This is a genomic window from Bdellovibrionota bacterium, assembly GCA_040386775.1.
Classification (GTDB): Bacteria; Bdellovibrionota; Bdellovibrionia; order Bdellovibrionales; family JAEYZS01; genus JAEYZS01.
Genome location: JAZKEU010000017.1, coordinates 157,395 through 214,782, shown reverse-complemented (window position 1 = coordinate 214,782; position 57,388 = coordinate 157,395). Strand labels below are relative to the sequence as shown.

55 protein-coding genes and 1 tRNA gene are annotated in these 57,388 nt (G+C 38.0%); 18 read left to right on the top strand and 38 right to left on the bottom strand.

Annotation, left to right across the window (positions count from 1 at the left end):
• Window positions 1–824, bottom strand: an 824-nt coding sequence (locus tag V4596_11175) for a nodulation protein NfeD (protein MES2769694.1), incomplete at its 3' end; no start/stop codon positions are given.
• Window positions 821–1,324 carry a hypothetical protein gene (locus V4596_11170; GenBank protein MES2769693.1) on the bottom strand — a complete coding sequence of 168 codons (504 nt, stop codon included), beginning with the start codon at window positions 1,322–1,324 and terminating at the stop codon, window positions 821–823. The genes V4596_11170 and V4596_11175, both read right to left, overlap by 4 nt.
• A 195-nt stretch (window positions 1,325–1,519) precedes the next feature.
• Between V4596_11170 and V4596_11165 the strand changes: the two genes are divergently transcribed.
• Window positions 1,520–1,717 carry a hypothetical protein gene (locus V4596_11165; protein MES2769692.1) on the top strand — a complete coding sequence of 66 codons (198 nt, stop codon included), beginning with the start codon at window positions 1,520–1,522 and terminating at the stop codon, window positions 1,715–1,717.
• Here V4596_11165 and V4596_11160 read toward each other — a convergent pair whose 3' ends face one another.
• From V4596_11160 to gltX, 6 genes are all read right to left on the bottom strand, one after another.
• Window positions 1,718–2,305, bottom strand: coding sequence for a hypothetical protein (locus V4596_11160; GenBank protein MES2769691.1), 588 nt, complete (start codon window positions 2,303–2,305; stop codon window positions 1,718–1,720). It abuts the gene before it with no gap.
• A gap of 11 nt (window positions 2,306–2,316) precedes the next feature.
• Window positions 2,317–6,282 carry an AAA family ATPase gene (locus V4596_11155; protein ID MES2769690.1) on the bottom strand — a complete coding sequence of 1,322 codons (3,966 nt, stop codon included), beginning with the start codon at window positions 6,280–6,282 and terminating at the stop codon, window positions 2,317–2,319.
• A 197-nt stretch (window positions 6,283–6,479) separates the two neighbouring features.
• Window positions 6,480–8,444: an excinuclease ABC subunit UvrC gene (uvrC, locus tag V4596_11150; GenBank protein ID MES2769689.1), complete on the bottom strand. Its 1,965-nt coding sequence runs from the start codon at window positions 8,442–8,444 to the stop codon at window positions 6,480–6,482.
• Window positions 8,428–10,494 (bottom strand): excinuclease ABC subunit UvrB, encoded by a 2,067-nt coding sequence (gene uvrB, locus V4596_11145; GenBank protein MES2769688.1) that lies wholly within the window; start codon window positions 10,492–10,494, stop codon window positions 8,428–8,430. Before uvrB ends, uvrC begins: the two co-directional genes overlap by 17 nt.
• Window positions 10,476–11,954, bottom strand: coding sequence for a cysteine--tRNA ligase (gene cysS, locus V4596_11140; protein ID MES2769687.1), 1,479 nt, complete (start codon window positions 11,952–11,954; stop codon window positions 10,476–10,478). Before cysS ends, uvrB begins: the two co-directional genes overlap by 19 nt.
• A gap of 40 nt (window positions 11,955–11,994) precedes the next feature.
• Window positions 11,995–13,449 carry a glutamate--tRNA ligase gene (gltX, locus tag V4596_11135; GenBank protein ID MES2769686.1) on the bottom strand — a complete coding sequence of 485 codons (1,455 nt, stop codon included), beginning with the start codon at window positions 13,447–13,449 and terminating at the stop codon, window positions 11,995–11,997.
• 102 nt (window positions 13,450–13,551) lie between these two features.
• Here gltX and V4596_11130 point away from each other — a divergent pair, with 102 nt between their 5' ends.
• Window positions 13,552–14,019 carry a Crp/Fnr family transcriptional regulator gene (locus V4596_11130; GenBank protein MES2769685.1) on the top strand — a complete coding sequence of 156 codons (468 nt, stop codon included), beginning with the start codon at window positions 13,552–13,554 and terminating at the stop codon, window positions 14,017–14,019.
• A gap of 22 nt (window positions 14,020–14,041) precedes the next feature.
• On the opposite strand, the gene V4596_11125 is transcribed toward V4596_11130, so the two are convergent.
• The 3 genes from V4596_11125 to recG form a co-directional block, all read right to left on the bottom strand.
• Entirely contained in the window at window positions 14,042–14,527 is a 486-nt protein-coding gene (locus tag V4596_11125; GenBank protein ID MES2769684.1) for a CarD family transcriptional regulator, read from the bottom strand.
• Window positions 14,528–14,699: 172 nt separating this feature from the next.
• Complete coding sequence (locus tag V4596_11120; GenBank protein ID MES2769683.1) at window positions 14,700–16,844, bottom strand: S8 family serine peptidase; 2,145 nt, start codon at window positions 16,842–16,844, stop codon at window positions 14,700–14,702.
• A gap of 160 nt (window positions 16,845–17,004) precedes the next feature.
• Window positions 17,005–19,089 carry an ATP-dependent DNA helicase RecG gene (gene recG / locus V4596_11115; GenBank protein ID MES2769682.1) on the bottom strand — a complete coding sequence of 695 codons (2,085 nt, stop codon included), beginning with the start codon at window positions 19,087–19,089 and terminating at the stop codon, window positions 17,005–17,007.
• A gap of 61 nt (window positions 19,090–19,150) precedes the next feature.
• On the opposite strand from recG, the gene V4596_11110 reads away from it, so the two are divergent.
• Window positions 19,151–20,083, top strand: a complete 933-nt coding sequence (locus V4596_11110; GenBank protein ID MES2769681.1) for an HD-GYP domain-containing protein — start codon at window positions 19,151–19,153, stop codon at window positions 20,081–20,083.
• On the opposite strand, the gene V4596_11105 is transcribed toward V4596_11110, so the two are convergent.
• From V4596_11105 to V4596_11075, 7 genes are all read right to left on the bottom strand, one after another.
• Window positions 20,084–20,539: a hypothetical protein gene (locus V4596_11105; GenBank protein ID MES2769680.1), complete on the bottom strand. Its 456-nt coding sequence runs from the start codon at window positions 20,537–20,539 to the stop codon at window positions 20,084–20,086.
• A 75-nt stretch (window positions 20,540–20,614) separates the two neighbouring features.
• Window positions 20,615–21,298 (bottom strand): protocatechuate 3,4-dioxygenase, encoded by a 684-nt coding sequence (locus V4596_11100; protein ID MES2769679.1) that lies wholly within the window; start codon window positions 21,296–21,298, stop codon window positions 20,615–20,617.
• A 101-nt stretch (window positions 21,299–21,399) separates the two neighbouring features.
• On the bottom strand, window positions 21,400–21,786 hold the full coding sequence (locus V4596_11095; protein ID MES2769678.1) for a hypothetical protein: 387 nt from the start codon (window positions 21,784–21,786) through the stop codon (window positions 21,400–21,402).
• The gene (locus V4596_11090; protein MES2769677.1) at window positions 21,767–22,198 is read right to left on the bottom strand and encodes an SRPBCC family protein; all 432 of its coding nucleotides are present in this window, start codon (window positions 22,196–22,198) and stop codon (window positions 21,767–21,769) included. The genes V4596_11095 and V4596_11090 overlap by 20 nt, the downstream gene beginning before the upstream one ends.
• Before the next feature lie 84 nt (window positions 22,199–22,282).
• Entirely contained in the window at window positions 22,283–22,570 is a 288-nt protein-coding gene (locus tag V4596_11085; GenBank protein MES2769676.1) for a hypothetical protein, read from the bottom strand.
• A 37-nt stretch (window positions 22,571–22,607) separates the two neighbouring features.
• Window positions 22,608–23,567, bottom strand: a complete 960-nt coding sequence (gene glpX, locus V4596_11080; protein ID MES2769675.1) for a class II fructose-bisphosphatase — start codon at window positions 23,565–23,567, stop codon at window positions 22,608–22,610.
• Window positions 23,568–23,575: 8 nt separating this feature from the next.
• Window positions 23,576–24,223, bottom strand: coding sequence for a hypothetical protein (locus V4596_11075; GenBank protein ID MES2769674.1), 648 nt, complete (start codon window positions 24,221–24,223; stop codon window positions 23,576–23,578).
• An 80-nt stretch (window positions 24,224–24,303) separates the two neighbouring features.
• Here V4596_11075 and pgsA point away from each other — a divergent pair, with 80 nt between their 5' ends.
• Window positions 24,304–24,843, top strand: coding sequence for a CDP-diacylglycerol--glycerol-3-phosphate 3-phosphatidyltransferase (gene pgsA, locus V4596_11070; protein ID MES2769673.1), 540 nt, complete (start codon window positions 24,304–24,306; stop codon window positions 24,841–24,843).
• Between the two features lie 3 nt (window positions 24,844–24,846).
• On the opposite strand, the gene V4596_11065 is transcribed toward pgsA, so the two are convergent.
• The 3 genes from V4596_11065 to V4596_11055 all read right to left on the bottom strand — a co-directional run bounded on the left by V4596_11065 (window position 24,847) and on the right by V4596_11055 (window position 26,947).
• A complete protein-coding gene (locus tag V4596_11065; GenBank protein ID MES2769672.1) occupies window positions 24,847–25,293 on the bottom strand; it encodes a hypothetical protein in 447 nt (148 codons plus the stop codon).
• 90 nt (window positions 25,294–25,383) lie between these two features.
• Complete coding sequence (locus V4596_11060) at window positions 25,384–26,145, bottom strand: alpha/beta hydrolase (protein MES2769671.1); 762 nt, start codon at window positions 26,143–26,145, stop codon at window positions 25,384–25,386.
• A gap of 142 nt (window positions 26,146–26,287) precedes the next feature.
• Window positions 26,288–26,947: a hypothetical protein gene (locus V4596_11055; protein MES2769670.1), complete on the bottom strand. Its 660-nt coding sequence runs from the start codon at window positions 26,945–26,947 to the stop codon at window positions 26,288–26,290.
• Window positions 26,948–27,214: 267 nt separating this feature from the next.
• Here V4596_11055 and V4596_11050 point away from each other — a divergent pair, with 267 nt between their 5' ends.
• A complete protein-coding gene (locus V4596_11050) occupies window positions 27,215–28,600 on the top strand; it encodes a hypothetical protein (protein ID MES2769669.1) in 1,386 nt (461 codons plus the stop codon).
• A 194-nt stretch (window positions 28,601–28,794) separates the two neighbouring features.
• Here V4596_11050 and V4596_11045 read toward each other — a convergent pair whose 3' ends face one another.
• From V4596_11045 to V4596_11005, 9 genes are all read right to left on the bottom strand, one after another.
• The gene (locus tag V4596_11045; protein MES2769668.1) at window positions 28,795–29,292 is read right to left on the bottom strand and encodes a hypothetical protein; all 498 of its coding nucleotides are present in this window, start codon (window positions 29,290–29,292) and stop codon (window positions 28,795–28,797) included.
• Between the two features lie 424 nt (window positions 29,293–29,716).
• The gene (locus V4596_11040; protein ID MES2769667.1) at window positions 29,717–30,019 is read right to left on the bottom strand and encodes a hypothetical protein; all 303 of its coding nucleotides are present in this window, start codon (window positions 30,017–30,019) and stop codon (window positions 29,717–29,719) included.
• Between the two features lie 37 nt (window positions 30,020–30,056).
• Window positions 30,057–31,073 (bottom strand): hypothetical protein, encoded by a 1,017-nt coding sequence (locus tag V4596_11035; GenBank protein ID MES2769666.1) that lies wholly within the window; start codon window positions 31,071–31,073, stop codon window positions 30,057–30,059.
• Window positions 31,073–31,849 carry a TIGR02147 family protein gene (locus tag V4596_11030; GenBank protein MES2769665.1) on the bottom strand — a complete coding sequence of 259 codons (777 nt, stop codon included), beginning with the start codon at window positions 31,847–31,849 and terminating at the stop codon, window positions 31,073–31,075. Before V4596_11030 ends, V4596_11035 begins: the two co-directional genes overlap by 1 nt.
• Window positions 31,850–32,012: 163 nt before the next feature.
• The gene (locus tag V4596_11025; GenBank protein MES2769664.1) at window positions 32,013–33,350 is read right to left on the bottom strand and encodes a S8 family serine peptidase; all 1,338 of its coding nucleotides are present in this window, start codon (window positions 33,348–33,350) and stop codon (window positions 32,013–32,015) included.
• Between the two features lie 122 nt (window positions 33,351–33,472).
• Entirely contained in the window at window positions 33,473–33,997 is a 525-nt protein-coding gene (locus tag V4596_11020; GenBank protein MES2769663.1) for a GNAT family N-acetyltransferase, read from the bottom strand.
• A gap of 46 nt (window positions 33,998–34,043) precedes the next feature.
• Window positions 34,044–35,282, bottom strand: a complete 1,239-nt coding sequence (locus tag V4596_11015) for a hypothetical protein (GenBank protein MES2769662.1) — start codon at window positions 35,280–35,282, stop codon at window positions 34,044–34,046.
• Window positions 35,283–35,292: 10 nt separating this feature from the next.
• On the bottom strand, window positions 35,293–36,051 hold the full coding sequence (locus V4596_11010; protein MES2769661.1) for a TIGR02147 family protein: 759 nt from the start codon (window positions 36,049–36,051) through the stop codon (window positions 35,293–35,295).
• 154 nt (window positions 36,052–36,205) lie between these two features.
• A tRNA-Gly gene (locus V4596_11005) sits at window positions 36,206–36,281 on the bottom strand.
• Window positions 36,282–36,468: 187 nt separating this feature from the next.
• Between V4596_11005 and V4596_11000 the strand changes: the two genes are divergently transcribed.
• Genes V4596_11000 through V4596_10990 form a run of 3 tightly spaced genes read left to right on the top strand, consistent with a single transcriptional unit; the run spans window position 36,469 to window position 40,099 of the window.
• Window positions 36,469–37,740: a hypothetical protein gene (locus V4596_11000; protein MES2769660.1), complete on the top strand. Its 1,272-nt coding sequence runs from the start codon at window positions 36,469–36,471 to the stop codon at window positions 37,738–37,740.
• Between the two features lie 51 nt (window positions 37,741–37,791).
• Window positions 37,792–39,168 (top strand): MATE family efflux transporter, encoded by a 1,377-nt coding sequence (locus V4596_10995; protein MES2769659.1) that lies wholly within the window; start codon window positions 37,792–37,794, stop codon window positions 39,166–39,168.
• Window positions 39,158–40,099, top strand: coding sequence for an RluA family pseudouridine synthase (locus V4596_10990; GenBank protein MES2769658.1), 942 nt, complete (start codon window positions 39,158–39,160; stop codon window positions 40,097–40,099). Before V4596_10995 ends, V4596_10990 begins: the two co-directional genes overlap by 11 nt.
• On the opposite strand, the gene V4596_10985 is transcribed toward V4596_10990, so the two are convergent.
• Entirely contained in the window at window positions 40,096–40,662 is a 567-nt protein-coding gene (locus V4596_10985) for a hypothetical protein (GenBank protein MES2769657.1), read from the bottom strand. The two genes, V4596_10990 and V4596_10985, sit on opposite strands and share 4 nt — an antisense overlap.
• Before the next feature lie 126 nt (window positions 40,663–40,788).
• Window positions 40,789–41,694 (bottom strand): alpha/beta hydrolase, encoded by a 906-nt coding sequence (locus V4596_10980; GenBank protein MES2769656.1) that lies wholly within the window; start codon window positions 41,692–41,694, stop codon window positions 40,789–40,791.
• Window positions 41,695–41,776: 82 nt separating this feature from the next.
• On the opposite strand from V4596_10980, the gene V4596_10975 reads away from it, so the two are divergent.
• Window positions 41,777–42,145 (top strand): hypothetical protein, encoded by a 369-nt coding sequence (locus V4596_10975; protein MES2769655.1) that lies wholly within the window; start codon window positions 41,777–41,779, stop codon window positions 42,143–42,145.
• A 5-nt stretch (window positions 42,146–42,150) separates the two neighbouring features.
• Here V4596_10975 and greB read toward each other — a convergent pair whose 3' ends face one another.
• Window positions 42,151–42,636: a transcription elongation factor GreB gene (gene greB, locus V4596_10970; protein ID MES2769654.1), complete on the bottom strand. Its 486-nt coding sequence runs from the start codon at window positions 42,634–42,636 to the stop codon at window positions 42,151–42,153.
• 97 nt (window positions 42,637–42,733) lie between these two features.
• The gene (locus tag V4596_10965) at window positions 42,734–43,096 is read right to left on the bottom strand and encodes an RNA-binding protein (protein MES2769653.1); all 363 of its coding nucleotides are present in this window, start codon (window positions 43,094–43,096) and stop codon (window positions 42,734–42,736) included.
• Between the two features lie 179 nt (window positions 43,097–43,275).
• Between V4596_10965 and V4596_10960 the strand changes: the two genes are divergently transcribed.
• The 5 genes from V4596_10960 (at window position 43,276) to nhaA (ending at window position 48,426) form a co-directional block, all read left to right on the top strand.
• Window positions 43,276–44,112 (top strand): PilZ domain-containing protein, encoded by an 837-nt coding sequence (locus V4596_10960; protein ID MES2769652.1) that lies wholly within the window; start codon window positions 43,276–43,278, stop codon window positions 44,110–44,112.
• Between the two features lie 276 nt (window positions 44,113–44,388).
• On the top strand, window positions 44,389–45,129 hold the full coding sequence (locus V4596_10955) for a response regulator transcription factor (GenBank protein ID MES2769651.1): 741 nt from the start codon (window positions 44,389–44,391) through the stop codon (window positions 45,127–45,129).
• A 191-nt stretch (window positions 45,130–45,320) separates the two neighbouring features.
• Window positions 45,321–46,700 carry an MFS transporter gene (locus tag V4596_10950; GenBank protein MES2769650.1) on the top strand — a complete coding sequence of 460 codons (1,380 nt, stop codon included), beginning with the start codon at window positions 45,321–45,323 and terminating at the stop codon, window positions 46,698–46,700.
• 64 nt (window positions 46,701–46,764) lie between these two features.
• Window positions 46,765–47,235 (top strand): Dps family protein, encoded by a 471-nt coding sequence (locus tag V4596_10945; GenBank protein ID MES2769649.1) that lies wholly within the window; start codon window positions 46,765–46,767, stop codon window positions 47,233–47,235.
• A 21-nt stretch (window positions 47,236–47,256) separates the two neighbouring features.
• Entirely contained in the window at window positions 47,257–48,426 is a 1,170-nt protein-coding gene (gene nhaA, locus V4596_10940) for a Na+/H+ antiporter NhaA (GenBank protein ID MES2769648.1), read from the top strand.
• Here nhaA and V4596_10935 read toward each other — a convergent pair.
• From V4596_10935 to V4596_10920, 4 genes are all read right to left on the bottom strand, one after another.
• On the bottom strand, window positions 48,405–49,550 hold the full coding sequence (locus V4596_10935) for a cyclic nucleotide-binding domain-containing protein (protein ID MES2769647.1): 1,146 nt from the start codon (window positions 49,548–49,550) through the stop codon (window positions 48,405–48,407). The two genes, nhaA and V4596_10935, sit on opposite strands and share 22 nt — an antisense overlap.
• Window positions 49,551–49,612: 62 nt before the next feature.
• Complete coding sequence (locus V4596_10930) at window positions 49,613–50,656, bottom strand: hypothetical protein (GenBank protein ID MES2769646.1); 1,044 nt, start codon at window positions 50,654–50,656, stop codon at window positions 49,613–49,615.
• 92 nt (window positions 50,657–50,748) lie between these two features.
• Window positions 50,749–51,105 (bottom strand): HPF/RaiA family ribosome-associated protein, encoded by a 357-nt coding sequence (locus V4596_10925; GenBank protein MES2769645.1) that lies wholly within the window; start codon window positions 51,103–51,105, stop codon window positions 50,749–50,751.
• A 193-nt stretch (window positions 51,106–51,298) separates the two neighbouring features.
• Window positions 51,299–52,279, bottom strand: a complete 981-nt coding sequence (locus V4596_10920; protein ID MES2769644.1) for a hypothetical protein — start codon at window positions 52,277–52,279, stop codon at window positions 51,299–51,301.
• A 61-nt stretch (window positions 52,280–52,340) separates the two neighbouring features.
• Between V4596_10920 and V4596_10915 the strand changes: the two genes are divergently transcribed.
• From V4596_10915 to V4596_10900, 4 genes are all read left to right on the top strand, one after another.
• On the top strand, window positions 52,341–54,008 hold the full coding sequence (locus V4596_10915; protein ID MES2769643.1) for an electron-transfer flavoprotein:ubiquinone oxidoreductase: 1,668 nt from the start codon (window positions 52,341–52,343) through the stop codon (window positions 54,006–54,008).
• 95 nt (window positions 54,009–54,103) lie between these two features.
• Window positions 54,104–55,261, top strand: a complete 1,158-nt coding sequence (locus V4596_10910) for a hypothetical protein (protein MES2769642.1) — start codon at window positions 54,104–54,106, stop codon at window positions 55,259–55,261.
• Entirely contained in the window at window positions 55,261–56,070 is an 810-nt protein-coding gene (locus V4596_10905; GenBank protein MES2769641.1) for a TIGR02147 family protein, read from the top strand. Before V4596_10910 ends, V4596_10905 begins: the two co-directional genes overlap by 1 nt.
• 119 nt (window positions 56,071–56,189) lie before the next feature.
• Window positions 56,190–57,388, top strand: a 1,199-nt coding sequence (locus V4596_10900) for a leucine-rich repeat protein (protein ID MES2769640.1), incomplete at its 3' end; no start/stop codon positions are given.

Here is a 57,388-nt window from a genome sequence, read left to right as displayed (position 1 = left end):
AAACTCAAAACCAAACCAATCGCGCCAATCACCCCAGGAGCAATTGTGCCCGGGTGAGTGAATTCAAAATATAAAAGAGCAAGGGATCCCATAAACAACAAATACGCAATTTGTGGATCTGAGAAAATTTGCAAGATATGAAATCTTGAGTCTTGTTTGTAAGATTCAATTTCACCAACCACAACAACGTGATCTTTTTGGTTGATCGAAACTTTTCGACCTTTGGCTTTCTCTAAGAATCCTTTAATGTCGTCGCTTAAAATATCAATGGCTTTTAATTTAAAAGCTTCTTCGCTAGATACAGCTTTGGCCTCATCTACAATTTTCTTAGAAAATTCTAAATTTCTTCCCCGCAATTTTGTCACGCCCTCAAGCCAGCTGACCGTATCGTTGATGAGTTTGTTTCTTAAATCCTTAGGAATTTCCTGTCCACTGCCTGCAACGGGCGTTGCTGCACCTAAGTTTGTGGCCATTAAAGCACCATTCACATGGCATGCCTGAAGAATAATTGCGCCCGCACTTCCCGCATGGCCCCCTTGTGGAGCGACCAAGCATAAGAAAGGAATATCTGAATTTAAAATCTTCTCGACGATAATGCGTGTGGATTCTAAACTTCCACCAGGCGTATTAATCAGAGCCAAGAACGAAGAACATTCTAAATTTTTGGCTTTAGAAATCGCACGATCAATATAATCTGTAGTTCCTGGACCGATAACTCCTTCGATTTTGATTTCGAGCGTGCAAGGATCTTTTGCCTCAGCATTGAAGTTGAAACAGACCATAACAAACAGAATGCTAAAAATACTAATTAGAATTTTCATCATCTCGGAAGATTCTCCATAATAACTTTAAAACCATTCCACGCTTCCTTTTTAAGGTCAGGATTCTGAATCATATCTTGTGGATGAAAAGTTGCGAAAAAATTTACGCCACACTCTTCGAATTGATTTTTGCGTTGAAATAGACTTGAAATTGTTTCCCCAAGCAAAAATACATAAGAATAATTTTTTGATTTAAGATCTAGAGCCAATTGTGATTTAGAGGCGTGCTTCACTTTCGCGATATCTGTTTTTTCAAACTTTAATTTTAAAGCCACGATGATTTTTTCTAAAAGCTGAAGTTCTTCTACCGAGAAATTCTTATCCTTTTCCTCCGCGAAGCTCGAGAGAAAAAGCACTTGGCCATTGTTGAAAGTTTGAAATGCAAACTCCATGGGATTTTGAGAGAAAATTCTTGCTTTGGGTTGATACCCTTCAGGAATAATTATGGATTTAATACCCAATACGTTTTTGATGTATTGAAGTCTCGTTTGCGTGCTCGTCATAAGAGACAAAAACTATCAGTCTGATATGGAACAATCAAACCTTCGCAATGCGTAATTTTTGCTTTAAATACAATAAAACGCAATAGGCGGAAGAAATAGCCTAGAGCCAAGGTCTAGACACTCACAGAAACCGCTAAAGCTCCTTAAAGGTTATGCGGGCGGGACCGAAGAGTTCATTGTAGCCAGGAGGGCACAATGGACATGCAAAAAGGAATTCCGACAACTCAAAGCACAGCAGAAGATGTAGTGAAAGCACTTAGCACTTGTTGCTTATGTGGAACAACACTCGAATTCACTCATCTCGCAAACAAGCATAACCACACGGTGCAGGAAGCAGCGAAGTGTCCCGCTTGCGGAATTCAAACGAAGGTGAATACTTTTATTCTACAGTAATTACCTAAATAGATAAGAACATGTGGCCATATGCTCAAAATAGTATGCATTGGACTCTGCCAAATTCATTTTTGGCAAAAAAGAATTTTTATACTCATTGATAAGCGAATCAAGGCGATCCAAGTGATCTATTCTTCTAACCAACTGAATTTTGTCTTTGGTTAAGTCAATGTTGGCTCTTAAAATTAAACTTTCTATTTGATAAGATAAAAGTTCATTGTATATGGCGAATACTCCCAATTTTATATTCGCCAAATTCTGTATTTCTCCCAAAGAAGCTAAATAGTCTTTCGCACCTTTGTAGTATAAAGTTTGAATCAAATTATAAATTAAGGTTAAGTCATAAGTATTGTGAGTTCCTAAATCAATAGACGGAATCTTTTCTATTTCTTTTTTAAGCCTAAACATGACAATATCTAATTCTTCCTGGGTAATCTGAGCCCTTATAGATTGCAATGCATAGACATCGACCTCTGTAGATAAAGAAGAGAGCTCTGCTAAAACCCTCTCTTTTTTATCACTTGATGGTAAGGCTAAAGCCTCAAACGAAAGTATTAAAATCAAAAGACTTAAAATAATTCTAATCATCATTCCTCATTCTATTGAAACAATCGAGCGCATGTTTGCCCCTGCAAATCTCCGCTCGGCTTAGGTTTAAACGCAACTGATGCTTGAGAACCATTTACTTGAGTATGCGTTCGATTCACAGAAGAGATAACGTTAAAGTTTGTAAAGATAGGTATATTCTTTGGCAATTGAACTTTAGAAAGTTCGGCCTTTTTTTCTTCTGCAATAATTGTATCTATACTCGCATACTCACTCGGCAACACAATACCTTCTACAAATTCTACGTTATGATGCGCTTGGTTTTTCTTAACAAATAGGCCATTGTTCTCTGGAGATTTAATATCCTTTTCAATTCTTACCTTCGAAGATTGAATGACCGCATAAATATCTGAAGGATAATTAATTCTTGAATCTTGCGCTTGGTAGAAATCAGCAATGGCTTTTTCTTTTAAATCCCCTTTTGCAAATATTTCCAAGCCTAACGCTTTAAAGACTTCAAAGTTACCCGGCTCTCTGATAATTGCCTCGCCCAAAGCTCTGGCATCTTTCAATAAAACATCCACTTCACTATTGAATATTTTTTTCTCTTCATCTGATAAACTATTCATTTGATCAGCTTTTACAACGCGCCTTCCCCATTTGTCAGAGAGTCCCCACTCTCCTACAGCCTCACGAGCGAGGTCTGTAGCTCTTAAAATGTCATTACTAATACCAGAATGCCTTCTACCATTTTTAGTCACTACTGTTTCCGCAATATCTCCGCCTAGCATCCTGGCAAGCGTTTCAATTACGCCTTCTCGATTGTATTTCATACTTTCAGTCATAGTGCTTTCCGCGACACCCAAATAAGCTATCGGCCCAGATGGATCCATTAAAACTCCAGGAATTCTGGTCACGCGAGTAGCTTTGAATTTATCCCCCATGAGAACTTTCATCAGAAAATTATGACCAGCTTCGTGGAATGACGTAAGGGCAATATCCTGAACTGCTTTCGTGGGCTCGGGTTCTACTTTACGGCGCTTAACTTTCAAAGAAAGATCTTGTGCACTTCCTTCAACGATAAGATTAAATTTAACTTCTTCATCATTGACCTGAGAAGGAACGATAAGCACCCTTGCATTGTCTGCAACTCCCCCGTTGCGCAGCTCCCATCTTATTTTATTTTTAATTTCCATATTAACAAAGTTAACAATAGACCTACCCTGCTCTCTTAAAACAAACCCCTCATTTTCAACTGTTTCAATCAACTTAACGTAATCTGCTTGATTTCTAAATCCAATACTCCAGCCTCTTTGACCATTTTTAGGTTTTAGATCTTGAATGGCTGCCTGCAAGTTGCCAATAGCAACTTCTCTTATGCTTTGGTGTGAGAATGGTGGAAAGAACATAAAACGATCAATCCCTACCCTATTGATAAAAGCTTCCGAAAAATATTTTTCTAAAAGTAAACGTTGGTAATCTTGGTCGGCAATGGATTTCTGATAAATATCTCGCATAGTTGTCATCTGGATATCAAAAGAAAGATCTCTTGGAATACCTTTGTACCACTCTTCTCCGGCATTACCCGTTGCCAGAATAATCACTTTGCTCATAGAGCGAGGTTTTTTATCAGCAAAAGATGTCACCACGGCTTCGTCCAAAATATCATATAAAGCTCTTAGAACTTCGAGGGGCGCATTAGCAATTTCCTCAAACATGAAAATAACTCGGCCATTCAATCTATCGTATTCTTGCATGAACTTGGAAGGATAAAATCTATCACCACTAGTCGTACCTAGAACTGCATCTCTTAAATCCTGAACGGTCTTAATGTTGTTAAAATCTATAGTGACTCTAGCCGCCTCGCCTTCTTTGAAAAGTTCTCGTGCTATCGCCTTTCCAGTTTCAGTTTTACCAGTAGAAGAAAGGCCCAATAAAAAGAAAACTTCGGCCTTCTTATGCTCCTGAACTCCGTCTCTTTTTCTTGTTTCGGCATCCTTAGAAAGAGCGATAGTGCGCCCAATTTTTTCTAAGATATGATCTATCCCGTAGACATGCTTAGACAGTCTCCGACCAAGTGTTGCCAAATCTGCAAATTCAGCATCAGAGAGCGGGTTTTTGTTTTTCTCTGCCACCGTAGCCGCAATCAAGGTGTGCGCATACACTTGACCTGAATTGTCCGTTCTTCTTAAAACCAAATTCGTAGTACCATCTGAATTTTTCTCTATGTCCATGGCTACTTTTAAAGGAAGATCTCGCGGTTTGATTTTTTCTTCCTCAATCATAGACATTAAAGTGCTTTCCACCATATCCACGCGGGCTTGAAGACGTCTGGCCCCTTCTTCATCATTACGTTGAAAATCAAATAAAAAATCCACAAGTCCATTGGACCACTCTAGTTCTAGACCTGCATACGCACCCAAAGAATTTTTCATCTTTGATTGCAGCGTTTCCATATTTAAACCTAAAATAGTTTTTGCATCTTCATGTGTAAGCACTCTCAAAGGAATGAGCTCTTGATCTCCTAATCTATTTATAAACTCTTCGGAATAACCAGCAGAATCACTAGTTACAATATCACTTTTTGAGCTTGATGCGCTCATGAGTCGATTTCTAAAAATACTGGGATCTTGCTCAATCCTAACTACATTTTCATTCAATTGCTCAATGGAAAGCGGCGGTCCATAGCGCTTTCCACTTTTATCTCTTGCCGCAATATCTGGAATGAGGTCATTGGATGAGAAAATTATATTGATAGGAACATAAATCCGATCAAGACCTGCTCCCGGGTTATTGACGACAAAATAACCCTTCTCCATAGCTCTCAATAGAAATTGGTTGATATTGTTTTTTGACCATTTATCCACTTCGTTAACATAGAGCACTGATTCTTCCGGAGCGAAATAACCTGACAACACCTGTCCAGGTGACCAATTTTTATTTTCTATAATATGAGGTTGAAATTTTTCATTTGGGCCAGGCTCTAAAAGTTGGTATTTTCCTCCTGAGTGTTTTACTAGCCACTTAATGAATGGAGTTATTGTCTCTGAACCCACATGACCAGTAGTAGAACCTTGCAAAGCCCATAAATCAGCATTGCTTTTTGCAATGGGAGCTTCAAAAACATGTTCTTGATAAGCGGTAGGACTTTTATGAATGGCGTTTGCGAATTCTCTAACCAAAGTATCTTTTCCCGAGCCTGGCGTGCCCGAAAAGAAAAGTCTTTTTGGCTTTTCTCTGCCGTATCCATAAGTGTAAGTTTCGTATAAAATATTAATCAAGGCTTGAAGTGCAACGGGTTGACCAATAACTTTTTTAGACATTTCATCTTTAATGCTTTGAATTTCTTCTCTTGTAATAATCTTGATTTCTTCATCTTGGGTGATTCCCATAGACGGAGTTCCATCAGGCAACATTGTAGGTTTTGATTTTCTCGGAATTTCGATAGGATTTTGTAAATGCGGCAGATTAGACCTAGGAGCTTTTTCGACAAGAGTTTTTAAGTTTTCCTCGACAGTATCAAAATAATCCTTAAGTGATAAATACTCTCTCAATTGATCTTCAGTACCTTGAATAGCCAAGGCTTCCAAATAATTCATTTGTTCATGCAAAACTATTAAGCATCTTTCAAGCTGAGCTCGATGCTCTTGCGTCGTTAATCTTCCTGCGATTTTAAAAATCGCTTCAAAGATATCTGAAGTATCCACTTTTGATTCTCGGCGATCATTATTGATATTTCTGAGTTCCAGTTCAAAACGATCCCATAAAATTTCACCAACATCATAAAATTTGTATTTTTCAAGAACAGAAATTTTAATAACATCTTGAGGACTGAGAACAACACTCGAATTGTAGAGCCTTGCCAAAACTTGTCTAGCATCATTAGAAATTTCTTCGTCAGCAAATGCCGATGAAGAAGTCACTTTGAAATGATATTCTTTGAATGATAAGTTTCCTAAACTCAAACTGAAAGCTAAAATGAAATAAGCGATCACCACAGACGACGGACGATTCCCCATGTTTTCCCCATTTGAATGTCCCCCGCCCGAATTGTTACCCCAGGCCCCTGATTTCCTTTTGGTCCCACACCAAAAGTGTTAAATTCTTAACATAGGGATTTCGAAGCATTGAGACGATTCCTTGTTCGTGTAAAATCTTTAGTCTTTTTTTTCAGGAAAATACTTCACCGTTATTTCAGGTATAAGTCATTCTTTGGTTAGCTGTCTTTTTGGTCTTCGATTAGAGCTTCTGGCTCACCATTGATCGCCCTAAGATGTAACAAAACCTCTTCGGCCAATGCTTCACCAAAGCCTTCTAAGTCTGCAATTTCTTTGATAGTGGCCTCTTTGATAGCATCAATGCTTAGGAACTTCTTAAGTAGTGTAAGTTTCTTCTTTGGACCCAACCCTGGAATCGAATCAAGACTGCTTTCGAGCATGGAATTCTCGCGCAACTTTCGGTGATAAGTAATGGCAAATCTGTGCGCTTCATCTCGAATGTTCGTGAGAATTTTGTAGGCCTCAGAACCCTCACGAAAAGTGATATAATTGCTTCTGCCAGGTAAGAAAAATCTCTCTTGAGTACTTTCGACTTCTTGTTTTTCAAAGTCTTTTTCCGTACGAGCTTTAGCCAAACTCGCCACCGGAAGATCACCTCTGCCCAACTCTTTTAGAACCTTATGAACAACATTCAATTGCCCCTTACCACCATCGATCAAGATCAATTGTGGGTCATCCCATTCGTCGTGATTAAGCCTTCTTGTTAGAACTTCCTTCATAGAGTCATAATCATTGATTCCCTGAACAGCTTTGAGTTTGTATCTGCGATATTGATCCGTATTGGCCATTCCATCCTCAAAGACAACTTGCGAAGCGACAGTCTCTGCTCCCTGGAAATGAGAAATATCATAACATTCGATGCGCTTTGGAACCTCTGGCAAATGAAACTTTTTCTGAATGTCATAGAGGGCATTGAGTTTAGATTCACTCCCTTGAACATGCTCTTTGAAATGCTCTTGAGCATTTTTGTGAGCCATCTCTAGGATTTTTTCACCGTACGCATCCATCGGATATCTTATGCTTACTTTTTTATCGGACCTTGCTTCCAGAACTTGGCTTAAAAGTATTGTCATATCTTTTCCCAGTTCCAATGGCAAAAGCACTTCATCGGGAATTAAATTGTCCTCATAATATTGGTTAATGAACGAAACCAACCATTCTCTTTCATCCTCTCCCGGAGCATGGATATTGATTTGCGCCAAGAACTGAGATCTCGATCCCAAAACTCTTCCATGTCTCAGTGATAACACTTCGATAGTTACGCCTCTTTCATCACCATGAAATTGAATGGCGTCTTGGTCGATTTCTGTTTTATCGTTCACTACCATCTGCTTTTCCATGATGTGTTCGATGGAATAGACAGAGTCTCTGAGCCTTGCGGCCTCTTCAAATCTCTCTTGATCTGAGCGTTCCTGCATTAGACTCTTAAGAGTTTTAATGACTTTTTTATTTTTGCCTCGGACAAACATGACAGCGTTCTTTACGTTCTCGCGGTAGCCTTCTTTATCGATGAATTTCACGCAAGGTGCAGTACATCGACCAATTTCATAAGTGATGCAAGGCCTTGAACGTTTGTGAAAAAAATGATCCGAGCAATCTCGGATCTGAAATGTGTGATTGAGAAAACGAATTGTCGCCCAAACAGCTTTCCCGCTTGTGAATGGACCAAAATAAAGCGATCCGTCTTTTTTTACTTTGCGCGAAAGATAAATTCTCGGAAATTCATCGGCCATTGAAAAGCGAATGTAAGGATAAGTTTTGTCGTCTTTAAGTCTTACATTGTACTTGGGGCGATGCTTTTTAATTAAACTTGCCTCTAGCAAGAAGGCCTCGACCTCTGTGTTGGTTACGATGTATTCTACTTTTGCAATGTGCGTGACGAGAAGTTTTGTTTTTGGAGAAAGATCTTTAGAATCTAAAAAATAACTTCTGACTCTGGATTTTAAATTTTTAGCTTTCCCAACGTAAATGATTTTATCTAGCTTACTCTTCATAAGGTAGACGCCAGATCCAATTGGAAAATCAGAAACTAAAGCTCTGATCGCCTCATGCTTCCGAGGTTTAACAGGAACCGCGACAACCTCTTCAGAATTTTTCGATTCCCCTTTAGGTTTCTTCGCCAAGCGGTCCACCTTCTAGCATTTTCAACTCGAGAAGCTCTAAGCGTTTAATTTCGTCTCTCATATTGGCCGCAGCTTCAAATTCTAAATTTTTAGCCTCTTTCTTCATGTCTTTTTTCAGTTTATCAATTTTTGCACGAAGCTCTTTGATATCTTTTGGAACTGCAATTGGTCTTTTCTCTGGATCTTTAATATTCATAAAGAAGTCAGCACCGTAATGCTCAGTTAAGCCTTTTGACATTGCTTTCTTGATCGTAACCGGAGTGATACCGTGTTTTAAATTGTATGCAGCTTGAGTTTCACGACGACGAGTAGTTTCACCGATTGCTTTTTTCATACTGTCAGTTTCACGATCGGCATACATAATCACTCGACCTTGATCATTTCTTGCCGCTCTTCCGATTGTTTGAATGAGTGATCTTTCAGATCTTAAGAAACCTTCTTTATCCGCATCTAGGATAGCGACCAAACTCACCTCTGGAATATCTAAACCCTCTCTAAGTAAATTAATTCCGACGAGAACGTCAAAAATTCCCAATCTTAAATCTCTTAAAATTTCAGTTCTTTCTACGGTTTTAATTTCAGAGTGCAGGTACTTAACTTTGACTCCCACTTGCGCGTAATATTCTGCCAAATCCTCGGAGCTCTTCTTAGTGAGCGTTGTTACAAGAACTCTTTCTTTGCGAGCGACACGTTTTTTAATTTCACCCAAAAGATCATCCACTTGATGAGTAGCTTTTCGGATTTCAATTTGAGGATCCAGCAATCCCGTTGGACGAATGATTTGTTCAACAAATAATCCACCTGTCTTTTGTAACTCATAAGGACCTGGCGTTGCTGAAACATACACTACTTTATCTAAAATCTTTTCAAATTCTTGGAAATTAAGAGGGCGATTATCCAGTGCCGACGGAAGCCTAAATCCATGCTCTACAAGAGTCATCTTTCTTGATCTATCACCACGATACATACCACCAATTTGCGGTACTGTGATGTGGCTCTCATCAATAAAGCATAAAAACTCTGCGGGGAAATACTCCAACAGTGTCGGCGGTGGCTCTCCTGGCCCTCTTCCTGTCAAATGCCTTGAGTAGTTCTCAATCCCTTGGCAGTAGCCTAGTTCCTCCATCATTTCGATATCGTAATAAGTTCTTTGCTCTAGTCTCTGCGCCTCGAGCAATTTCATATTGCCCTTCAACTGATTGAGTCTTTCGCCAAGTTCCGCTTGAATGGTTTTTACAGCACGCTTTCCAATCTCTTCTGTCGAGACATAGTGGCTGTTTGGATAGAAAGTCATATCACTGACTTCTTCCAATGTAATTCCTCTTAAAGGATCCACCCAAGAGATTTTCTCAATGTAATCGCCAAAAAATTCTAATCTCACCGCTCTTTCATCTTCAGATGGCGGGTATACCTCTACAATGTCACCACGAACTCTAATCGTTCCTCTGGTAAATTCTAAATCGTTTCTCTGATACTGAATTCGAATAAGCTCACGCAAGAATTGATCGCGCTTTATCGCTTGATTCACGCTCGCTTTATAAGTCATTGCCTTATAAGTTTCTGGAGAACCAATACCGTAGATGCAAGAAACTGAACTCACGATGATCACATCTTTTTTCTCTAGCAGTGATCTCGTCGCCGAGTGGCGCATTTTATCGATCTGTTCATTGATTGCAGAATCTTTTTCGATATAAGTATCTGTTCCTGGAAGATAAGCTTCGGGTTGATAGTAATCATAGTAACTCACGAAATATTCGACTGAATTTCTTGGAAATAATTCTTTAAATTCTGCAAAAAGTTGTGCAGCCAAAGTTTTATTGGGCGCAAGCACTATTGCAGGCAAATTCAACTGCTGAATCATATTGGCTACGGTAAAAGTCTTGCCTGTTCCTGTCGCGCCTAAAAGGACTTGCTCTGAATGTCCTGGATTTTCCAGTACATGAGTGACCAATTCCTTTATGGCCCTAGGTTGATCGCCAGCAGGTTTATGAGGCGCTTCTAGTTCGAATGTATTTTTAACTTTAGGTTTCTTTATTTTTGCACTTCCCAAAAAGTTCCTTGTGGAGTGTCTGAAACTGAAATTCCCATTTTTGACAATTGGTCTCTCACTTCATCACTGGTTTTAAAGTCTTTATTTTCTCGTGCAGAAATCCTCTTCTGCACGAGCACTTCGACTTCTTCTCGCTTAAGGCCTTTTTTGTTAAGTAATAAATTGTCTAATTCTTTTAAAAAATTGTCAGGCTCTAGCTGAAGAAGGCTCATAAGCTCACCTTGTTCTTTAATCCAAGCAGTAAATTTTTTAGCTACTGAATAAACTTGAGGATTCACTTTTTGTCCGCGCTTAAATTGGGAATTAAAAGCCCTCACAACTTCAAAAATTTGAGCAAACATCTTTGGTGTATTAAAATCATCGTTGAGAGAAGCTGCCACCTCATCATTTGATTTTTTAATCAATTCATCAAAAGTTTTTACTTCAACCACTTGTTGTTCCGCACCTAATGCTGTTTTTGCAAGCGAAAGACTTGAATACATGCGCGCAAGGCCTTGAAGAGCATCTAATATCTGGTCTTCACCAAAATCAATGTGCGATCTGTATTGTGCTCTTAACATCATGTATTTCATGATCTCGGGGTGATACTGTTCCATAAAAGATCTTGCGTTCTTTACGTTCCCTAAAGACTTCGACATTTTATGAGCACCGAAATTAATAAAGTTCCAGTGCATCCAATATTTCACAAAAGGCTTGTTCGAAGCCGCTTCACTCTGCGCAATCTCATTTTCGTGATGTGGGAAGATTAAATCAATTCCACCACCATGAATATCAATAGTTTCACCGAGCTCGGCTTTCGACATTGCAGAACACTCGATATGCCATCCTGGTCTACCTTTCACACTGAATTTTTTTGCCCCAAGGGCTACCGGATCCCATTCAGGCTCTCCTGGTTTTGCAGGTTTCCAAAGAGTAAAGTCCAAGGGATCTTTTTTCTTATCAGAGATTTCAACTCTAATTCCACTCTGTAAATCTTCTAAATTCTTACCGCTCAATTTTCCATACTCTGGAAATGATTTGATAGAATAAATAACTTCACCGTCCGTAGTGACGTAACCTTTTCCATTCTCAATGATTTTATCGATCATGAGAACAATGTCTTCCATATGATCTGTCACTCTAGGATGATGAACATGCTTAGATAAACCTAGAGTTTCGTAATCTGTTTTATATTCGTTGATATACTTTTCTGCGATGGCTTCTGAAGTCGTTTTCTCAGTATTTGCACGGTTGATAATTTTATCATCCACATCCGTGTAGTTTGTCACATGAGTGACTTTATAACCCAATTTTTGAAACCACTTACTTACCAAATTAAAAAATATCGGTCCTCTAAAGTTACCTACATGCAAAAGGTCATACACAGTAGGACCACACACATAGATCTTCACTTCATTTGGTACAATCGGTTCAAACTTTTCTTTTTGTCTAGTTGTTGTGTTGTAAACCTGTAAACTCAAATCAATCTCCTATGACGCAAACCTTTGGAAAAGGTGCGGCTCACCTTTTTGTTTGTTCGGCTCTCTTGATTAATGATGATTTTTTTAGTAGAGGGACTAAAAGTTTTAATTCTGTTCCGTGGGGTTTGCCGATGACGCAAACTCTTAGGGGCATAAATAAAAATTTTCCTTTTTGTCCGGATTTTTCTTTCACTTTGTTTTGAAGATCGCCAAACTCAGCCTCTGTGATTACATCATGAGGATGTGATTTCAATACTTCAATCCACGCTTCAATCACGGGTGCTGCTTCTTTCCACTGAACTGTTTCTAAACCCTCTTGAGTCAAGTCAAAGAACGCATCATCAAGAAGTTTAAAGAGCTCCACGCCATCCATGAAAGTTTCCATAGAAGACTTTAGAGTTTCCACTGCTTGTTTCTGCCAATTTGCATCCTTATTGTACTCAACATTGTTTTGCTCTAAATAAACTTTCAATCTTTCCCAAAGTTCATTTGAAGGCAATGCTCTTAAGTGAGTTGCATTCACCCAGTTGAATTTCTTTTGGTCAAACACGGCAGCTGATGAAACCATGCGGTCTAAATCAAATTGTTTAATCAATTCATCGATAGTTATAATTTCATCTCCCTTTGGAGAACTCCATCCTAGAAGCGCAATAAAATTTAAAAGTGCTTCGGACAAATAGCCTTGGTTTTTAAATTCATTGCAGCTGGTTGCTCCATGTCTTTTGGAAAGCTTTTGTTTGTCCTCACCTAAGATGATCGAGAGATGTCCAAATTCTGGAATCTTTGCGTTCAGCGCTTCGTAAATCATGATTTGTCTCAATGTGTTTGGAAGATGCTCTTCTGCTCTTAACACATGAGTGATCTTCATCATCGAGTCATCCACCGTACAGCAAAAGTTGTACACGGGCATACCGTCGGATCTCAGAATAATAAAATCTCCGACCATGCCTGCTGGAAATGTCACTTCATCTCTAATGATATCCTTAAAGGTAACAGACTTGGTGATATCCACTTTGAATCTTACTGTGGAAGTTACTCCGGATTTAATTTTTGCTCTGGAATCTTCAATTTTTAAAGATCGGCATTTTCCATCATAGTGTGGAGGACGACCTTCTTTTTTGGCGATTTCTTTTTTCTCTTCGAGCTCTTGATCTGTACAAAAACAATAGTATGCTTTTCCAGAATCAATAATCTCTTCTGCTTTTTCTTTGTAGATATGAAGTCTCTCGCTCTGTTTATAGGGTCCATAAGGTCCGCCAATGTCGTAACCTTCATCCCAAGTTAAGCCCAGCCACTTCAAATCTGAAACCTGCATCTGCAAAGCTTCTTCTGTGGATCTTGCTTGGTCCGTGTCCTCGATTCTTAAAATAAATTTACCGCCTTTTTTCTTAGCATAAAGCCAATTGTATAAAGCAGTTCTTGCACCACCGACATGCAAGTATCCTGTTGGTGATGGGGCAAACCTTACTCTTATCTCATCTGGAACTTCTGACATATGGACCTCATTTAGCATAAATAAAACAGTTCACGAGAGTTAAATACTTAATCAGCCAAAATATCACTTGAAAGCCTGCCTGTCACTTGGCAACCTAATGTTATGAGTACAGACGCACTTCAATACTTACAGCTTAAGAGATTCAAAGCCGGAGACATCCTATTTACTGAGGGTGAAGTCACAAGCTCTTTTTACATTATAGAATCTGGGGATATTGAGGTTTTTGTAAAGCCCGACGGTAAGCAAAAGATCATTTTGAATGTAGTGTCCGCAGGCGATTGTTTAGGCGAATTTGCTTTTATCACAAAAAAACCTCGCACTGCTTCTGCGCAAGCCATCACGGCAGCTTCGGCTTATGAAGTGTCTGAAGAGGGCTATAATAAATTACTCGGGGAATTGCCAGATTGGGCAAGAAACATGATGCAAAGCTTGGTTCAACGCCTCGCTGACTCCACAGAACTGATCAAAAAGTACTCGACAGAAGAAAATCCAGACGACATAACAACAACAACTTCCATTATATACGGAAGAAATCTGTACGGTCGCAAAGACTCTTCAGAAGAAGAGTAGTTTAACTGTTATAAACTAATTTTTATAAACCAAATATTTGCTTAATTTCGGTCTCGACAGACTGTTCTTCAGTCGTAGTTGAAAGTGATAATTCTTTAATAAGAAGAGTTCTTGCTTGATCTAAAAGCTTTCTCTCACCGAATGACAATTCCTTGTCTAATTTCAATAAGAACAAATCTCTTAATACCTCAGCAATTTCAAAGATAGAACCTGTTTTGATTTTTTCCATGTATTCGCGGTATCTGCGATTCCATGTTTGAGTGTCGATTTTAGCATCCGTTTTCTTTAGGATATTAAAAACTTCTTTAGCTTCTGTTTCGTTAATGATGGGTCTTAGACCTGAAGCTCTAGCGCTGTTCTTTGGAACCATGATTTTTGCGCCAGTTTCTAAAATGCGAATGGAATAGAAGGTAGTTTGAATGCCGCCGTAGTTCTTAGTTTCGATTGCGCACACCTGCCCAACACCGTGAGAAGGATAAACTGCATTGTCACCAACTTTGAACTCCATCAAGACTCCTCTTCCCGTTAAGCGCGATAAAATATATTCATGCTCTCGAGTTACTACTGTTTTCGTTTTTGATAATTTATGAGCGTGGATATTTATAGCATTTATGACACAAGGAGGCAAGAGTATCCTCTCAACATGACGCTGAGAGGATATTGTTTACAGGTATGTATGACTATTGCTTTTGATTTTTTACAAAACTTACAAGTAGAGCATATGGTTGTTTACCGTTCTTCCCTTGAGGAACGTTAGAACCCACCACAGACACTTGGTATGAGCCTTGGGCAACATCAGTGATTTCAATAGTTTCAGCATTGTTTGTACTGTCGTTAATAGTGAAGACTTTACCATCTGGTGCCGTCACTTTTAAGTCCAAGTTATTCACTAATGTTTTGCTAGCAGAAGCTGCTGCAGGAGCATCCGTGTAAACAAGCGTAGCTTTTAGAACACCACCCGCTTGAGCTCTTTTTTCGGTAATGTTGAAAGTCACATTACTCGATTCGCCAGCGCCTACACCTGTGGAGTTATCAATGATTTTAGCCTGTCCAAGTCGAGTTGCAGAATCCATATCCACACGTCCGTAACCTTGTTGGTTGTTTGGACCTCTTTTAGGAATCTCTTGTCCTGCGCCTTTACCGAATTGGCCTGGGAATAGATCAAACGCTGTATGCATAAGAGTAGCCTTCACCAATGCTGCTGAAGGGTTTGAAAGACCTTGCTTCACAAGATACTCACGAGTGACCGCCGCTGCGCCCGCCGTCAGTGGCGTTGCCATAGAAGTTCCACCAGCCCAAGAATAATTTTGGTTGTAGATACCCCAAAGCTTTGTTGCTTTAGAATGACGAGATTGCAAGCTCACAATGTTTGTCCCTGGAGCTACGATTTCTGGTTTCAATCTTTGATCTTGAGTTGGACCACGGGAAGAGAAACATGCGATACCATTCGGATCGTTGGAAAGCTTATCAGACTTCAGAGGTTCAACTCCCCACTTTGTTCCGCCGTCCTTCATCTCACCGCAAGCTTTTTGTCTTCCACCTTCAAGCATGTAGTTCTCTGAAGCACCAACAGTTAAAGTATTCTTAGCTGTCCCTGGAGAACCTACAGAACCTTGATCGATGACACCGTCACGGTTGTTATCTTTACCACTGTTTCCAGCAGCGAAGATGATCAATAGATCTGGATGATCCCACATAGCTTGATCTACCGTTGCGGCAAAGTTATCGTAGGCACCATTAGAGTCTGCACCCCAAGAGTTAGTATGAACTCTTGCACCTTTATTGTATGCATTGGCAAACATTGCTCCCATATCTTGCGGAACCATAATGTTATTCATCAACATACTCCACATGCCTTGAGCATAGTATTTGGAATTGAAAGCTCCACCCTTGATCAATCCTTGAGATAAAATCCCGCGGCTGATCACAGAACCCGTCACGTGTGTTCCGTGTCCTTGAGGATCGTCCCAACCTACTCCACCAAACATTGCTACCGATTCACCACCGATAACTGTTTGAAGATCCGAGTGCATATTTCCTGTGGAACCCATATCAAGACCTGTATCTGCCATAGCTACTGTTTGACCTTCGCCAGTGTAACCACGTTCCCAAGCCTTTTCGAATTTCATGACTTTAGTTCCAGATTCATAACCAGTTTTAGTTTCACCTAAATTTTCTGGCGGCGGAGGATCTGCTCTATCGTCATCAGAAACATCCATATCTAATGTTTTTAATTCGGGTTGAACTTGGATAAATTCAACACCTTCGATATTTGCGATATCCAGTGATCTTAATTTTGTTGCTTGAACCGCGATGTATCTTTGACCAGTAACTAAAACTTTTAATCCTAATTTTTCAATTTTTGCGGAAAGAGCTTTAACATCTGTGTTGGGTAAAAGCCTTACATTCAAGATTGTATTGGATTCGTTATCAAAAACGCTCATAGAAGTGAGTTCACTGCTGAGTTTCCATTCAGAAAGATAGGGAGCAACTTCATAAATTTTCGAGTTTGTGTTTTTCAATTGTAATGCATTTGAGAAATTTCCGCTCACGATATAAGCATCGTCTGGAAGATACTGAAGGATTTCAAAGCCGTTTGCTTTTAAATCTTTTTGATCTTGCTCTGTAATTGCATTTTCAAATTGCACTACAAAGTATTTAGAGCTTACAGCAGGAGCTGCGCCATCTAGCCTCATCAATATTTGGCTTGAATGGTTCTTAAGATCTACGTTTGCGTTCTTAAGCTTTAATTCTTTTGCCTGGAGTTGTGTAGAGAACGCCACACCAACTAAGCTGCATGTTAATCCAATTAACAGTTTTTTCATAATCCCTCCCATGGGAAAATTTCTTTAAAGTTCGAAGCTCAATAATCAGATCATGAAATGAGCATTTCTCAAGGGATTTGTTAGGATTTGGTTACAAATAACGCGAAAGCTAAAAATGCCCCGCACCTTTCTGTGTCGCAACTGTGTTATGAAAATTGCATTAGCCTACCGTAATTAGTGCGGTGGGGCCGTGGATTTTTACGAGTTGTTCTCTTAGGATTTTGTTTTCTGGTTTTGATAAATTGGGGTCGCTGCCGATGATTTCGAAGGCGACTTCTCGGGCTTTCATTAAGACATCGAGATCTCGCACTAGATTTCCCATTTTGAATCCAGGTAAGCCGGATTGTTTGGAACCCATGAATTCGCCGGGGCCTCGGAATTCTAAATCTTTTTCGGAGATTTTAAAGCCGTCGCTGGTTTCTGCCATAATAGAAGTTCTTTCATACGCTTCTTCACTCACCGCGTGTCCTAATAATAGAACGCAATAACTTTTGTGTGCTCCTCTTCCTACCCGACCTCTCAATTGATGCAATTGAGAGAGTCCGAATCTTTCAGAGTGTTCTATGACCATAATGTTGGCGTTCGGAACATCAACACCAACTTCAATAACAGTCGTTGCAACTAAGATTTGGATCTTATTAAGTCGGAACTCATTCATGATTTCGTCTTTTTCTTGGGTTTTCATTTTTCCATGAAGAAGGCCTACTTTAAATTCGGGAAATCTTTGCTTTATGTTTTCAAAAGCAGTCACGGCATCCTTAAGATCAATTTTTTCTGATTCTTCGACCAAAGGATAAACCACGTAAGCTTGTCTTCCTTTCTTTAGCTGATCTTTTACGAATTCAAAAACTTGGGGGATTTTATTTTGTCTCACCACTCTTGTTGTAATCGGAGCTCTTCCTTTTGGAAGTTCATTGATAATAGAGCACTGGAGATCTCCGTAAACAGTTAAAGCCAATGTTCTTGGAATCGGAGTTGCCGTCATCAATAAAAAATGTGGAGAATAACCTTTTTGTTTTAATTTTTGTCTCTGTAAAACACCGAATCTATGCTGCTCATCCACAATGGCAAGAGCAAGATTTTTAAAATCTACGCCTTCTTGAATCAAAGCATGAGTTCCGATCAATAAATCAATCTCACCGTTTCTTAATCTTTCGATGACCGCAGCTTTTTCTTTTGCTGTTTGTGAGCCTTTTAAAATATCGATTCTTACGCCAAGTTTTCCTAAGATATTTTGGGCAGTCCTTAAATGCTGATCAGCTAGAATTTCCGTAGGCACCATAAGGGCTGCTTGGTAACCATTTTGAATGACAAAAAGTGCAGTTAAAAACGAAACGATAGTTTTCCCACTCCCTACATCTCCTTGAACTAATCTTCTCATCGGATGAGGTTCGCAGATGTCGGCAGCGATTTCTTTGAATGAATTGATCTGGGCGTTTGTTAATTCAAAAGGTAAAAACTTTTTTGCTTTTTCCAAAAAGTCTGGGTCTTTTTTCATTTGTGGGGCGTCTTCTAGAATCTTTCCCTTTTCTTGGATTGCTAAAAAAAGCTGCAACCAGAAAAACTCTTCAAAGATTATTCTTTTATGAAATCTTGATTTTTGTTCAAAAAATTCTGGACCTGCATCTTTTGGGGGCTGATGCACGAATTTGAAAGAATCCTTTTTAGAGGCCAGATCAAATTTTTTTAAAATATAATCAGGCATTGTTTCGGGAATCTTTGAATACACGCCACTCAAAGCAATATCCATAATCTTATGGATTCTTTGTGGAGTTATGCCTTCAGTTTCTGTGTAAATAGGAATCAACTGATCATCGATCTCTTCATCGGTTGCATCCTTTATATCTGGATGATGGAACTGTTTTGTTCCGCGATACTCGATAACCTTACCCACCACGCGAACCATCTTATGTGGTTCTAGGCGGTCAAAATAGCCCTTATATGGAACTCTAAAATACTTGCAGTGAATTTGCCCCGAACCGTCTTTGACTAAAACATCGTAGATTTTTTTTCGCTTAAGGCCCAAGAAAATGGGCTTTACATAAACCACTTCAGCCTTAAGGCTTACCGTTTCATTCACTTGAAGCGAGCTGATGGTTCTAGCAGCCCTTCTGTCCTCATAAGTTCGAGGAAACCATTCCAGTAGCTCTTGAATACTGTAGAGACCACGCTTTTCGAAAGCCTTAGAATAGTGAGGTCCTACTCCTTTAAGATATTGAATTGGCGTGTCAAGATTGAGGTCCATGCTTTATGAATTAGTGTTCTTTTGCTCGACAGTCAATCAAAGGCTCCTTAGAATAATTAACATGGATCAGTATTTTAAAATCCGAGTGAACAGTTTAAATACAGAAAAACCCACTAGCTTTGACCTCTACATTCATATCAATGGACATTATGTTCTTTATCTTCATGCTGGATCTAAGATTCCGGAGGATAAGCTTGCCCATTTTCAAAAGAAAAATACTGATGTGTTCTACGTCATGGAAAAGGATCGCAAAGCCTACAAAGACTATGTCGCTGGAATACTCAACGATACTTCTTTGGACAAAGCAAAACGTGGAACCATTTTAAAAGAAAGTACCTTCTCTTTAATCGAAGAACTTTTTGAAAATCCGAATTTAGAACAAACTTTAAATGGTGCAAAAGCGGCTGTGGATAACATCATCGATTTTATGCAAAATGAAAATGATGCCATGGCAGAACTCATTGGCCTTTCTTCCCATGATTTTTACACTTACAACCACTCGCTGGATGTTTGTATTTACTCTTTGGGTTTAGGTGAACTTGTTGGAATTAAAGATCAAGAGATGCTTCAACAACTCGGAAGAGGCGGCCTACTTCACGATATCGGAAAAAGAAATGTTTCTACCGACATCATCTGCAAAAAAGGCGCACTGACTGAAGAAGAGTGGGAAGAGATGAAAAAGCATCCCGCTTTTGGTTTAAAAATTCTATCTACTTACGGCGATTCGCCGGACTCTATAAAAGCATGTGTTTATGAGCATCACGAAAACTTTTTAGGAAATGGTTATCCACAAAATCTAAAAGGTGAAGACATCCACCCTTACGCAAGAGTCGTGGCTATCGCAGACACTTATGATGCACTCACTACAAAAAGATCTTACAATGAACCCATGATGCCTGTGACAGCGTTACAATTGATGAAAGAAAAACTTATAACACGCTTTGATCCGGATCTCATGAAAGCCTTCTATGAGACCCTTTTCAAAATGAAGTGATTATATATCCTTAGTACAGCTAACTCCGACTAGAACAACCGTACGATTCTCACCCAATGTTTCAAGAATGACTTCTTTTAAAGATTTTCCATTTTTGGTATGAATTGAAAACCAAGTCCCATAACCCCATTTTGCCGCTCTTAAATCCATCAAAATAGTCATCTCATTTTGAATTGAAACCACCGGATCTACACCCATGTTATTTACAACTTTAATTGCACTTAGTAAGTTTGCAATAGATTGATGCCTATTGTAACTATCTGCTCTTATTTCTACGCCACATACACCAGATATGTCAGAACCTGGATATGATACTGCCAAAGACATCTCTGACTTGTTAGTTTGTAAGCTGATCATATCCGTGTTGGAAATATTGATTACAGTATTGGCACTAGCTTGTGCCAAATATCCTGTCATAGAAATATTCATTATTAATAATGCTATTAGTTTTTTCATTTTTCGCTCTCCTTTTTTTTAATTATTTTTAATAATCTTCTTTATTTTCAATACCACAATTAAATTAATTTATTTCTAACGAATTTTTTCTAACGTTATATTAAATATTCCAATTCTTGATTCTGGCTCAAAACCTTCAGGTGGATCTTTCAATTCGACGACGACTTTACTTTGATCTGGTTTGCTCAATCTTTTTAATATCAAATCCTTATCGTTCAGATCATTTCCTAGGAAATACATCTGTGTGATCAATTCTCCGAAACCAAATCCTGAAATTTTATAATGAATGTGCGGAGGCCTGATCCATCCATCTCCCGCCGGATATGCTCCTGGTAAAATGGTTTTAAAGAGATACTCGCCTTTCTCATTGGTGACACATTTTCCCCAGTATTGGAAATTAGGATCCAAGGCTGCGGTATTCGGATCTCCTGGATGATTGTATTTTCCGGTGTGACAAGCTTGCCAGATTTCTACCAATGCGCCCTTGATGGGTTGACATTTTTCATCTGTAGCTATTCCTCTTACGTATATGACTTCGCCTTTAGCTCTTTCAGATTTCCCAGTCACGGAAGTCAGATCGTTGTCTTTATCCAGCTGATCGTGAATTGGGTAGAAGGGGCCCTCTGGTTGCTCTGGAGTTTTGCCTAAGCAGGCTTGTCCAAGAGCCTTCGTCATTGGTGACATTGCCAATATAAGACCTGAAGCACTTAGTCCTATTTTTAATGCATTTCTTCTATTGTGATTGATGTTGTTTTTCATAATTCCTCCCCTTTTCCCTAAATAGAAAAATAGTTCAGAATTACTTATAAGTAAAATATGATGATGGTTATAGTTCGTATATATAAATCAATATGATCTAATTAGGGCTTTGGTGTTTTATCTTTCTTGGTGATGTCGATTTCGATTTTGAATTTATGTTCTTCTACGAACCTTGAAGCTTCTTTTACGAAATCAATTTTTGAAATGAGTTTTACGATCTCTTTTGTTACCTGGTCGGCAACGATGTCTTTTGTTTTTGAAGCGTTTTGAAGCACAAGATTCAAGATTTCTTTTGGAAGCTTCACTTCGCCAAGAGCAGATCTAATGCTTTCTTCGGTAAGGAAAGCTGCACCCACGCCTACGGCTACGACTTTTTTGGCGATATCGGCAATGGATAGACCGCTTTTCTTGAGATCGTCTTCTTCTAGAGGAGAAGACTCATTTTCGTTGTCGTCTTTTTTGCTTTTATCATTTGCCATATAGCTCATTAACTCTCTTGTGATATGCACTCATCATGTTGGGTAAGTTTACAGAAATTAAAGTTTTTGCTACGGGCCCCGGCACAAACATTTTGAATTCCGCATCCACCGAATAAGTTGCTTTTGTTTTTCCAGCTTGATCTTCCAAAACCCATGAACCATTGGAAGATTTAAAAAGGTCTCCGCCGGCAAATTCCCATTCGATTTTTTCTGTGCCTTTTTCAGACATCCAAAGATTGTATTTGAAATTTTTGATAACGTTCACCGTGTATTCTACTTTTTTGGTATCACCTTGAGTTTCTACGACCTTGCAGTCTTTCACTTCAGATAAAAATTCTGGATACTTTTCATAATCCGCGATGATTTTAAAGAATTCGTCTTTTGTACAATTGAATATTTCTGTAGTCTGCGTGCCTGCCATGCCTATTTCAGTAATTGCTCATGCAACCACTATCTCCTCTGCCGTGTATATCCAATTATTTGCTAAAAAGAGGCTAGGATCAAGTTACTTTTTCTTGAAGAGAGCTTCCGCCGCAGACATCAGATCGTCCTTAGACTTTCCAGAGGAACCTTTGCGGTCCGAAGGCGTAAAATAATCGCAGAAATTAGATCGGTCTTTTTCTTTAACATAGTCCGAAGAAGACTCTTTACATTCATTGTAAGCGCTTCTGTCATAATGAGTACAATTCATGCACACATGCACATCTGAACCGCAAGAAGGACAGTCTTCTCTTCTCCCTACTGGAACTCCGGGAATTGTTAAAATTTCTGTTTGGCATTTAAAGCAAAACATTCTGTGTGCGTCTCTCTATAATTTTCTCTGTAGTTTTTTAAAGGGGTTTTCTTGTGAGATGATGATAGGCACGAATTTCCCGAATCGTTCCAGTCTTTGATCTCATCACAATCGAATGCGTTTGAACTCTTTCATTGGCTAAGAATCTCACTCCATCCAAAAGCGGACCATGAGTTACACCTGTGGCTACAAACATCACATCGCCAGGAGCCAATTCATCGATCATATAAGCACGATCAAGATCCTTAACGCCCATTTTTTGCGCGCGGGCTTTTTCTTGATCATTTCTGAACTTTAATCTACCTTGGAAATCTCCACCAAGACACTTCATGGCTGCTGCGGAAATTACACCTTCTGGCGCACCACCAACACCCAATAGCATATCGATGCCGGTGTCTCCCCAGGCTGTAGCAATGGCCGCAGAGACATCACCATCATGAATCAAATGAATTCTCGCGCCAGTTTTTCGAACACTCGCAATCAACTCCTCATGTCTTGGTCTTTCTAAAATCACCACAGTCGTATCCGAAACAGATTTATTTAAAGCTTTTGCTAATTCTTTGATATTTTTTTCGGGAGTTTCGTCAATATGAACAACCCCTTTGGCTTTGGGACCGACAGCGATTTTATCCATGTAGGTATCAGGCGCATGCAAAAATTTTCCTTTTTCAGCAATCGCGATAACGCTGGTTGCTCCCACTCCACCTCTGGCACAAATACTAGTTCCCTCTAGAGGGTCTAAGGCAATATCCACTTGAGGAGCACTGGGATCACGACTTCCGACTTCTTCGCCGATGAAGAGCATCGGTGCCTCATCACGCTCCCCTTCTCCGATGACTACTGTTCCGCGAATATGAACTGAATCAAAAGCTTTTCTCATCGCATCTACAGCAGCTTGATCGGCGCGATCTGAATCACCTCTTCCCATCCATCTTGCAGATGAAATTGCGGCGGCTTCGGTGACTCTGATAAATTCTAGGGCTAAGTTTCTATCCATACGATGTCTCACTTGTCTTTGTATTGATCAAAAATATATTGTCTCATTTTTGTTGCCACTTGACGGCCGACAATTTCGAGACCTAATCCCATTAAAACTTTAGGCAAAGGTAATGTCTCAGACTTATAAATCGCAGTCATGGAAATTTCAGTTTTTTGACGCTCTATCTCTTCTACCTGAAAGACACCTTTCATACCGAGGAACTGCCCTTGGATGCATTCCCAGTGAATCTGCTTGACCTTGCCCTTTGATCCTATGACTTCTACTTCGTTAAGCTTTAGATGCATACGCGCGTGATAACCTAAAGCCTCTAAGTGTAAAAACAGTGTCTTTTTTTCCTTATCGTATTTTGATTCTTTAAAGTGATCGTCGACGTTTTTAAGCTTTTCATAATCCGTGATAGTTCGGAATGTAAAATCCAAAGGCACTTTTACTGTACCACCGGCTACGACCTTCATTGAATACAACAAAGGCTTGTCTTTAATTTTATCTGTATCCGCAGAAACTACGATCAAATCATCATTGATAATCTTTTTTTGTACATCAGGCTTACTCTTCCAAAAGGGTTTATGGAAATCTTGAGGATGCTGAATTTCAGCCTGTCCGTAAGCGTTGAAATGAAAGAATATAAGCATCAAGACAATTAAAATCTTCATACACATACTACATAAAATCTTTTGTGTATTGGCAATGTTTTGTTATTGCTTATTAGGATAAAGTACTAAAAAATATTTGTATGCAGTGGAAAAAACATTTACCCAATTTACTGACCTACTCTCGCATGGCTTTTGTACCATTCATTATCTGGTTTATTTATCTTGATACGACTCAATCTGGAATCATTGCCTGCGGATTGTTTATTTTGGCTTCGATAACGGACTATTATGACGGCTATTTTGCTCGCAAATGGGGAATCGTCAGCAATATGGGAAAATTCATGGATCCCGTTGCCGACAAGGTTTTGGTTTCGAGTACACTCATTATGCTTATTCCAACAGATCGTCTTACCACGATAATGGTGATTATTCTTGTAGCAAGAGATTCTATCATTGATGGATTAAGATCAGTGGCTGCTACCCAAAATGTGATCATCAGCGCAGCGAAGATGGGAAAATGGAAAACTGCTACGCAGATGGTGGCGATCCCATGCATTCTTTTTAACTATCCCTTATTTGGATTGCCTATTTATCAAATCGGCTATTGGACTCTTTGGGTCAGCGTGGCTTTGAGCGTGATTTCTGGTTATCACTACATCAAAGGTTATCTCAAATCTTAAATATTACACATCCTTTTCTAAGGCTCTTAAGTCTTTACACTCAGGAATGGCTCTCAGAAGATTCATTTTTGTTGGAAGGTCATTAGATACTCTTCCTACATCCATTAAATCTTGAGAGCGGTATTTTGTAGCAACTTTATTTTTAGTAAAAACAACATCACCTTGAGCATTCATTATGGACATGATTATTAACACATCTTGTTTTTCATCACATCCATAAAGGCAACGTTTAACTTGCCCTTCAACTTCATCGATTTGCACTTTATATTCTGCTTTTGATGAATCATGAGTCATGGCATAACCGCCAGCAGCGATAAACAACACGGTTTCAAGATCCTTCCACCCATCGACATCAATATTGATAACACAAGGTTTATCCATTTCCGCATAAGCGGAACTAGAAAAAATCAATCCTAAAACTACGAAAATTTTTGTAAATAGCGCGTTCATTTTATCTCCTGATAATTGAAGGCCATTTTACTAGCTTTATCGCCGCATTTGTAAAAAATCAAAAGGGCAAAGAAAAAACTACTAGAGTGTCTAGAGAGTGGACGATTTTAAGAGGACATCGGCAAGGGCCGCAGGTTTTGTAACCATTGGAAGATGGCCCGACACGATGGTATAGGTCTCTTGAAACTCGGTTCGATTGGTATATTTCTTTTGCGTGGCTAGAGTGATAATAAGATCTGCTTCGGCAAAAACGTAAGCTTTCGGAATGACGTCAAAATCTTCCGCCTCAAATTTTACTAAAGTTCCCGCAACCTTTGTTGGTTCAGAATATATCACAGGAGACTTTGTCGTTTTATGATCAAAATCCTGAGCCATGGCTCTTAGGAATGCTCTTTTATTTTTAGGCTCAGCTCTGTCTTTTTTGAAAACTACAGTTTTTGCGTAAGCTTTCTCATCGCGCTTTTCCATTAGATCAAAAGGTCTTTCACCGCTCAACGGAACGACCGCCGTGACATAAATAATCTTCACGATTTTTTCAGGACAAATCCCAACCATTTGATTTGCAATCGCCCCACCTTGGCTATGACCTACAATGATTGAATTGTCTGGTGCTTGATCGCAAGCCACTTGAGCATAGGTATTGAGATCTACATTTTTATTGTTATCTCTTCCTGGCATTGTTGGAGCAACAACCTCTTGACCGTTATTTTCCAAGATTGCTTTTACCTGACTCCAGCTCGATCCATCCATGTGAGCCCCATGAATCAAAACAATTGTTTTTTGAGTTGGATTTTTAGGAGATGAAGAGCAAGAAACTAAGAATAATGCAGTTAAAACTAAAATGAATTTCATGATGTGACCTTTCAGTAAAAGAACATGCTAGAAAACATCCTGTCCTCAGACAACATAATTTTTAAGTTACCTCCAGGAGAGTCAACGCTACATGAGAAAGGACAAAAATCCTGATGAAACAGAAAAACCATATCAAAGCTAATTAAAATAAAGAGCGGCAACTCACATTACTATGAGCCCATACAACTTCTTTAATTAAAGAAATGATCTTATTCATATGATATTCTGAGTGCTCTTGAACCAAAGGAAATCCAAGAGCTCCAATACGTCTTGATTTTTTTAGTCTTGTCTGACTGTAATGATATTGAGATCTTATAAAGGCCTCGTAAGCTTTTTCTAAATCTCCTTTGTCTTCATAGATATGACCAATCCAATGATAGTAATCTCCTAGAGCTAGCATTTTTTCTTCTTTATGTGTAGGAGGTCGATTTGGATACAAGCCAGCATCCCAGGATGTTGCTATCTTATCAGGCATACGAGTTTTTCTCTGTAACTTTTCTACCAGAAGCTCCAGATCACGAAGTAAATTTTGAGGATCGTTCATCGAAATTCCCATCGGATACAATGATGGAGCTCTTGCCCTCCCTACTGCCATTAAATCTCTGATAGTCTCGTCAGATTTAGGTATTAGGGAATCAACAGCACCATCACGAAGAGACTCTTTCAATAATTCTTCTTCTTTAAATGCAAAGAAACTTCTGGTTTGCTTATAACCTTGTCTATACTCTTCCCGTATAGGTGGCAGAGCAGATAAGTTTTGATAAAACAAAATCAAAGCAAAAAAAACAAAAATGATTTTCATAGAATTTTTCCTAACTTTCTGATAATATGATTTTAAAAGTTCAACAATAATAGCATAGATAAGGTAATTCTTGAATTTTTATTTCAAAAGAATATCTATAAAAAATCTGTCCTCCGACAATATAATTCTTACTAATACCAAAGCTTCTTTGAAAAAACGTATAACTTGTTAACTGTAAAGCAAATATTTCATCCTAGAAGGTATTAGTCCTTAAATATCAATATATCTATTCCCTAAAAGCATAGGTTTTGTAATAACAAGTACACAATGAAAAATACTGTTGTTTTGAGTCTGATATTGCTGATTGCTTCTTTTAAAGTAGAAGCTCAAAATTCTACATGTGAAGCATTATTCAGATTAGAAAACACAAGAAATGCCCAACCTACTCTCGATATCTCTCAAGAGTTGGGCAATGAAGGTTTTGAATTTAATCGAGAAGTTGTCAGAGTCATCAAGCAAAATGGTGGATACAATTCACTTCCAATAAAAGCGAGCAAACGTGAGAATCATGAAGAGATCTATCAAAGATTTAAAGAAGCCCTTAAGCACTATTTTATTGTACTAAAACCTCTTCAAGTTGAGATTCAAAACTATCTTAAAAATCAGCAGGCATTCCTCCGCCCAGAGCAAGAAAGAAATAATTCTAAAAATCTTAACCACGCACAACAGAGAATGAAAAATGAACTTTCGGGTCTTATTTTCAGAACCCACAAATTTCTATCGGCAATCGGAATAGATCACACATTGGTGCGAAATAATTCTACGCATGAAAACCAGAAGGATACTTTTTATATTGTTATCGCCAGAACAGGAAATCACTACATTAATCGCATCGCAAGAAGGCTTTATGAACCCATAAAGTACAAGAATGGGCAACTTCCCCCTTACAAGCTAGATATTGTATTTGATCCAGCTTCACTTTTAATACAAAAACTAGACGGAAAATTTTCAGAAACAAAAACTGAGCGAAAAATTATTCTTCAACCCGACATAATGATTAGTGATTCTTTCTTTCGACATAGTATTGGCTTCCATGAATTCATACATAACGTGACTTCATCGAGAAAAATTAGTGGTTCCGCAAAACCTTATGATGCAGAGATTATTCCAGAAAAAATTTCAGATAGCTTAAAAAATATGCTTGGGTACTATAGTAAATATCTCAGCCTTGATGAATTACTCGCCTTTAGAGGTTCTATCCGTGTTTATGCGCACCAAGCAATTATGAAGTCCTCCCAAAAAGGAGCCGTATTTGAAAACTTTGAGACCATTAAGTCTGATGTGGTTATGCAAATTCAATTCTCACAGTTTATCCATCGAATTTTCTCAAAACTCTATGAAATAGAAAAAGATCGCCCTTACCATTCAAACTTTCCTAGAGACATACGCGTAATTACTGAAGACGGAGTATTCAGAGTTCGTACCCAAGAAGGACTAAGGGTCGAAGATACTCTTGCCATGAGTGATTTTACTAGAGATCTGTATATGCTGATTGGTGCAAAATTAGAAAGTGCATCTCAAAAAACTGAAAAAGAAAAACTTGTTGTCATAAAACAAATTACTCGTGTCCTAGGCTTGCCCTCTGTTCGTAAACTCGAAGGCAACTACCCTAGCCGATCAGAAATTTTAGAATTATTAGAAAAAACTCCGTAAAAACAATTAGTCGAAGTTATTGGCCAGGACCTCGCTTCCTTGTGGCCTAGAAACGCTAAACTTATCCAGATTGAATTTGAATTATCTTTTAAAATCTTCAATCAACAATGTGCCTACTCCGCTTAGTGTTGTTTATCCAGCGCACTTATTAATAAAAGCAACACTGCTAGTGTTGCTTTTAAATTGATATTTTATTAACGAAGACACATTCCTTCTACGTAATCTTCATTATTTTCACTGTCTTTTGTGACAAGTTTTAAGTTGTATTGGTCAGAATTAGAAGAAGATTGTTTTAGACTTACTTTAATGGATATTGTTTCATCATCGTTTGCTACTTCAGCTTCGATTTCGTAGCAAAGAGTGAGGCAGCGAGCCTGACTAAATTTTGTTGTCTTAAAAACTGTGCCAATAGAATCCATAACTGTTTCATTGAATGGCCATGATAATGCGGTACGGATATTTTCGGCTTGGGGAGCGAATTCAGGATTTGATTTTTTGTAATTATCGTCAATCCATAGCGTGAAAGGAATATTTTCTTTTTTGTCTTTTATTAATAACGCACACGTATAATCGAAATTTTTTGCATCCAAGAGTAAGGTCATCCCATCCTCTGTCGTTTGAACATCATCATCTGCGTAAGCTGAAATCGAAATACCCAATAGTATTAATGCACACAAAACATAAATCTTCATAAGTCCTCCTTAAAGTTTTTTATTTATAAATAAGAATTAACTATGAATCGAGTCTTAAGTTTTTTTAACTAGGGTTTCGTAGTTAAAAATAAAAAATACTAAACTTTTTAAAATTCTATAGGTAAATATTACATCAATACTGAAGTTTTATATCTATTTTATTTCAACCAACCCTGCTAGATTGGCTGAACAAAGGATCGTTTGAGCTTGATAGCCTTGGAAATAAATCCAACAAACTTTCGAACGGTATCCAATGTTTGGCTTGCTCCCGGGACATTGCCACAACCTGTGCTTGCTTTGGACGGTAACTCATTTTGCAACTCCTGTTTTGTGGTAAAAACTGAGTCGCAGATAGACCGTCAGGTGGCTACCTTCAACTCAGCTTGTTAAACCTCGAGTTGCGCTGGAAAAAATTTTTCGGGGGTTATTTACATGCAACAACAGCTGAAAAAAGTACTTTTGGATAAGAAATTGCTTTAGTGCTATCTTTGCTTAAAACAAAATCACCGTATATTTGAATATTAATGTTAGAAATGTTTTTTACTTTTCTTGCTGTCTGATTACAATATTTATTTGCTTCAGCAATAAGGCTACTCTCTACATCCGGATAGTATGCTGAAATATTACCGCTTGGATATGCAGAACGGCTGACCGTCAATATAGTAGAATTGGCCTGAGACACTTCTGATAACAGCACAACAGCAAACATAATAATTAATTTTTTCATTTATTTCTCCTGGTTAACTTTTCATTCATTTTTTAATTTAGTTTTGAACTTTTATATCTTTAAAAATTGCGATTTCATCATTACGCCCTCCAAAAGGATAATCGCTTTTCTCATTTTTAATAACGACTTGTGCACCATATTTCAGATTATACAATTTATAAGGACGACTGCCAGAGGCACTGAAGGGAACTGTGCAACTCACAGATACTGGATGACCAACAGAATTCGACTTTACAACAAACTGCGGATCTATCGTACCCATACATTGTTCAGCTCCTAATAAGGAGCCGTCAGATGTCACAACAGAGATAGCCATATGTTGTGGTTTTATATCATGCGCCTTATACATGCCAATGTAACATCCGAGGATGGGAGAAAGTACGAGCGAAGTATGCTTCACCCCAATACCAGCTTTATTGAGAATACTATTTACCCGATTTATTTCTTTAAGCTTTATTTGTTCATGAACATAATTCAAAGTTTCTTCAATCTGACATTGCTCTTTTAGCTGCTCAAATGACCCCTTATATACAGGGGAAGTAAGTTTGGTTTTTACCGCTAGTTTTTTTACTACAACGTCTACTAGATATTCTGAAATTTGATTTGAAATTTCATATTTAGAATTTGCACCCTCTGGGTTTTCAATTCCTGCAAGTCCTGCATACTCGTGATGAATCAATTCATATTGTTCCTTTTCATTTAATGCTTGAAACTTTCTAATATCACAAGTGATCTTACTTTTATCATCATTTCTGTCAAAGCGGCAAACTTTGGGCTCCCCACTGACTTGCACCGGATATCCAGAGTCTTTTTCATCGACACAAGTTACTTGAGCTGTATTTATTTGAGAGATAATCGAATTAGAATAAGTCTCAACAGAAATATTTGCCGGAAGAGTCAATCCCTTTGCTCCTCCTTTTAAAATCCAAGACTTAATATCTTGGCTTATGACTTTAATTCTGCTTTCACATGGATCGCCACCGCCACGGTCTTCGCCTGCATTGGCTTGAATACTTAATCCTATCACTAATGATAGTGTTAATAGTGTTTTCATTATTTTTTCTCCTCGTTCTTTTTATTTGTTAAATTTGTTATTGGAAAAAAGGACATTTGAAGTTGGTAGATCTCATCAAATTTTGCCCCATCTCTCTGTAAATATTTGTCTAAATCGTGCCTGAATTTTTTTATGAGTTCTTTAACCTGCGTAAGATCTTTTTTTTGAACAGCCATCATTGTGGATGTATGATCTCTTTCACTACGCGGTAGATTATCCAAGGCCTCTAAAGACTTTTCTAGAATGCTTTTTTGATATTTCCTCATAGCCACATTTGTAAAATCAGGATCCAAATAGTTAATAGAATTTTTTTGAGTTTTTATCCATTTTCCATTTTTATTTTTCTTTAAGAGTTCCAATCGCTCTAAGGTTTCTAATGCGAGCCTGGCTTCCAGTTTCGAAATAGAGAGAACTGAAGATATTGTATTTGGCTCTAAATTGATTTTTGGAATTAAGCTCAATTGCAAAATCGCATCAAAATACCATTCTGAAATGGAATTGAACGCGTCTTCTTGGATAACATGATAATTTTGAGTCTTGCCATCTTCATTTGTGGCCGGATTTAAATAGTTTTCAGTGGCTTGAGGGCCTAAACCTAATTTTTTTGCAAGCTTGGTAATTGTAGCTGGAGTAATTGTCCGCTTACCCGCAAGCATCGTAGAAAGTGTTGCGTGGCTCATATCTAAAAACTTTGCATAGGCGCGAAGAGAGTATCCGCCATTCTTAGTAGTCCTTCGCAAAAATTCTTGTTGTAGTAGTTCTTTAAATTGTGCCATTAGAGAGAGTTATAACTAACAGCGCTCTATATTCAATTATTTTTGCACCAAACTGGTGCAGCAGCTCTGCACCAGATAGTTTTTACTTAATTGATTTTCTGGGCCAAGCACTCAAAAAATGACAAGCTTGAATAGGTTCTAATCATAGCCGGTTTCAGATTTATCATCTAAATATAGCGTGACATGCATTTTTTGAAATTGAAGATTCACGCGGCAAAAGGCCGTCTATATCCATATATTTGTCAAAAAGACTTTTCAGATCTTCTAAAGGGGCATCACCCATTTCAGCGCGGAAGTTTTCTGATGAAGATCTGTGCGGAAATAAAGAAAGTCTGTCGATAGCTAGAACTCTGCCATTCGCAACAAAATCTGCTAACGATGGTTTTTCTTTAGTATGCTTTTCATATAACATATCTATAGCTTCTTGAACTGAAATTTGCGGAGCAGATTCAAAAATTTGAGCGAGAGCATTCGTGACCTTTGGTACTGCTTGGGAAGTACCCGACATATGTATCTCTCCGCCCCCTGCCATGGCACTGGATATCCCGGTACCACGTGCGGCAATGTCTACAAGTAAAGGTGAGTGATTAGAGAACCGCGCAATACTACCACTTCTACTGACCGCAGCAACCTTAATGAGATTTTCTGCTTCGATAGTTGCGGTATGATCTGGCGTCTTACTGAGATCACGCCTATCATTTCCGGCACCTAAAACAAATACTGAATTGGGATTGGCGCGAATAAACCTCATCATCTCTTCCTTGAAAATTTTTGCGCTTTCATTAGACATATTCCTTAGTTTTTTACGAAACACTGTTTTGTGTACGAGTGTGGCACGCTTCCTAATCTCTTTAAAATACAATGCATGAGAAGTACCTATAGATAGGTTGACCACCCGCACATGGTTACTCTGAAGAATTTTTGAAATCTGCTCGAATTGCTGCCTCATTTCCTCGCGCTGTGGAACGGGATCGTAGTTGAGGATATCAGATAGAGTCATTTTTTCAGATATTTTAAGGAGTGGAAAACTAATGAGTCTTACATTACTCAGTGATTTCATCATAATTCCCGCGACATGAGTTCCATGAAGATACTTAGCTACAATATTCAAACTTGATCTGTATTTCGGGGAAAATATGTATTTTAATGTCCCTCTAGCAATTAAAAATTTTAAATTCTTGCCCGTTTGCGAACGACTCTCCGTAGATCCGTGCATCGCATTTAGATATTCGATCTGCTCTGCATAAAGTTCTTGATTCAACCTCTTTTCAAATTCAGCTTTGGCTTCGAGGTTCAGGTCGTACCATGATTTTTCTTCTCCTCTTTCATCAACAAATTGTGCATTCTTAAGAAGGTCTTCTTCAAGAACAGCTTGAATTTCGGGGTGTGAATAATCGACCGGTGTATCCAAAACAGCAATCACCGTTGGAGACCCAGAAATGGCAATCATCCATATAAATAAACTAAAAAATACAAAAGCAAATATTTTCATTTTAAACATGCATTCTTCCCTCGCTCACTTGCATGCAATAAGCTTGCCCGAGCCAAAGAAGGCGTAGGTTAGAGAACAAGAAATCTGCTGTCGAAAAATTTGACGATGATATGAAAAAAGGTAACAGAATATCAGTTGGCGCCTTTTTTATTCACTCTGTAGGCATCCACGGTGCAATCGTAGACCACTACTGTTTTCCAAAAAGACATGCCGATTTTTTTGGATACATTTATGGAGTTTTGATTTTCAGGATCAATCAAACCGATAATGAAATTTACGGAGAGATTATTGAAGGCCCAATCTATTAAAAATTCGGTAGCTTCGGTGGCTAAACCTTTTTTCCAAAATGAAGGTTTTAATGAACAGCCCACCTCCCACATGAATTCATTTTCGATATTCCACGGTATCAACCCTGCCCTCCCGACAAATTCACCGGACTCTGTCAAAGTCGCTTTGTAAAGACCAAGACCATATTTCTCATAATCATTTAAAATTTTGGCTAAAAATTTTGTGGTCTCGGATTCTGCCCGCACCTGCCCGTGAGCTAAATACTTTACCACTTCCGGATCGGTATCCAATTCTCGCATGAGCAAAAAATCAGACATCGATAGTGGCGATAGTGTCAATCTGTCGGTTTTTAATATAGGTAATTTCATAAACTCCAATTTAATCAATTCACTGCGAAGGTTTCGCCCCGATCTTTTATTTTATTAGCTTACAATCAATTTCATATGGTCGGTAAATGTTTTCTTTCTTGTAGTTGCAAACTAATTTGCCTGGAATATTAAGGTCAATCCCTTGAATGTATGGGAACAGTTGATAAAGGAAATATCCGTAATCACCAGAGTTTGCCAAAACAATACAACTAGCGAACTCAGCTTCCGGGAATTTCATTTGGCCCTCTTCTTTTGCGTACATATAAATAGAGTTGTCTTTATGGTCATTGCATTTTTTTAAAGCTTCAATAAGTCCTGGATTTACAACAGATTCTTTTTCTAAAAATTTCTCGAAAAGTTCTTTTGTAAATACGATTTGCCCGGAATTTTTTTTAATCAGTTCTTCAGAAACAAACCTTAAATAAATATGCGACCGATTCGACTTACGAAACGTATAAAACGTAGGTTCAGCCTTTAAGTATTTCGAAAATCTTGCATCATACTTATTATTGATCAGAGCTTGAGAGTAGGAAAGTTTTAATCTAAATGAGGTGTCTTCGTTTATATCAGTAATCTGATCACCGAAAATATCATTAATATTCATCGGCCCTTTTCTGTTAACAAGGTCTCCAAAAATATAACTAGGAATTGATTTAATAGCCGCAAACTCCCAAATATCTATTTTACTCCAGTCATTATTTTCTATTGCATATAGAATATCGATTAGAGCTCCGTCATGTCTCAATGCTTCTTCTAGCGAAGATGTGTAGTTTCGCAATAAATATTCGTGATATAAAAGTAATGCTTTACCTCGCGTAGAAAGCTTTTTGTATTGATCTACGATGATATAAGTTTTTTCCCTTCTGGAACCATCGAGGGTAGTAAAAGCAAAAATTTCAAAGTTTTCCTTGTAAGAGTTTCCGTCGTTTTTACTCAGAACAGATTTATATTCTTCTAAAAATTTTTTTACAATACTAGGGTTGGTCGTTGTTACAAACTGAATATCGCCCGGATCTCCAATAATTTTCCTAAGGCTAAACCTGATGATTGGGTCGTATTTTTTAAGCAACTGCTCCATTTTATTAAGTTCTTCAATGACATCTAAAGAAATCTCAATATCTCCTCCTCCTGGCAATAATCTAAAGCCAGCTTCAGCAAGCAATTTACATTTGTCATTGATGCAAATACCTCCGCCACCGCTACCGTCTTGTCCTCGAGTGTTTTTACTATTAGCATATGCACTTACGGATGCTAATATTGCAAACGCGATTAAAATTTTTTTCATAATTACTCCTCTATAAGTTTTTTAAGTTCTTAGTTAATGGGAAAAAGGCTACTGAAAGATTATAGACTTCGGTTTTCCTCTTGGAATTTTGGTCTACATATTTGTCGAGACTTCTTCTAAATTGTGTAATCTTCTTTTTCACTTCGGGCATAAGCTCAGGATCGATGGCCATTGTATTTGATGTGTTATCACGTTTTACGACATCGATATCTTCGATTCTTTCGATGGCTTTTTCTAAGAGTTCGATTTGATACTTTTTACGAGCGCTTGATGTTCTTTTAAAATCCACCCATTCATTTTCAGGACGCATTAGTTTGTAGCCATCTTTTGTAGACTTGATGAACTTGAGTCTTACTAAGCGATTCAAAGCACCTTCGATAATTACAGGTGTTGTTCGGAATCGTTTTGCGATGATCTTTATATCAAAATCTTCGTTCAATTTAAAATATTCTAAAAGTGCAAAGTGAATATAATGAGAAAGAATCAAGAAATGATCTTCTTCTAAGAATGTATAATCATTAGCTGTGAAATTCAGGTGATCAAAAATCGCAGATTCAGTTACGCCAAGAAAGTCTGTTACTTTAAGAGTTGTTTCTCGGGTAAATTGTCTTTTTCCACGCAAAAGTTTAGACAGCAATGAAACATCGATATTGAGCTTTTGAGCAAAAGCACGCAGTGAGAAGGAAGGATTTTTTAAAGCTCTTCTTTGATACTCTTCATTTAAAAGAGTTCTTAGGGTTAAATTTTTGTCTATATCATTTACCAACATGAAGGAGGGTATACGAAAAGATTTTTAAAACCGCTATAAATTTGTCCACAATGTGTGGACATAAGCTGTCCACACGAACTTTTTACAGACATGCTATACGCTTTTAGAAACTTTATTTTTTGGAATTTATCGCTCCAATTTCCAGAGTGGAAATTGGAGCGGAAGACGGGGATCAAACCCGCGACCTTCGCCTTGGCAAGGCGACGCTCTATCAGCTGAGCTACTTCCGCGTACAATGAGAACAGATCCAGAGAAAGAGGCTAAGTTAGCTGATCGACTTGAAAACTGTCAAACCCTTTTTACACATCAAGCTACATCCTGCTAGATAATTGACCACCCCTACAAGTCATGCAACGCTAACTTGGTCTTTGATTATCAAGAGCTTTAAGCTCTCGGCATACCCTGGGGAGGGAACACATGAAAAATCTTATACTTACGCTTGTCGTCTTGGGTCTAACTCAAGTCACCTTTTTACATCCATCTTTAGCTGCTTATAAATCAGCAGCTCACAAACCAACCGCGAAGAGGGCGGATTATCCAATTCACATTATGCCTGATCAAAATATCAGCTATGAACACCTCAAAATGATGGAACTGAACGAAACTGTTTCGGACTATGTGAACGAAGCTATCCGTGTAGGCAAGAAAAATATGGATTGGCTAAAGCACATGAATGCACTTCTACCCGACGGCCAAAAAATTGCGCTCACCAAGCCCGGTGAACTGACTCCCATTCCAATCAATAAGCCAAAAATTTATAGCCCCGAAACTGTAGAAAGAGATTTCAAAGAACTCTTAACTGTAATTCCCGAAAACATGAAGAATATCATTTTTGGAACTGCGGATTTCACAGACACTCCAGAAATAGATCTTGAAACTTACATTCTATGGGCCAAAAAAGTAGACAAGATGTACCAAACAGCAGCTCGTTGGTTAACATTGAAGCCCTACATGTCATATTACCAACAAAATAAAGTGAGCGACATTCGTGGTTATTACTTCTTATCAAAAGAAGAAAATTTAAACGATAAGCTCACGAACTTCTCTTCTCTTTCTACAGGCGATCAAACTCGCCTGACTCCACTCCTCATCAACATGTGCGAAAACAAAGACGGTTTAACTGGTTGTGAAAACAAATTCAAGAAAGCTCTTCAAACCAATGGTGTCTTGGCATTCTACGAAAAGTACCTAAGCACATCTAAAGCTATATTTGATGAAAACTTTGTTCTAGGTGGCATAAGAACCGACATCAAATGGACAAGCACTGATCCCAGCAGAGCTTACATTCCAATCCGCCCAACAGGGAGCGCAGAAGTGAATCAATTCCTGGAATACAATATCGAAGATGAATGGAAATGGGATGGATGGAATCTAGATCTCGAATTCAAATCCAATGCTGCAGTCCACGTGGAATTCGTTCCTGGTGATACTCCTCATGTTGATGGACTTGGTGGAAATAAAATCACTATGGATGGTAATGCTCCCCTCACGGAGTGGGATGTTCAATGGACTATTCGCCATGAGTTTGGCCACGTCCTTGGTTTTCCGGATTGCTACGTAGAATTTTACGATAACAATCTCAAAGCCATGGTGAACTACCAGATCGATACTGCAAACATGATGTGTAGCCGCGCAGGAAAGATGCAAGAAGTTCATTATACTGAAATGAAGAAGAACTATTTCCATTAATCTCGGCTCAAAGCTTGACGGTTATTATGGGAGAGATGATTATGCTCTTTCATGATAACCAAGCCTTATTTTAAATCCTTATTCTATGAGCTTAGAATCACGCTCAAATTAGCCTTACCAATTGTTTTATCTCAATTGGGTCAACTGTCTTTTGGTTTAATGGATACGGCAATGGTAGGAAGAGCCGGGGTTGTTCCATTGAGTGCTTCTGCCTTCGTAAATAATGTTTGCAACATTCCTATGGTCTTTGCCTTAGGTATGTCATCGGCGGTTTCCGTATTGATTGCACAAAGCTTTGGAGAGAAGAACTATAAAAATTGCGGAAGAATCCTCAATAACGCCTTACTTTTTATCGGACTGATTACATTTTTGATCATTATTGGATTAATACTATTGAGCGGACATCTTTCAATCTTTCAACAACCTATTGAGGTGCTCAATGAATCTTACAACTATTACCTGACTATTTCGTGGTCGATTCTTCCTTTTATTTTATTTTTTGTACTCAAACATTTTTCAGAAGGAATATCTCATCCTGTAGTACCTTTGGCTTTTCTAGGAATAGGCCTACTTGCAAATTTTATTCTAAATTCCTTACTGATTTACGGATTGTACGGATTTCCTGAACTTGGACTTTATGGAGCAGGAATTGCGACCCTTATATCCAGGGTTTTAGTGGTTGTTCTTTTTTATATTTATATTCTACGCTCAAAAATTTATGAAAAATTCAGAACTACTTTTGCGTCGGAAAAAATAGATATCTACGCTTTTAAAGATCTAGCAAGAATTGGAATTCCAAGTGGATTTCAATACCTCTTTGAAGTTGCTGCATTTGCAGGAAGCGGAATTATGATTGGGTGGCTGGGTACGAAAGCTCTTGCAGCCCATCAGATTGCACTACAAATTGCCTCCACTACATTTATGATGGCACTAGGCTTATCTTTTGCTGTTGGAGTTCGAGTAGGACAACTCAAAGGCGAACAAAACTATCCTGCCTTAAGGCAAGTTGGAATTGGATCTTTTTCATTTGTGGGAATTACTCTGGGCATTTTAGGTGTAGGAATTTTACTAACGAGAAACTACCTCCCTACTCTTTTTATTTCTGATGTAGAAGTTGAGCAGATGGCTGCACAAATTTTAATTATTGTCTGCCTATTCCAAATCTCTGATAGCACTCAAGCAGTAGCGATGTCAGCACTACGTGGGCTGCAAGATGTGAAAATTCCAACAGTGATAGCCTTTTTTGCATACTGGGTAGTAGCTCTACCTCTAGGTTACTATTTGGCTTTTAAAGAAGGTTATAAACACATGGGTATTTGGGCTGCACTGGGAATTAGTTTACTTATATCTTCAATGCTTTTAGTAGCGCGATTCTTACACAAATCAAAAAAGCTAGTTAAGGAAAATGAGATCACTTATGGCACCTAAAAAAAATAACCGGAAGAATTTTTTATTTGAAAAAACAACTTCCTCTCACGAAAATCTTTTTGATTTCTTAAAAGAAAAAGTAGTAGTAGAGAAAAAAATCAGATTCTCTGATCAACTCTTACAAAACTACATCACTCGTGGGTTTGTAAAAATCGATGATCGCATCGAAAAGCTTCCGCAGAAGTTTTTAAAAAAAGGGCAGTTTGTTTCTATCGTCTTAAAAATCGAAGACATCAAGCGCGTGCAAAAACCACCAAAAGTAGAATTCAATTTTGGAAAGAAAAATATTTTGTTCGAGGATGAATACATTATTGTTCTAAATAAACCGATTGGCGTTCCCACCCATTCCACTCTTGATCCAGATCGAGATCATCTGGTGGCCGGCCTTAAAAGATATTTAAAAGAACGCGACGGAAAAATTTCTTATGTGGGACTGCATCATCGACTAGACAAGGACACTTCTGGAATTGTGCTTTTAACAAAACAACAGAGCGTAAACAAAGCGGTCGGCGATCTTTTTGCCAAAAGAAAAATAGTAAAAACCTATGTGGCCTTAACCCGCAGCCCAAACTTGCATCAAAATTCTTGGACAATTGAAAGTCACCTGGCTCGAAAACCTGATTCGCAGATTATGCAGTCTGTAAAGAGCGGTGGCGATCACGCCATCACGGACTTTCTAGTGAAAGAAAAAAACGATAAGTATGCTTTGATTGAAGTGAAACCTCAAACCGGCAGAACCCATCAAATTAGAGTGCATTTATTTGAACACGGATTACCGATTTTAGGTGATCCTCTTTACTTTAAAGATGGATCTCAGAATTATCCCAGACTCTTCTTACATGCGCATAAATTGAGATTTAAACATCCGGCCACAAATTTTATGATCGAAATTGAATCCGACATTCCCGAGGCATTTGAAGAGTATATCTAAAATTTATTATGAGCCGCGCCCATTTGCCCATGCAGCTCCATAAGAATATTTTGCGCCTCTAAATTATTCCAAGTGGAAGGATCTTTGCCTTCCATATTTTCCAGGCTGTATTTGAGTCTCTGAAAAGTGGCAAGATAATTCACATAGGATTGCTTGTATTTTTCAACAAATGCTTCTCGCTTTTCCGCAGGAATCATTTGAATTCTGGGACTCATCATCATGTGATCAGAGTGTTCCACTAAATGATTTAAGATCTTTTCGTATGTATCCGCGATATCTAAAATTTCTTTTAGGGCTTCGAGATTCCTATACTTTGCAGAATTGTCAGGAATATACTTACTGAAATTTTTCGGTGTGAGACCATCTACAAATTCTCTGATGTTATCTTCTAATTCTTTCATTTTTTGCATAATATTTTTAAGAGGTACATTATGACCATTTTCAAAATGAGGCTGCTCCTTAGGACCCTCTCTAAAAAGAGAGGAACATTGCAAACCTTCATTTGCCTGAGAACTGAGAGTTCCTAATACCAATAGAATTAAAAGAATTGTGCCAATTTTCAAACGTTACCCCACGCTTTAGAGCATTTTGAATGTTTTGCCTGCAAATCACAATCGGGATTCTGGTTTATGTAAAAATTGGATTTGAGTGTTGATTCCGTGAACAGCTTATTCTCAGCTTACTTTCATTTAAGGCACTGCCTGCAATAAAAGCGCATTCAACTCAGATAAGACTTCCGAAAAGCATTCTTTTTGCGGTACGTGGCCGCAGTTTTTTAAAAGCTTGTAATGAGAGTTTGGCGTGGCTCTAACATAGCTCTCCGACCACTCCGCAGGAATTACTTGATCTGCGTCTCCCCAAACATAGCTTACAGGAATTTGAATTCTAGGAAGATGCAGTTCTAAATAATCCGCATTTGTTATCGATTTGAGTTGCTCAATTACAGTTTGCGTTTTTAATCTTGTCACTACTCTTTCAAAAATAAAATCAGGAACATCTTTAGGGTTATAATATAGTTTTTTATAAAACCCTCTCGCTCCTTCGACGGTGGGATTTAAAAAATAATCTGTAAGATATCCATAGTCTTTTTTGAGGCCAGCGGGAGCTAGCAACAACAGCCCTTTTATTTGTTTCAAATTCAGGGCCATGAATACTGCCATCCATCCACCGTAACTGTTTCCCACCACAATCCATGAATCGCATTTTGGAATAAAAGCCTCGGATACCAAGCGCGCCATATTCTGCACATTATAATCATCTTGTGATTTAAGCTTGGGACTAGATAAGGAGCCCGGAAGATTTGGGGCAAAAAAGTGAATGTTTTTAGCAAAAGAAGACTTTGGCTCTGAAAGCATGTTTCTCCAAGTGAGAGCAAAATCACCCAAGCCATGGATTAAGAGCACGCACTGACAGTTTTTTTCATCCGTGCAGTTGTTTTTCTCAAAATAATGAAAATTCGTATCCACAATACTGGAGACACCGGCCCATTTCATTCTCGCAATTTCAATTTGTTGAAACGTTTGCAGCGTAAAAAAATAGAAAACTAGACCAATTGATAAAAATATCAACACAACCGCGTAAAAAAGCTTTTTCATTTTTGACTTATCCCTATCTTCCTACTTATCATAAATCTTCATATTTACTAACGTAATCTTAAACACATCCTGGAGGATATCCGTGAAATTAAAAATCGCATCGTTATTGGCATTGAGCTTATTCTTTGTATCTTGCTCTTCAAAAGAAAAAACAACAACACCTGCCGCAACGACCAAACAAGAAGCTAACAAAAAAGACACGAAAAAAGATGCAAAAGGAGCCACCACAAAAGCAGCTGCCGCCAAACAAGCAGGATCTCTAGTTTGCAAAAGTGGATCTGACACAAGATCATTAGAAGTAATCACGAAAGATGGTGGTTGCGAACTTTCCTATACAAAGTTTGACCAAACCACAACGCCTGCAAACTCTGGAAACGGAACTGCACATTGCGAATCTGTAAAAGAAAAAATCAAAGGCAATTTAGAAAATTCTGGATTCAAATGCGAATAATTTATTCATAGATTTTTAAAGTAAAACTTTAGAACGGTATAGATCTTTATACCGTTCGGAGTTTTAACCTCGACTTCTTCATCGATTTTTTTCCCCAACAGAGCTTTTCCTACTGGCGATTTCCAACTCATCTTGCCTTTCTCAGCATCAATCTCATCTTCACCGACAATTTGATATTTAAATGCATTACCTTCTTCGTCTTCAATTTCTACAACGGCACCAAAAATAATTTTATCTGATTTGAGTGTGGAAATATCCACTACTTCTGCACGCGACAGTTTGTCATTCAGATGACCGAGCCTACGATCAATTTCTCTCAATCTTCTTTTACCATAGATATAGTCTGCATTTTCTGAACGATCGCCATTACTCGCAGCCCAGGCAACGGTCGTTACAAGCTTTGGTCTCTCTACATGAAAAAGATGCTGATACTCTTGTCTAAGAGCTTCTGCACCTTCTTTTGTAATGTAGTTTTTTTTAAAGCTCGACATGGTTTACTCATTTCATAAATAAAAAAAGCTTCCCTTTCGAGAAGCTTTTCTTAATGTTTTGAACATTTCAGATTGGTTACTGTCTTAAGAAAGTAAATTAGTACTCACTGTTGAAACGATCGCCACGTCCGCCGCCGCCACCGCCGCTGCGTCCGCCACCACCACCGAATCCACCACGTCCGCCGCCGCCACCGCCGCTGCGTCCGCCACCTTCTTGTGGTTTAGCTTCAGAAACTTTCAAAGCTCTGCCTTGAAAATCTTGACCGTTAAAACGCTCAACACAATCAATAGCTGCTTGATCGTCTTCCATTTCAACAAAACCAAAACCTTTGCTTCTGCCTGAATCACGGTCAGTGATTACTCTTGCTGATGCTACTGTTCCAGCTTGTCCGAATAATTGCTCAAGATCTTGGTCCTGAACCGAGTAAGGTAAATTCCCTACGTATAACTTCTTAGCCATTTGGGCCTCCTGTTAGATAAAATCTCGCCAAATTAAAAGGCCCTGGGAAACGAAAACCGTACTCTTAGACCTGGTCTGAACATGGCGATAATGTTCATGGGTAGTGTTCTAGCATAGGTCCTAGCCGATTAGAAGTACTTTCTTGACGTTCAAGATCCATGTTCTCATAATTGAAATATATGAGAGTAAGACCATGGCCCATCATTATAATCGCTTTAATCCATATTTTTGCGCCTATCTTTAATATTTATTTTAGCGCGCAGCTAAATGGAGTTCTCTTTTTTGATTATCTCGAATATTTGTTTGTGAACAAACATATTCTAGAAAATATCTTCTGGATGCTTCTTCCTCTTATTACGGGTTTATCTATTCTTAAATTTAGGAAGTGGAGTTATTTTTTATTGATGGCTTTCACTCTAGCAACGAGTATTTTGCTAATTCAAGAGTGGGCGACCTCACCAAAACTTCCTCTTCAAACATTCTTAATTCTTGAAACTGTGAATGTCATTATCTTCTGTTATTTCTTACTTCCCTCAGTCAGAAACGTTTATCTAAAGCCCTCTCTCCGATGGTGGGAACAAAAGCCAAGATATTTAGTGGATGTCCCTACTCTTATTGAAACCAAAAATTCCACTTCTACTGGAACAATACGAAATATTTCAGAAGGCGGAGGAATGATTGAAACCACTCTCGATTTTTCGCGAGGAGATATTTTTAATGTCTCTTTCGAATTATTTCAGAAAAAATTCATGATGGAAGTTCAAGTCGTATTCAAAGGTATAGAAGGATTCGGAACATTCTTCACAAAAGTTTCTCCTTCGCAAAATGAACTCAACAAAGTGATTGATCAACTGACAGTTCAAGGTTATCCGCTAAGAACTGAACGCCCAAACTTGAAGGACAGTTTCAAGCAGTGGATAAAAGGTGCCGTCAAAGGCAAAGGACTTCTGCCTCAACCAGAAATTCGTGGTCAAGCCATCATTAGATCCACTCCAAAAGCAAATAAAGAGTCATAAAAAAATCTCTAAATCTTTCAAAAAATGTCTCAATAATGTACAGCATATGTTATGATTTCATACTTCCATCTACACATATGTGTAGATAGTTTTTGCTAATAAAATCAGGTGTTTAAACTTATTTTTATGGAATGTGTGCGATTCTAAACAATTAATATATTGGTAATTTTAGATGCCTACTTGATAATGAATATGTTCAAAACTTCATGTATGTGTACGTATGACACGCTACCTTACATGTAACAACGGATGTTTTATTTTTAAAGGAGTTATTAAATGAATAAAATTTTATTAGTCGAAGATTCAGTGGATTCATATCAACTGGTTGATCGCGCCATCGGTGGCTCAAATGAACTACACTGGGCCCAAAATTTACAAGAGGCAATGGAGTTGGTAAAACAGCACCCTTTTGATTTAATACTTCTTGATGTGATGCTCCCAGATGGTGACGGCTTTAGATTATGCTCTGTTTTACAAACAGACGAAACGCTGTCGCAAATCCCTGTTATCTTTTTAACAGCGAAAAATTCTGTATCAGACAAAGTCCTTGGCTTCTCAGTGGGCGCAGATGATTACATCCCAAAACCATTTGATCCATTGGAATTAAAAGCTCGTATCGAAGGCAAGATGCGTAAAAAACAAAAGGAAGCTGTTCAAGCTGATATTATTAAAACCGGAGAAATCGAAATCAACAAATCGACTCAATCAATCAGAATCAAAGGTCAGCCCGATTCAGATCGTATCGAGTTAACACCTATTGAGTTCAAAATTTTATTGATGTTTGCAAAGGCACCTGGAAAAGTTTTCTCACGTGATGAAATCTTAAATCACGTATGGGGAGAGAATATTCATGTTTACACACGTTCAGTCGACACACACGTGAGCAAACTAAGAAAGAAATTAGAACCATACTCTAACTATGTACAATCTGTTCATGGCAGCGGATACCGTTTTCATGTGGAGAAGCATGACCCTTTACTTAGAGCTGATGTTGGAGGAATCGCACAGCTTTACTAATCTTTAGTGATTAGCATCTAAGAATATGCACCAACATCAGTAAAGGTTAAGGCTGGACAATTGTCTGGCCTTTTCTTTTTTGGTCCTGCACACCTTACGAATCTACACACTTTGAAATATCCTATACCTATAGCGACTAGGTCGATCACTCTACAGATCGGCAAATCGACTCACGCTACAAACAGGTGCAAGTGGAATCCCAAATCAGTATAGAAAAAAATCTGACTCAAAAAAATTTACGCTACAGCATCCTCGACGGGTGCTCTTACAGCTTTATGGTGGGACTTGGAGAAACTTACATTGCGGCCTTCGTTTTGACGAAAGGTTTTTCGCAGCTCTCTGCAAGTTTGATTTCTACAATTCCACTTTTCGCGGGAGCAATTCTTCAGCTCGCGTCTCCTTACGGAGTGTTTCGTTTAAAATCTTATAGGAAATGGGTTACAAAAACTTCATTCCTACAAGGAATAAGTTTATTTGCTTTAGCTATGACAACGTTCATTCCGGTTCCGGTCGAAGTATTATTTATTATCGCAGCCTTCTATTGGGCTGGAGGGATGTCGACAGGGCCTGCGTGGAATTCTTGGATGACAAAGATTGTTCCAGAACATTCTCGACTGAAGTTTTTCTCTAGCAGATCGATGCTCAGTTCTTCTTGTGTTTTTATTGGGCTCGTCACCGGAGGATTAATTCTGCATGTATTTTCTGATCAAAATACAATCCTTAAGGCCTTCTTCGGCATTTTCGTTGTTTCTGGAGTTTTGAGGATTATATCTTCATATCTTCTTTCTCTTCATACTGAAAACGAAGATATGACTGCATCAATTGAGAAATTTTCATTTCGTCACGTTTGCAAAACGATTTGGAAAAGAGATTATGCCAGAACTCTGAAGTTTATTTTTATATTTCAATTTGGCGTTTATTTTTCGGCTGCATTCTTTAATCCTTTTATGCTTAAAGAACTTCAATTTTCTTATCGCACATATATGATTATGCTTGCGAGTTCTTTTGTAGCAAAAATTATTGCTCAACCTATAACAAAAAAAATAATTGAAAGTGTTGGTCCACAAAGAACTTTATTTTTTGCTACACTTGGCATTATTCCTCTTCCTCTTGTATGGACCGTGAGTCAAGATCCAGTGTATTTAGCCATTATGCAGGCGACATCTGGCTTCATGTGGGGAATGTATGAATTGATAACATTTCTCATTCTCTTTAATCAAATTCCACAAAAGGAAAGAACAGAGGCTCTTACATTTTTCAACTTTGCTCAAACCCTCTGCATTATCGTTGGTTCTGTGATCGCGGGGTTTGTATTTAAATATTTCGGTGCAAACTACCAAGCCTACATGATCGTGTTTTGCGCCTCTACAGGACTCAGATTCCTCGCTTTATTCCAATTCCCCGACCTCTCACAGAATGTTACTCTTATTCGCAATTGGATCATGCTAAAGCCCTCAGGACTTAGACTCTCAAGAGTGGATTTCTTTTCACAGCCACTCTTTATCAGGGGAAAAAACAATAAGAATAAGCCACAACCCAAAAAATCTGGTGATTCAAAAAAAGTTTCTTGATATCCTGATGCATTAAGAGCCAAGGTTCTTATGTATTTACATTTTTATAACAGGAGTACTTTATATGAAAATTGACATTGGAATACCGGATGCATCAAGAAAAGAAATTGCAGATGGTTTATCTCATTTTTTAGCAGATTCTTATTCGCTTTATTTAAAAACGCACAACTATCATTGGAACGTGACAGGGCCGATGTTTCAAACTCTTCATCTGATGTTTGAACAACATTACAATGAGCTTGCACTTGCTGTGGATAACATTGCAGAAAGAATTCGAGCTCTAGGATTTTATGCTCCAGGAACATATGCTCAATATGCAAAACTCACAAAAATCAAAGAAGAGGAAGGTATTCCTTCTGCTCATGACATGATCAAAAACTTAGTTCACGCTCACGAGACGGTAGCAAAAACAGCAAGATCGGTTTTCCCGGCTGCAGAAAAAGGAAGTGATGAGGCGACTCTTGATCTTTTGACTCAAAGAATACAACTTCACGAAAAAACTGCCTGGATGCTGAGAAGCCTTGTCGCTGATTAATTTTTAGTATTAACTAATGTAATGAATAAGAGACTTGAAGAATTTTTTAATAATGAAGCGGCAGGAGGAATTCTCCTGCTGTTCACTGCGACTCTCGCTCTCATACTTTCTAACTCTGCCTTAAGTGACTCCTATTTTTATTTTATTAATTTCGAAGTCTTTGGATGGACACTTCATCACATCGTGAATGACGCTCTCATGGCAATATTCTTTTATGTTGTGGGATTAGAAATTAAAAAAGAAATTTTTCAAGGGGAACTTTCTGATCGTAAAAAATCTTCTTTAGCCATTTTTGGGGCTCTCGGAGGAATGATCGTTCCCGCTCTAATATATTTTTTATTGAATGCCAATGACTCCCTCGATAAGCATGGTTGGGCTATTCCCATGGCTACAGATATTGCATTTGCAGTAGGTGTGCTCACCTTACTCGGAAAACGAGTTCCTGCAGAGTTAAAAATATTTTTATTGGCCCTTGCTATTGTTGATGATCTTGGTGCAATCCTTGTGATCGCTCTCTTCTATACAAAACAACTTTCTATCTTGCATCTCCTCTTGTCCATCATTCCTTTTAGCATCATCTATCTTTTAAATCGATTTGTTCCACTCCATAGATTTGTCTACATCACCCTAGGAATTCTAAGTTGGTTCTTGATTTTTAAATCAGGAATTCACGCGACCATTGCGGGAGTCATTTTGGCATTTCTAACTCCTTTTGAGCTTGAGAAAAATGAATTGCGCTCAACAACACCGCTCACACACTGGCTCCATACGCTTCATCCAATAGTGACCTTCTCTATCATGCCTCTTTTTGCTTTTTTCAATGCAGGACTTGTTTTGAAAGGCATTTCTTTTTCTGATATTTTTCAAAGCAGTGTTTCTTTAGGAGCAATGCTTGGACTTGTTATTGGAAAACCCTTAGGAATTTTGATCTTCTGTTTCGTTGCCTGCAAACTAAAAATAGCTAAATTGCCTGACACTATTGATTGGCTGGAGATGACGGGTGTTGGCCTCATCGCAGGAATTGGGTTTACGATGTCGCTATTTATCAATGGATTGTCTTTTGGCGGAACTGCCACAGAAGACTACGCAAAACTAGGAATTCTCACAGGGTCTCTGTTGGCAGCTTTTATAGGATATTTCTCTTTGAGATATTTATTGGGCAGAAGAAATCAGGCAGCAGCAGAGCTTTGAGTTTTCTGGCCGCAGTGAGGACAGAACTTGTGTTCTGCTGAAATTGCTCCAGAGCAAGAAGGACATTCCATCCCTCCAGTGGCAACTGTCTTTTTTTCCTCTTCTTCTACCATTTTAACATAGCCGAGGTCATTCCACTTATCGATCTCATGAATAATTTGCCACATTATATGTGTACGCTTGAATTCTTCTCTATCAAACATCAAAAAAACTTTGTCATTTCTAGATTTTTTCTGAGCGAACAAACCTTTTTTCTCTAAGAGTTCAAAGTGATTTGTCTTAAGTTCTATATTGAATTTGGCTTTCATATCTTGGAACAGTAGTTCGTAATCCAAATTCACAGCTCTTTTGTGATCCACTTCAGCATTCTCACTCAAGGCAACCAATCCGCCTACGATCTTCATGGCTAATTTATCAATATAGATAACTTCACTGCGACCTGGCTTGTAGAATTGATACTGATAAAAATCAGAAAACTCTTCGATAATTTTTACGTTGAAGAATTTGATATCAGAAAATTCTTCTTCGCCTTCATCGTTTTTAGTATAAATCATCTCTGCATATTTTAATTTAGTTAAAATTTCTATCACTGAGAGAACTCTTGAATGCGGCTCTAGAAAAATTCTGTTTGAGTAAAGCTTTAGAGTATTCCAAGCAACCTGAACGTAATCGTCTTTCTTTGTGCCTGTCATGTTTGTTGTCATGTAAATTGTAGCAAAAACTTTTGCTATGAACTTCTGACCACACGGGATAGCATCTGTTTCCATCTTGATAGACTGAAGAGCCTTGCGCGTGTCTGTGAGAGAATCCACAACACCCTTTGTAACACCTTTAATGATTCCAGAAAGACCTGCAAACATAGGCTCGATAAGCTTTAGTGGAACTTCAAGGTAAGTCACTTCGTTTGATGCAAGAACAGAAAATGACATCTTCGATGGACCAAAGAGAGCCTTCTCTCCAATGATTTGACCTGCATTCAATTGACCCAATTCAATTTTTTTTCCACTTCTTTCTACAAAAAGTGTAACCCTACCTGACTTGATCAGATAGATATTTTCTACGGCATCCCCTTCACGGATGAGGACTCCACCTTTTTTTAATTTTTTTGAATTGTCGCCTGACATGCTTATCCTCTAGAGATCTATCGGGATTTAAAGCACGAGGTTTAAGTAAACCCTAACAAATATTATTGAAATAGACCTTTGCAAGCCACGGTATCCTTTTCGGTCTCATTTTGAGCCTGCGATCTCAGCCTTATTTTTGGTTTTAAAAGGACTGCATAGTCTTTGAACTGGATGTTGGTCGAATTACTTGTCGTTGAAACTGAGTGCGTATAGAAGGTCTTACGAGGGCTTTTGATTGCTTTACTTAAGGCATATCTCACGCTCCAATTGAATTGATTCAATATGAGATCAAGAGATTTTTTGTTTTGATTGAGAATTGTCTGATTTAAAACTTCAAGTGACTCCAGCCAAGTTTTTCCATTTTTTTGATCGAATGTTAAAGCCAAATAAGCTTTTCCCTCAGGAGATTTTACGATCATTTGCCTAAGCATCACATCTCTTTTTGCATCATAAATTAAGTTCATATTTGTATCGCTAGAATTATTTATGATTTCGCTTAAGCGATCTTTATTTTCAAAAATTTTAGCCATCGCTTGCTTTAAATGAAACCGATTTGAAATTCCTCCCGAAATTTTAACGGCCACTATGCGAATTCCTGTCATCATTCTTTGAACAGGCTTTAAAGGACTTATCGCAAATAATAAAATGCAAAGGGGATCTAAACCCGGAATAGTAATGATCGCACCGACCGTACCAATCATCATTTTTGCAGCAGATCCCATTCCTAATTCCGAAGCCAAATAAACACCCATTGGTCCACTTAAAACTTCTATTGTATGAGATAAAAAATAAAACGAAGCCAAAACTGGAAAGTTTTTGATATATTCATTTTTTCCATCATCTTGATGATACTTCATCTGCACTGATCGATGTACATCCATAGAAATGCGAACCAAATTGAAATTAGCAAGCCACTGGCTCATCACTGAATTGAGTTTAGTTTTATTTTCACTGTCCTCACCGTGTTCAATGTCGTGATGAAATTGATCCAACAGTGATTTTACGTCTTGAGGGGGTTTTTGATAACCATCTCCATCATGCGCATACACATGGATAGACTGAATAAGGAAAATAATTATAACTGAGAATTTAATAAAAAAAGACATCTTCACCCGCAAACGACCTTTAAAGGTTTTGCATCCTAAAGATGTCTTTCTTTGAACTCAAGAAAAAATAATCTTTCTCAGCTGGCTATCATTTAAGAAGCAGCAAGACTAACATCTCTTTGACGAGTTCTCTTTTGATTACTTCGTGCCATCTTTTTTTCACGTCTAAACATTTTTCTAACTGCTTCTACACAATTATTGACTGAAAAATAAAAGTTTTCGTCTCTTTTTTCGGCGAAATAATGTTTTCGTTTCAGTCCATCGACTTCAATAGAACACCTAAACATGTCCTTGCCAGGCTGAATCTGAGAATTCAAACATTCTACCCAAACCCTAAAATGAGCTTTCTTTGACGGAATAAGCTCTAATAAATCTTCGAGCTGACTAATGATATATTGCTCGACTCCTTCAGAACGTGACATTCTCAAAAACTGAATGTGTGCTAACATGATTACCTCCTGTTTCGGTGTAATTATATTTTCGTCTTTTAATATGGAATCGTAAAGAGACGTTGTGTGCCTTTAACAGCACAATTTGAGCACAATTATGTTATTGCCAACATAAATCGAGCCTCTCATAAGAGTGACTTATTCATGAAAAAATAAAATTTAATTTGCTATGCAATTTTGTCTTACTATGAAACTAGAACTTGATTCCCAGTTCTGCGTTGAAGAAAGTTTGGTCTTCAATCTCCTCGAGCCAATCCTTGCTCTTACTAGGATCTTCTGCCTGATAAATTTCACGATTAAAGCTAACGCCACCATGAATATCCAAAGTCAAATTATCCACCACCGGAAATTGTGTTCCCAGAACTGCTCGTTGATCTCTCAGAATAATACGATCTTCGTTGTCCACATAATCTATAGACTTAAAAAGTTCTGGAGCCATTTTAAATTCAGCATAAATTTGAATCGGATATTTTACAAAATATGTGACTTTAAATTGGTGCATCCAAGGAAGGAGCGTAAAGTAATTCATCATTAAACTGTCACTGATTTTATAAAAAAATCCAAAAACGGGAATACCTGCAAAAAGTGTAAATCCCTTTTGGTTATTTCTAATATAAATAAACCCTGGAAGGGGGATATGCGGAAGAATGGCTCTTTGATTAGAATAGTTCAACATAAAGACCCAAGAGCTTCTTGGGGTTTTATCGTAATAATAAAACGGCGTCAGACTCACCTCTGTTACACTCCAATTATGGAAAGGCTCATCGCTTGATGAGCCAATTTCCGTATTCATACCGTAATATTTTTGGTCATTGATCTTAGATATAAATTGATAACCAAATTTTTCTTCTGTGAGCTTATCGGGAACCGGACTTGTTGGAGATTCATTAATCTGTTCAATTTTTGTCTGATTGAAATCGAAAGAAAAAGATTGTTTAAACTCCTCGGACTTTGAAAAGGGAACCACAACCTTTGCAGAAGCTCTGTCCATTTCGATCTTATCACTGAATCTTTCTGCTTCAGAAGAACTCAAGCTCTGCGTCGAATACTGAATAATGTAGGGCAACTTAGGATTCTTGATGTTTTGAATCCACTCTTGTGCCCCCAGATTGGGGCTGAGAAATATGAAGGCGAGCGTAAAAAATAGGCTATTTTCAATAAACTTGCATTTCATGGTTGATTGCACCCTTTCCTCGATAATAGTGTAAGTCTTCAACTACTTACAGAGGACTACAATGAAGGTCACAGATCAAAAAGTAAACTCATTTTCACCAATCACTTACCAAAATAACTTTGATGATAACAAAGTGATAATCCGAGATGCACCGAATGCTGAAGCCGTTCCTATGGATGTTCTTTTTGTAGGCGCAGGTCCCGCAGGATTATCTGGAGCTATTGAACTTACAAAACTTGTAAAAAAGGAACGCGAATCAAATCCTAACTTTCCAGAAATTCAAATTGGTGTTCTAGAAAAAGCTGCTGGCCTTGGTGAGCACAATCTTTCTGGTGCAGTTTTAAATCCTATTGCTCTTAAAGAATTATTCCCTGATTTAAAAAACGAAGACTTCCCTCTAAGAACACAAGTTCAAGGCGATGAGGTTTATTATATGAGCGAATCTTCGGCGATGAGAATTCCCACTCCTCCAACAATGCACAACTCTGGAAACTTTGTGGTTTCTATCTGTGAGCTTGTAAGATGGTTGGGCGAAAAAGCTGAAAGCGCTGGCGTAAATATATTTGCAGGCTTTCCTGCTGATTCTTTACTTGTTGAGGGTGATAAAGTCATTGGCGTAAGAACAACTCCAACTGGTCTTGGCAGAGATGGAAATCCTGGTGGAGCAAACTATATGCCGCCTACAGATTTAACGGCCAACGTTACTGTACTCACTGAGGGAACGAGAGGAAATCTAACGCAAGGTTATTTGAAATGGCAAAATTTAGCCTCGAAGAATCCGCAAATTTATGCTCTTGGAGTAAAAGAACTTTGGGAAACAACAAAAGTTCCAAAAGGCGTGATCCATACATTAGGGTACCCGCTTCCTAAGAGTGCCTTTGGTGGAAGCTGGATGTACCCAATGGGCGAGAACTTAGTTTCATTCGGACTTGTGGTAGGACTTGATTACAAGGAACACAACCTTGATGTTCATAATTTGCTGCAAAAAATGAAAGAACACCCACTCTTTAAAAAATATTTAGATGGTGGAAAAATTGTTGAATGGGGTGCAAAAACAATTCCTGAAGGTGGATTCTATGCGCTTCCGTCAAAACTTCATGGTGATGGACTGTTGCTTGCTGGTGATTGCGTGGGCATGGTGAACGTTCCTGCTCTTAAGGGGATTCATTATGCAATGAAATCTGGAATCATTGCCGCTCGTACAATTTTTGAAGCAATCAAGAAAAATGATTATTCAAAAAACACACTGGCTTCTTACGACGAAGAAATTAAAAAAAGTTATATTTGGAAAGACCTGCACGAAACTAGAAATATGAGACTCGCTTTCAAATCTGGTTTTTATGCGGGTGGTATGAAGGCTGGTCTTATGACTTTAACAAAAGGTTGTTTCCCCGGTGGATACATACACGCAGAAGAAGATGCCCAAGATCCAAAGGATGTTGTAGCACCTAGCGCTTACAAACCAAAACTCAGCAAAGTGGATGCTGTGTTCCTGGCAGGCAATAAAACTCGCGATGATATTCCAACTCATTTGAAAATTGATAAAGACATTCCTAAAGCAGTTGCAGAAATGTATTCGCATCTCTGCCCTGCGGGAGTTTATGAAATCTCTGGCGATCAGCTCGTGATCAATGCTCCAAACTGCATCGATTGCAAAGCCACCGATGTGATCGGCCCAAGATGGACCCCTCGCGAAGGCGGCTCCGGCCCATCCTACAGAAAGATGTAATCTAATTTTCATAAACATAACAAAAAGTAATTAAATTAATTACATTTTTGTAATTTTTTAGGTATCTCTATTGGAGTTTATTGTACTGTGCTCCAATGAAATTCTATCTTGTTTTTTTTATAATATATACGACTTGCCTGCTCACAGGTTGCAGCAATAGCACTCAGAAACAAGGCGTAGCTGAAACAGAATCCACTAAAACATCCGGAGGCGGAGCAGACACAGGTGGATCTAATTCAATTGATGGAAAAGCGATTGAAAGTTACATAGTTGACCTAGAAAATGATGCGCGCACAAGCGATGCTTACAAAAATTATATTTTTCCAATTTTAACAAAAATAGATAAAGTTCTACCTAGTTTTTCAGACGAGCTTCGCCAGATATTTTCAGATAAATCTCAAAATAAACGTAGAACCTGGTACATACTCCCCGGCCAACTACAACAGCTAGATAATCACACTATAGCCATTCCCTCCGATGTTAGAACTGAGCAAACTGCACTACACACCAAAACATCTATATATATAAGCGAACTAAGTTATTCAAAGATTCCGATAGATGAAATAAAAGCCAAACACATTGTACATGAAGCTATAATGGCAATGATTGTGGATGCAAAAAGAATGGACAAGGAAGCTTTTATATCCGCCGATGATTATGAAAATATTAGGTTTTTAACTGATTTTTTATTCTCTAAATCACTTGAAAAAATTAAATCCGATGAATTTGTAACTTTACTTTTATTAAAAAATGTACACGGACTTAGAAACTTTTATTTTCCAGAGCCCATTGACCAGAAACTCAATTTTGGAAATGCTTCGCAGCTTTATAATTTTTTAAATCAAAGAGCCGTACTTGATAGCCATATTTCTTATATTCTACCTTACTTTACTTCTTCGGATGAAGTTTGCTCTTATAAATTTAATCCAAATAAAAAGCAAATGAATGTTGATTTCGGATCTGAATCCATAACTTTTCAATTTGAAGAAATCATTGAATATACAAAAAACCATAGCTCTTTAGAAATTGTAGTTCTTGATTTCGATGATTCTCAAAAAAAATTGGCAACCGCACTTCACATTCAGTTTGAGGGCAATACAATAAATTACTTTGAGTTCAGCAGAAAAAAACTTATTAATGATTCTTCTTCTATGAAAAAAAATTGGAAGGATTTTCTTGATACCAAATTTAATTCGGTATTAAGTTGCCATTCAACTCGTGTAGCACCAAGCGGAATAGAGTTGGTGAACTGATGAGTATTCTACAATACGACAACTACAGAGAGGTCATTAGAGAATTCATTAAGGCCAGACCCAAAAAAGGCAGGGGCGAAATTGCCAATATATCTAATTACCTTGGAGTCGCACCAACCCTTATAAGCCAAATTCTTTCTGGAAACCGTGAGCTTTCACTTGAACAAGCTATCCAAATCGCCGAGTACTTCCAGCTTTCAGATGTCGAACGCGATCTCTTTATAACGCAAGTTTTAAAAGAAAGATCCGGAACCCAAGCTCTTCAGAAATATTGGGCAGGAAAACTAACGAAGCTCAAAGAAGAATCTCAAACAGTAAAAGTTAAATTCAAGGCTCAAAAAGAATTAAGCGACGAAGCCAAGAGCATCTTCTATTCTTCTTACCTCTATTCTGCAATTAGACTTTATTGCTCACTAAAAGGAGGAAAAAATCTCCAAGAAATTTGTACGAAGTTTGATTTGGCACGCGAAAGAGCTTTAGAAATCATAGCATTTCTATCAAAACACAATTTATTAATCGAAAGCAGAGGGGTATACTCTCTCGGATTACAAAATATCCACGTACCAAAAGGATCTCCATATGTATCAATGCATCATAGAAATTGGAGATCGAAGGGTGCCGAATATATAGAAGACGCAAACAAAACTGATTTGTTCTTTACTTGCCCCTGCTCTCTTGATGAAGAAGCATATGCCAAACTTAAAGAGTCTATACTCAACCTAATAGAAGAAACTGGGAATAGAGTTAGAGCTTCTGAACCTGAAAAATTTGTTTGTCTAAATATAGACCTATTCCAAATAGACAATTAATTTATCATCTATATATTCTTTTTTTGTTAGCTTAACCAAGACAACGTCACAGAATAGTAATTGTTTGAAAGATAAAATCATATAATGTCTCTATGTATTTACTATTATAGGGGGAATTTATGATTGTACGATTATCGATAGCTCTAACTGGGCTTTTTCTACTAACAAATACTGCATATGCAAATCTCTGCGATAGAAATTCAGAAATTATAAAAGCAGTTCAAAATGAATTTGGAAAAGAAAATATTTATCACAAATCATGCGAACAAATGGTTAGAGATGATCTAAAAAAAGTAAAAGACTTGTATATTTATAATAGCTCTATCTTTTCAGCAAAAGATCTCGAGGGAATGACTAATTTAGAAGAGCTCAGCATCGGCCCAGATACGACTATGGCTCACGGAGGACTCTCTCAATACGCACCTCAACTGTTAAAGTTAGCTTTACACAGCATAGAATCGAAAACTTTACCCAAGGGCGTTCTTAAAGGATTAACTAATCTTGAAGAATTATACTTACAAGATGGAGAGCTTACGAGCTTAGATGAAGATGTTTTCTCTGATTTATCTAAATTAAAAATTTTGAATTTCCGAAATAATAAACTCACAGAGTTACCACCAAATATTTTCAAAGGATTAAGAAACTTAGAGCTTTTAGATTTTGCGTTTCAAAGAGAGTATATGTTTACTCAAACTTTACCAAAAGAAGTGTTTTCTGATCTAGTTTCACTTAAATCACTAGATATGAATAATATTATTTATCTGAAATTTGAAGCAGGCTTATTCTCTAACTTGATCAATCTAAAAGAATTAAGACTGTTTAGCATTGTAATCTCCCAAAAAGATATCGACCGCATTAAAAAAGAAGCTCCTCAAGCAAACATCGACTATTTTATGTATGATCATTATGATTCCTTTAAAAAAGAATTTCAAAGCTCTGTTGGAACTGGAATTACTGTACCAACAACGAATAGTTTTTATTCTGGAGTGTGCTACAACAAGGGCTCTCCTGGCGAAGCATATATCGGAGGATTATATCTAGATCGTGATCCCAACCAGTATGCCGTTGTTATGTTGCAGCAACCCAGCGAAGATTATCCTATAACATACGCTGATGAAATTTCTAACGATCAAGATCCAAAGCTGAAGTGGCTTATCGTCAATAACTCTAGATGGGACAGGTATTTTTATTCGATCTCAGAATTTAAACCTACAGAGACGAATTTGATGAGCAATGCTGGTGAGTATATGTACACAATCAAAAGAAACCAAGACCAACTACTGGTAGAGTTCATATCATTAGAAACTGATGAAGGAAA

What these genes read in the sequence shown, in the direction of transcription:
- V4596_10960 (MES2769652.1), top strand. Translation starts at nt 43,276, where the DNA reads ATGAGAGTAAGACCATGGCCCATCATTATAATCGCTTTAATCCATATT.
- V4596_11170 (MES2769693.1), bottom strand. Translation starts at nt 1,324, where the DNA reads ATGACGAGCACGCAAACGAGACTTCAATACATCAAAAACGTATTGGGT.
- nhaA (MES2769648.1), top strand. Translation starts at nt 47,257, where the DNA reads ATGAATAAGAGACTTGAAGAATTTTTTAATAATGAAGCGGCAGGAGGA.
- V4596_11105 (MES2769680.1), bottom strand. Translation starts at nt 20,539, where the DNA reads ATGAAAAAACTAATAGCATTATTAATAATGAATATTTCTATGACAGGA.
- V4596_11035 (MES2769666.1), bottom strand. Translation starts at nt 31,073, where the DNA reads ATGAAAACACTATTAACACTATCATTAGTGATAGGATTAAGTATTCAA.
- V4596_11155 (MES2769690.1), bottom strand. Translation starts at nt 6,282, where the DNA reads ATGGGGAATCGTCCGTCGTCTGTGGTGATCGCTTATTTCATTTTAGCT.
- V4596_10910 (MES2769642.1), top strand. Translation starts at nt 54,104, where the DNA reads ATGAAATTCTATCTTGTTTTTTTTATAATATATACGACTTGCCTGCTC.
- V4596_11120 (MES2769683.1), bottom strand. Translation starts at nt 16,844, where the DNA reads ATGAAAAAACTGTTAATTGGATTAACATGCAGCTTAGTTGGTGTGGCG.
- V4596_11110 (MES2769681.1), top strand. Translation starts at nt 19,151, where the DNA reads ATGGATCAGTATTTTAAAATCCGAGTGAACAGTTTAAATACAGAAAAA.
- V4596_11130 (MES2769685.1), top strand. Translation starts at nt 13,552, where the DNA reads ATGAGTACAGACGCACTTCAATACTTACAGCTTAAGAGATTCAAAGCC.
- V4596_10905 (MES2769641.1), top strand. Translation starts at nt 55,261, where the DNA reads ATGAGTATTCTACAATACGACAACTACAGAGAGGTCATTAGAGAATTC.
- V4596_10955 (MES2769651.1), top strand. Translation starts at nt 44,389, where the DNA reads ATGAATAAAATTTTATTAGTCGAAGATTCAGTGGATTCATATCAACTG.
- V4596_11015 (MES2769662.1), bottom strand. Translation starts at nt 35,282, where the DNA reads ATGAAAAAAATTTTAATCGCGTTTGCAATATTAGCATCCGTAAGTGCA.
- glpX (MES2769675.1), bottom strand. Translation starts at nt 23,567, where the DNA reads ATGGATAGAAACTTAGCCCTAGAATTTATCAGAGTCACCGAAGCCGCC.
- V4596_11100 (MES2769679.1), bottom strand. Translation starts at nt 21,298, where the DNA reads ATGAAAAACAACATCAATCACAATAGAAGAAATGCATTAAAAATAGGA.
- pgsA (MES2769673.1), top strand. Translation starts at nt 24,304, where the DNA reads ATGCAGTGGAAAAAACATTTACCCAATTTACTGACCTACTCTCGCATG.
- V4596_11060 (MES2769671.1), bottom strand. Translation starts at nt 26,145, where the DNA reads ATGAAATTCATTTTAGTTTTAACTGCATTATTCTTAGTTTCTTGCTCT.
- gltX (MES2769686.1), bottom strand. Translation starts at nt 13,449, where the DNA reads ATGTCAGAAGTTCCAGATGAGATAAGAGTAAGGTTTGCCCCATCACCA.
- V4596_11125 (MES2769684.1), bottom strand. Translation starts at nt 14,527, where the DNA reads ATGGAGTTCAAAGTTGGTGACAATGCAGTTTATCCTTCTCACGGTGTT.
- recG (MES2769682.1), bottom strand. Translation starts at nt 19,089, where the DNA reads ATGGACCTCAATCTTGACACGCCAATTCAATATCTTAAAGGAGTAGGA.
- V4596_11075 (MES2769674.1), bottom strand. Translation starts at nt 24,223, where the DNA reads ATGAAGATTTTAATTGTCTTGATGCTTATATTCTTTCATTTCAACGCT.
- V4596_11050 (MES2769669.1), top strand. Translation starts at nt 27,215, where the DNA reads ATGAAAAATACTGTTGTTTTGAGTCTGATATTGCTGATTGCTTCTTTT.
- V4596_11165 (MES2769692.1), top strand. Translation starts at nt 1,520, where the DNA reads ATGGACATGCAAAAAGGAATTCCGACAACTCAAAGCACAGCAGAAGAT.
- V4596_10920 (MES2769644.1), bottom strand. Translation starts at nt 52,279, where the DNA reads ATGAAATGCAAGTTTATTGAAAATAGCCTATTTTTTACGCTCGCCTTC.
- V4596_10965 (MES2769653.1), bottom strand. Translation starts at nt 43,096, where the DNA reads ATGGCTAAGAAGTTATACGTAGGGAATTTACCTTACTCGGTTCAGGAC.
- V4596_11160 (MES2769691.1), bottom strand. Translation starts at nt 2,305, where the DNA reads ATGATTAGAATTATTTTAAGTCTTTTGATTTTAATACTTTCGTTTGAG.
- V4596_10980 (MES2769656.1), bottom strand. Translation starts at nt 41,694, where the DNA reads ATGAAAAAGCTTTTTTACGCGGTTGTGTTGATATTTTTATCAATTGGT.
- V4596_11045 (MES2769668.1), bottom strand. Translation starts at nt 29,292, where the DNA reads ATGAAGATTTATGTTTTGTGTGCATTAATACTATTGGGTATTTCGATT.
- V4596_11065 (MES2769672.1), bottom strand. Translation starts at nt 25,293, where the DNA reads ATGAACGCGCTATTTACAAAAATTTTCGTAGTTTTAGGATTGATTTTT.
- V4596_10945 (MES2769649.1), top strand. Translation starts at nt 46,765, where the DNA reads ATGAAAATTGACATTGGAATACCGGATGCATCAAGAAAAGAAATTGCA.
- V4596_10990 (MES2769658.1), top strand. Translation starts at nt 39,158, where the DNA reads ATGGCACCTAAAAAAAATAACCGGAAGAATTTTTTATTTGAAAAAACA.
- V4596_11090 (MES2769677.1), bottom strand. Translation starts at nt 22,198, where the DNA reads ATGGCAGGCACGCAGACTACAGAAATATTCAATTGTACAAAAGACGAA.
- V4596_11010 (MES2769661.1), bottom strand. Translation starts at nt 36,051, where the DNA reads ATGTTGGTAAATGATATAGACAAAAATTTAACCCTAAGAACTCTTTTA.
- V4596_11000 (MES2769660.1), top strand. Translation starts at nt 36,469, where the DNA reads ATGAAAAATCTTATACTTACGCTTGTCGTCTTGGGTCTAACTCAAGTC.
- V4596_11055 (MES2769670.1), bottom strand. Translation starts at nt 26,947, where the DNA reads ATGAAAATCATTTTTGTTTTTTTTGCTTTGATTTTGTTTTATCAAAAC.
- V4596_11020 (MES2769663.1), bottom strand. Translation starts at nt 33,997, where the DNA reads ATGAAATTACCTATATTAAAAACCGACAGATTGACACTATCGCCACTA.
- V4596_10935 (MES2769647.1), bottom strand. Translation starts at nt 49,550, where the DNA reads ATGTCAGGCGACAATTCAAAAAAATTAAAAAAAGGTGGAGTCCTCATC.
- V4596_11085 (MES2769676.1), bottom strand. Translation starts at nt 22,570, where the DNA reads ATGTTTTGCTTTAAATGCCAAACAGAAATTTTAACAATTCCCGGAGTT.
- V4596_11030 (MES2769665.1), bottom strand. Translation starts at nt 31,849, where the DNA reads ATGGCACAATTTAAAGAACTACTACAACAAGAATTTTTGCGAAGGACT.
- V4596_10995 (MES2769659.1), top strand. Translation starts at nt 37,792, where the DNA reads ATGATAACCAAGCCTTATTTTAAATCCTTATTCTATGAGCTTAGAATC.
- greB (MES2769654.1), bottom strand. Translation starts at nt 42,636, where the DNA reads ATGTCGAGCTTTAAAAAAAACTACATTACAAAAGAAGGTGCAGAAGCT.
- V4596_11025 (MES2769664.1), bottom strand. Translation starts at nt 33,350, where the DNA reads ATGTTTAAAATGAAAATATTTGCTTTTGTATTTTTTAGTTTATTTATA.
- V4596_11040 (MES2769667.1), bottom strand. Translation starts at nt 30,019, where the DNA reads ATGAAAAAATTAATTATTATGTTTGCTGTTGTGCTGTTATCAGAAGTG.
- V4596_10925 (MES2769645.1), bottom strand. Translation starts at nt 51,105, where the DNA reads ATGTTAGCACACATTCAGTTTTTGAGAATGTCACGTTCTGAAGGAGTC.
- V4596_10930 (MES2769646.1), bottom strand. Translation starts at nt 50,656, where the DNA reads ATGTCTTTTTTTATTAAATTCTCAGTTATAATTATTTTCCTTATTCAG.
- V4596_10915 (MES2769643.1), top strand. Translation starts at nt 52,341, where the DNA reads ATGAAGGTCACAGATCAAAAAGTAAACTCATTTTCACCAATCACTTAC.
- V4596_11095 (MES2769678.1), bottom strand. Translation starts at nt 21,786, where the DNA reads ATGAGCTATATGGCAAATGATAAAAGCAAAAAAGACGACAACGAAAAT.